Source organism: Aureispira sp. CCB-QB1 (assembly GCF_000724545.1).
Lineage (GTDB): Bacteria > Bacteroidota > Bacteroidia > Chitinophagales > Saprospiraceae > Aureispira.
Genome location: NZ_JHBV01000019.1, coordinates 57,672 through 109,156 on the forward strand (window position 1 = coordinate 57,672; position 51,485 = coordinate 109,156).

Sequence of the window (51,485 nt, forward strand, 5' to 3'; positions counted from 1 at the left end):
ATCTCAAGGGATCAATGGGTTGAACAAGCCCAAAAATTGATGGTCTAATTTGAACCTATTGAATAATGTTAGGTTCTTTTTAGAATATAAAACAAACCCGTTAGTTGCCTGTAACAATCACTAGGGGAGCTTTGTTAAACGATTGTAACATACTCTGTGCAAATAAGAAAACTTTTAATGGGCAGTGTACTAAAAATCTCTTCTATTGGAAGGGGATACTTGGAAAAAAATTAAAAACAATAACACTATATGATTGAACGTCCTGTCATATTATTGACATTTGCGAATCAGCAGGATGCCTATCTAGATAATCTAAAAAAAGAGAGCAAAAAGCTCAACTATATCCTAAGTACACACCATGACAAAGGAACCATAGAAGTTTTTAGAGAAGAAAGCACCACTACTGATGATATCAAAAAAGCCATAGAACGTTTTGACGAAAGAATTGCCATCTTTCACTATGGAGGACATGCCGATGGAGGTAGTCTACGATTTGAAGGTGGTGATGGCAATGCTGCTGGTCTGGCAGAACTACTTGGCCAGTTGCCCAATTTAAAGTTGGTGTTTTTGAATGGTTGTTCTACTGAAGCACAAGTGCAGTTTTTGTTAACAAGTGGTGTGAAGGCTGTTATTGCTACGGCAGTGCCTATTAATGACGAAAAAGCAGTTGTTTTTGCAGAGGATTTTTATCGTTCCTTTTCCAATGGCCATACCATCGAATCTGCCTTTCGTCGCGCCGTAGCCAATATGAAGTTTGTCTACGGAGGAGACTTTGATGCAACAATTGTTCGCCGTGGCGATGCCGTTGTACATGGCGACAAAAACAAGATGCCTTGGGGACTGTATCTCAATGACAATAGTGAGGAGGCTCTCAACTGGGAAATGCCTAAGTATTATCCCAAAGACAACGTCCGAGCAGAAGCTATTGATAAGTCTAAGTTCAAGGTAAATATGCATATAGAGGAAGTCATTTTCCCTATGTTTGATGTCAAACCAGAACTAGAAGCTTTGTGTACGTATGAAGATGATGACGAATTGGATCCTAGAGCTGTATTGTTACAGATTATTCAAAATTTCCCTTGGCCTATTGGGGCGCAAGTGCGTTTGCTAGTGGCAAAAGATGGTGATATGGATACGCCTTCTATGGAACGCCTAAAGCAAATTGTAAGTGTCTATATCATGACGAGCCAATTCATTTTTTATGTTGTGATGTCTCAAATGTGGGATGAAAAGCGTGCAGCAACCTTTACTGCCAAGAGTTTTTTGGTAGATATGCTTTATATGAATCACAAACAATTTGGGCAATTCGACTATTTTAAAAACTTTGTAGAGGCAACTAAACTTCTCTTAGATGCTGATTGTGAACTTGCCATTCCTGAATTTGCAGATGTAGTAGCAGATTTTGATGCCCATACCGAATTGCATGAAGCGTATCTTTATTTAGAATCTCTTCGTGCTGCTATTCACACTGGAAATTTAGAGGCATTAGAAAATAAAACCTTTGAAAAATGTGTAGAAGGGGAGTATTATCTATCTACTATATTGTACCATTTAGCCTTTACCATAAAATACGATTTGGTGACCGTTCGGGATATTCATGTGGTTAACCATAGAAATATGGATACAGAATTTAACCATTTTATCAGTCGACTAAATGTTAAAGTTGGAGATATTGCAGTGAGTGAAGGAAGTAAAAAAATGAAAGCTAGAATCTATAAAACCTTTACCAATAACTCTTCTGTAATTTTGACTTCGGATTTGCAAGATCCGACCACCTTCTTGAACTTATCGCCTTTTATTATTGACAAAAATGCGTTTAGAGATGGTCTTACAGAAGATAGAGCAACAGAACAACAGTTGTTTATGTATGCACACCGAGTAGAAGGGGATGACCCTAAAAGAGATTATAAATACTATGCTACATTTCACAATATTTATGTAGCGCAAGAAAGAGCATCTGACCAGTTCTTAATAGATGGACCTGGTGGAGCAAGCAAGGACAGTGAACAGCCTACCAACACTAGAAGTCGAATGCGCTCTAGACGTAGGCGAAGAACCTCTACAACGACACAGGTTATTAATCCTTATGCTGTTCTCAAACGACAATTTGAGATTTTAGAAAAAGATTTAATCAGTTAGAGCTTATTGAAATAACAAAATGCTCACATCTAAAATTTTAAAGAATCTCTTATCAATTGTTAAAAATTAGCTCTTATGGCAACACAAGTAAAAAGTCCGTTCAAGTTTTTGGATTCTTACGACAAAAAAGATAAAGCGATCTTTTTTGGTAGAACTCAAGAAACATATGAATTATACGATAGAATATTTGAGACCAATTTGGTCTTGTTATATGGTGCCTCTGGTACTGGCAAAACTAGTTTGATTAATTGTGGATTGGGCAATCAGTTTGAATCAACCGATTGGCATCCTATTTTTATTCGCAGAAAAGATAATATCATGGAATCCATGAAAGAGGAGTTCCAAGAGCATGCGATAAAAAAGATCGACCCTTCTACTTCTATGATTGATCAAGTCCGTTCTTTGTATTTAGATTATTTCAAACCCATTTATTTAATTTTTGATCAGTTTGAAGAGATCTTTATCCTTGGTGACAAGGAGGAGCAAAGAATCTTTTTTGAGATGATTTATCAATTACTCGAAGAAGATTTGCAATGCAAGGTACTTATTTCGATGCGAGAAGAATACATTGCTTATCTGTCAGAATTTGAAGAAATTATTCCGTATCTGTTTGATAATCGCTTGCGGGTCGAAAAAATGAATAGTAAGAACTTGAAAGATGTTATTGAAGGAACAACGGCTAGCTTTAATATCGAGCTGAAAAAAACACCAGGAGGAAAAGAAATTTCTGAATTAATTATTGAAAAATTAAGGGATAAAAATCATGAAATTGATTTAGCAAATTTGCAGGTCTATTTAGATCGTCTATATCAAATGGCGGTAGAAAAAAATGGACCTAATGCCCCCATTGTGTTTGATGAAGCTTTGATTAAAGAGACGGGTAATTTGGAGGATGTTATGTCTACTTTCCTAGACCAACAATTAGATGTTTTGGAAAAGGAATTGGCTCAGAAGTATAAAAATGCCAAAAAAGGAGCACCGCTAGATATCTTGTTTGAATTGGTGACGGATAACGGCACAAAACACGCTATAGATTTGGAACAAATTAAAAAACGTCTAAAACGTTCTAAAAATATTGAACCTGCTATAATAGATTACTGCGTTGTTCGTTTTAAAGAAATGCGTATTTTGAGAGAACTTTCATAAAATGTTGTTCGATCTATGCAATTAATAGATAGTTGTTTCTTGTGATAATTGTTGTAAGAAAACTATTGTAATAGAAAATAGATTATGAAAATAGAATTAGCACACGACTTTATTGCCAAGAAAATATATGAAGAAGCTTCGATTGATGACAAAGCTAGGGCGCGTGCTACTAAAATGGTACACGAACGTTATCAACATTATCTATCGTCTAAAAATTTCTTGTTAACAGAACGAGAACTTGTTTATATCAACCCATTTATAGAACGAATGGATTTGATAGAGGAAGAACAATATTATATTAGAAAGAGTAAAAAAGCAATTAAGAAAGAAAAGCTAATGCGGCGGATCAAAGACATTGCATTGGTAGCATTGCTTAGTGGCATTGTTTTTAGTTCTTGGGGATATTGGGAGCGCCAACGATTTTTTCATGCTTCTAAACATTTAGCTTCGGCACAAGATTCTATCAATGTTCTTTTGAGAAATCAAAAAGGCGCCCGATCAGATATCCCAATTACTTCTTCTGATAAAAATAAAACCCATCAAGGAGGTGATCCACTTTCTCCTTTAGTGTTTTTTAGTACAATTAAGTTGGAAGGAAAAGTGACCAACGAACAAAATGAGCCAATTAACGAAGCACTGGTTCAAATAATGGGGGCGCAAGTGCTGACTAAAGAGGATGGAACTTATGAGTTCTACTTGGTCTTGCCGCCTCAAAATATGGGTAAAAATATAAGTTTACACATCAGTAAAACCAATTACCTACCAACCTCAACACCTATAGATACTGATAATCCTTCTGTACAATCTGCTTTTACCTTAGTTCGAGAGTAAGACCTAAATTCTTGAAATATTTATGGACAACTTAGAAAAGCAGAAAATAATTAATTTATTGTCTTCAGGAGATTTAAAAAATATGAGTCTTGCTTTTCAATTGATTGAATCCTTGGATATTTTGTTTGATTGGGAGCAATACGAAAAGATAGCTGCGTGGTTAAATAAAGGTAATGAAACTATTTTAACGGCGTGGGAAGAAGAGGATAGAGGCTTTTCGGATCGAGAAGAAGCCGTTATTACGGTTTATACCAGAACAGCCTACGGCGTACAGCAAATGAAATTAACCACATGGGATGAGCGAATTTGCTTATTGCCCAATTTAGAAGCCTTAAACTATAGATCCAATTGTTTCGAAACCATTCCTGAATCTATTCAACAGCTAAAAAAATTAAAACATTTGAATTTGAATAGAAATCGCTTAACGGTAATTGGAGCGGAGTTAGACAGGAGTTATCATTTGGAATATTTGGCTTTGGGACACAATCAAATATATGCCATTCATACTGACTTCAAGCGATTAAAAGGGTTGCGTTATCTAGATTTGTCGGGCAACAAATTAGCGGAGTTGCCTTCTAGCATCGGTTCGCTGCTTGCTCTCAAACAGCTTAATTTAAATCAAAACCCACTAACAATACTTCCCAATAGTATTTATAACCTTACTCAACTAGAGAAGTTATACTTGTTGAACACTCAAATTGATGAAGAAATCATTTCTGATTTAGCATCTCAACTGCCCAACTGTCAAATACTCTACTCCAAAAATTAAGTTAATCTATTACGACGATTATAAAAAAAACTCTAAGTTTGGAAAATAAGAGTTGTTTGTTCTGTACAAAATTTTGCATTGTATGCAAGGTATTTAGCTTGATATAGACAAAAATGAACTAAAACAAACACTTTTTTATTTATAGCATTACTCCGTTGGAAAATCGTATTAGTTAGCTTAGTTACTCCCTGCGGTCATGAGCCAGCAAGCTGGGTTCGCTGCTACTACGTGGTACTTGGTGAGCGCTACGCTTTTAGTTAACTATGCTGTTATTGCGTGGTACTTCGCAAGTGCTGAACAGTTGATTATTAGTAAGATGTATTTTTGCTGGTCTTTGTAGTAAAAGTATGATAATCAATGGAATATTATTATGGAATAACCTCTAAATTATAAACAATGACACTAAAAGAAGTTTTGACCGAGCTAGAAGCATTGGGAGACGAACGAACTAAAAACACACTCTTAAAACATGGTGCAAAAGAACCTTTCTTTGGAGTGAAAGTTGGTGATTTGAAAAAAATTTTAAAGAAAACAAAAAAAAATCACGAACTGTCTTTAGAATTATACGCTACAGGGAACTCAGATGCAATGTATTTGGCTGGTTTGATGGCGGATGAGAAACAAATTACAGTCGCTCATTTAGAAGATTGGGTAGAAAAAGCTTACTGGTACTACTTGAGTGAATATACCGTAGCTTGGGTAGCTGCTGAGACAGATTTTGGTTTTGAAATTGCTCAAAAATGGATAGCGTCAGAAAAAGAAACGGTCGCTTCTGCGGGATGGTCAACCTTATCTAATGTTGCTTCTATCAAAAAGGATGAAGAGTTGGATATCGAAGCATATAGTCAATTATTAGATCAAGTTGTCAATGAAATCAATACCGCGCCCAATAGAGTGCGTTACACAATGAATGGTTTTGTTATTGCTGTAGGGTCTTATATTGCTCCTTTGACGACAAAAGCTCAAGAAGTTGCCCAAAAGATTGGTAAAGTAAGCGTAGAAATGGGAGGAACGGCTTGCAAGGTGCCTTTGGCGAGTACGTATATTCAAAAGGTAATTGATAAAAATAGGCTGGGCAAAAAACGAAAACAAGCAAGGTGCTAATATTTAAGAATTGTATTTTATAGGTTTAGCTATACGCTGCTAGTGGTCACTACGTTTATTAATTAGAACTAAAAATAAGGTTATTTTTTAACCAGAATTTTTCTGACCACTTACTTATAAAAATTTAGATGCATTTTAAAGGAATTGTTTGGCAAGTTTTGACGTTGAACGTGAGATTAAGGTCTTTACCAAAAGCATGTTTACTACCTATTCACTATTAAAATATGAATTGGTATAAAAAAAGTTAAAACAGATCCCCAACACAAATAATTTCAAACACAATGATAAAATATAATATATTACTTAGCTGGTGTTGTTTGCTCATCCTAACTGGTTGCCAAACACATGAGCAGAAAGCCTACAAAGATTTGCTAAAAGCAGGCATCCCGTTGATAGAAAATGACACTGTAACGGTCAAAATAGGTGAGAAACTTTTTTATTTATATTCTTACAGTGCAGGAGTACAACCGATTTATTATACATTAAAACATCTTAATTCAGATAGTACTGTTGTGAACTATGTCGATGACCGTCGATTTTATGTCGGTAAGGAAGATATGGTTGGAGGACCATCAGAAGGCGTACTCGTATTTGAAGCTAAAGGCGATGGTGTGGCTAAACTGGAGTTTTATAACCCTTATTTTAATGAAATGGAGTACAATCGAGTATATCCAGACCATGAGCGTACAGATCGAGTGATGTTAGAATTTTATAAGGCTTTGACAGATTCTATTGCTTTGGGGACTTGGACGGATGCACAGTATGCTAATTATTATGATAATTGGGAAAAATTACCAGACGAAGCACAAACAATAGCAATGGATACTTTGCTAGAAAAGTATGTTGAGATGTCTAGTTCTATTTCTTTTAGCAGAAAGGATCAATTGATTGATAATTTTGTGAGACGTTATGTCTTGAGAGAATCTTCTATGGTAAGAAATATACTTGATACGCTTTTTAATTTGCCTAATGTAGATGCCCTAGAAAAGTGGCAAATGGAATTAAAAGCACACAGAGAAAATTTGCCTATTCATGAAAATTTAGAGACTAGAACTTGTTATGTTAAGGTGGAAGCATAGAATATACTTTTGGGGGCTGTTAATATGGGGGATTGCTTGTCATGACTGTACGGCACAGATTGTAATAAAAGAATTGACACCCAGTCAGCTGCAAGAGGATTTGGATTATTTGGTGACCGGTTTAGAAACTTATAATCCTACTATGTATGTGTATGGTTCAGAAAAAGTGTTCAAAAAAAAAATAGAGGTTATTAAAAAAGCTATTCAAACACCAATAGATGTGCTTGAATGGTTTAAATTACTTTGTTTGGCAGTAGAGGGAGTTGATGAAGGGCATCTTACAATAGGAACCGAAAAAGATAGTTTTTATCATGGCTTTTTAGAAGGGAACTTCAAAAGTTTGCCATTGAGTGTTCAATTTTTAGGAGAACGGGCTTATGTTTGGAATAATTTGAGTGAAGAGGATGTTTTAGAGCAAGGTGATGAAATTTTGTCTATTAATGGGCGTAGTATGGCGGCAATTAGACGCCTAATTTTTGAGTATACAAGTTCGGACGGACACATTGAGACGTTCAAACAACAGCGATTAAGTAAAGAACTTTCCGCCCGTTATTTTTGGTTCGTAGAGCGACCGCAACAATTTTTGATTGAGTATAAAAAACGAGGGACAATCCTCCTGCAAAAAGTTTCTTTAAAAGCATTAACACGAGCCGAAATGGCGGCATGGTCTAGGAAAAGGGCTTTAAAAAAAGAAGTGCCCAGAGGAATTAATGCCGTTTATAGCTTGGCAATCGAGAAAGATATAGGAACCTTAACGTTACGCAGCTTTGACGATGCCATTATTCAGCAAAATGATCTACAAGCGTTTTCATTTTATGAACGCATTTTCAAAAGGTTGCGACAAAATAAAGTCAAGCACTTGATTTTGGATGTAAGAGGAAATGTGGGAGGAATGAAAGACTTTGTAGATGCCTTATTGCCTTTTGCATTGCCTAAAAAAAGAAAAGGAGTGTTGAGAGAATTAATCGCTTGGGATGGTAGCAATGTTATCACATCTTTTCCTAAACGCAATCGATGGTTTTTTAAAGGTACAATTTATATTTTGACAGATGGAGGGACGTATTCTACGGCAGCTTTAATTGCACAATATTTACACGACTATGGAGAGGCTGTTGTTATTGGAGAAGAAACAGGAAGCCGTTATGAAGGGTTTGCAGCGGGAAATTTTCATTACTTGTTATTACCAAATTCTAAAATACAGATAAAAATTCCCAATAAATGGGTGAAAAACCAATTGCCCCAACAACCTAAAAATGCGAATAGAGGTCTAATGCCTGATTATCCTATCGTACTTTCGATAGATGATTTGTTACAAAAGAAAGATGTGGCGATGGCAAAAGCATTGGAGTTGATTAAAACAAAATCTTGATTGTTATGCAAATTACAAATACAGTTTTCCTAGTACGCCCTGCTTCTTTTTCTTACAATACACAGACGGCTGCATCCAATACATTTCAAACAAAATTAGAAGAGACGCCCGAAAAAATTCAAGCCAAGGTATTACAAGAGTTTGATGCCTTTGTTGCCAAATTGAGGAGTGTAGGAATTGCTGTACAAGTCTTTGAGGATAGTACGGAGCCCCGTAAACCAGATGCTGTGTTTCCCAATAATTGGATTTCCGTTCACCGAGATGGGACAATTGTACTGTATCCTATGTGCACGCCGAATCGACGTTTGGAACGCAACCCAGTTGTCTTGGAGTGGTTGGAAAAACAAAAAGACTTCGTGACTCAGATAGACTATACATCGTACGAAACACAAGACCGATTTTTGGAAGGAACAGGGAGCATTATTTTTGATCATAACCATCGCAAAGCGTATGCTTGCCTTTCTCCAAGAACCGATGCCATGCTATTTGAAAACTTAATGGTACATTTAGGGTATCAAGCAATTGCTTTTAATGCTTGTGATGTTAATGGTGTTGCTATCTATCATACCAACGTTATGATGAGCATTGGAGAGGGGTTTGTTGTAATTTGCTTAGAAAGTATTAGAGACGAGAAGGAACGTCAAAAAGTAATGGAAGAATTTCACTCTAGTAATTTAGATGTTATTGCAATAAGTTTGGAACAAGTGAGTCATTTTGCAGGTAATATGTTGGCCTTGGAAGGAACGAAAGGACAAATAGTGGTGCTTTCGCAACGTGCTTTTGATTGTTTGACCAGCACCCAAAAACAAGCTCTAGAACAATATGCAATCTTGTTGCCCATGCCAATCCCAACAATAGAAGCTATTGGAGGGGGAAGTGCTCGTTGTATGATTGCAGAGGTGTTTTTGTAAGTGTAATTATGATGGAATAAGGTTAACGGATTGACAAAGAACGTATCAATAGTTGTAAAATATGGAATTAAAGAAACAGTTAGGAAATATAGATATTTATTTGTTGGATCAAATACTCAAAGGACGTTATGAAGATGGGCAACGAGTCTTGGATGCGGGATGTGGAGGTGGTCGCAATCTAGTTTACTTTCTACAGGAGCAATGGGATGTTTATGGAACCGATCAAAATATAGAGGCTGTAGAGCAGGTACAAAACTTATCCAAAAAATGGCATCCAAACAACCCCATAGAAAATTTTAGGGTAGAAAGTATCGAACAGTTGAGTTTTGAATCGAATTTTTTTGACGTGGTCATTTGTAATGCGGTTTTGCATTTTGCAAAGGACAGGGCACATTTTGAAGCAATGCTGTTTTCTATTTGGAGGGTTCTCCAACCTGGAGGTCATTTGTTTGTTCGTTTGGCATCTAATATTGGTATTGAGAATCGAGTGGTAGCCTTAGGGCAGGGGCAGTTTTTGCTGCCCGATGAATCGGTTCGTTTTTTGGTAGATGAGGATTTTTTACTTGCATGCACCCAGAAATTGGAAGGGATACTAACGGAATACATTAAAACAACTAATGTGCAAGGCTTGCGTTGTATGACAACTTGGTGCTTGCAAAAAAGGGAGTGAGTTATGGAAATTATTACGGGAAAAGTAACCGCAGTGCCTTTCGTAGCCAAGGGCGGACGAAAAATTAAAGGAGCTGAAAGTTTGTTCTTAGAAATCAACAACCAACGTTATTTTATCAAGATACAAGCAGGGGAGGTATCTCGCATGGAATTAGAAAAATGGCTTGATCAGTCGATAACGGTAAAGGTTTTAAGGGCAACTGGAGCATGGGACAGCGACGATCCTAATGTTCAGAGTCGGATAGGAGATTATGTTGCGATATTGGAAGTGTTGACTTAAAAGGCATTACTTGTTTTGCCAATTGTTTCGAGCATGGATATAAGCACTGGGCTCGGAGTAGCCTAGAACATAGGCGATGTCTTGTATTTTCATTTGTTTGCCAGCCTCTAGAAACTCGGCAAGTTCTCGTTTTACTGCTGTACTAATTGCTCGAAAAGAACTACCTTCTTGATGCAGTTTGCGCTGTAACGAACGACTGCTCAATGCTAGTTGTTCGCAAACCATTTGCATAGAAGGAAGAGCAGGGGAGCATAAGTGCAACATCATGCTTTTAGTCTTGTTTGTAAAACTTTCTTTAGATGTGTTTTGATGCAGCATTTTTAAGTACTGGGGGAGCAAAATTTCAATTTGTTGCAGGTTTTTAGAGTTGATTCCTTGTTGTAATGCTTTTAAATCTATTTCAAAAGCATAATTAGAGCTTGTTTTTAGGGCATATTCGGATAAGATATTATAATGAAAATCTTCTAATGGAGGAACAAGAAGGGCTAAACTATTGGGGGGCAGCATTAGAGTTAATTCTCTAGCTATTAGCATAAAACTGCTTTCTAAAATCGTATTCTCTAAAGACAAGGCTTGAGGATGAACGTTTAATTCTATCGATTGATAGGTCTGCTGTTGTTGGGTATGAATTGCCAAGAGTGGAAATTGTTGTTCTAGATAGGTTTGTAGTATTAATAATGCTTGTTCCATACTTTTGGCTTGCAAAGAAATTTGATGAACGATTCCTAAAGCACTTAAATTTAAGTATTGACCAAAATAAAACCCTAAGTTGGCGGAATCACTTTGCTTTAAAATGGATTTTAACACACGCAAATAGTCAGAAGCTGTAACGTGGCTATCAGGAGCACACCAATCTATATTGGCATCATGCACAAGAGCATACAATGGTTTTGAAGGAATACCTCGGTAACTGGCAAAATCAATTAGGGCAGCTAATAAAGTCGCACTTATTTTCATCTGGTATTTTTTGGCGTAAAGTATCAATTTTAGTTCTTAAAAATAAATGATTTTTGTGGTGAATAAAATCAATTTCAACATAAAAATTATCAATATGAACACTTTACAAAAAGCATTGATTGGGAATGCGATCTTTTCAACCACATCGGCTTTTATCTTATTACTTTTTTCGACGCAGGTACAGCATTGGTTTGGCGTACAACTGCAATGGCCTTTTGGGATAATAGGTCTAGGACTTATATTCTTTGCAGGGACTATTTTTATGGAGATAAAAAGGCAACGAAAGGCAGCTGTATATGCTATCATTATACAAGATATATTGTGGGTGTTAGGGTCTATGGCTTTATTGTTATTACAACCATTTGGGATTTCTAACCTAGGTAATGGTTTAATTGCTATTGTAGCTTTGATTGTTCTACTTTTTGCAATTTTTCAGTATTGTGGACTTCGAAAAACGGAAACAGAAGTTTAAGGTTTTTGTCTTCTGCGGACACTAAATTTGCTTAAGTGCTCAGATAAATCAGAAATTTTGCGTCTTTTTTGAAATCTTGCGTCTTTTAATACAGTACTTAGCTAGCAGCGCAGTTAGCTATTGATAAAAAGGAATGTATTCAAGATTTGAAGATTCCTTTTTAGATAAAAAAAGATAAAATGGATGATTTTTTGCAGCTACTTTATTTAAGTATAAGAACAGCAGTAACATATTCCATATCATAAGGTAAAAAAAAATGAGTTATTTATGGCAACAGAAGTAATTTGGGATGACTTTCAAGCACAGTTGTTGGGGTTCATCAAAAAGAGAGTTCAAAGCTCTTTTGATGCGGAAGATATTCTGCAAGATATTTTTTTGAAGATACATCTCAATATAGAAACATTGAGGGAGCAAAACCGCTTAACAACTTGGGTGTATAGAATTACTCGTCATGCAATTATTGATTATTATAGAAAAAAGAAACAATTGCAATCTTTGGAGGGAATCGAACCCAAAGGAGGAGCAATCAATTGGTTGGAGCAACAGCAACCCGATTTTTATTTTACAAAATGTTTGATGCCTTTAATCGAAGAGTTGCCTCCCAAGTACCGAGAAGCGTTTATTAAAACAGAGCTAGAAGGAATTTCTCAAAAGGAATATGCAGAGCAAGCAGGACTCTCTTACTCTGGGGCAAAGTCAAGAGTACAACGAGCTAAAAACCAGTTAAAAATGCTGTTTATCCGTTGTTGTAATATCTCCACAGATGTTTATGGTAATGTCATTGATATGGAATGTTCTTGTTCTTGTGGTGATGAATAATATTGAGTAAAAACAGAGAGAAAAGATAACACGCTGTAAAAGAGGTGGCTGAAAGAAGCTTTGGAAATTGTTAAAATAACTCAAAAGTACGTATTTTAATGTTCGAACTTTCTTAATAATCATAACGAACCTATGAAGTACTTTTTCTTTTTTTTGTGTGTTTTATACTTCTTCAATCTTGTTGCGCAGACATCTAATGATTTATCTCAATTGTCTTATAATGAGTTGGATAGTTTGATGTTGTTAAATTATTATCAAGGCAATTACCAAGGGACTATTCCTTATTTATTGCAAGGAAAAAACAAAGCATTAAGAGAGAGAGCGATAACAAAAAGCCCTATAGAACGAGCGAACATAGATTCTATTTATGCTGGTTATATTGGAAATCTAGGAACTTTTTATTTTTTGTTAGGAGAGCAGGATAAAGCTGCTACTTATTTTGCAGAGCATATTAGTTTGGTTAAAAAGCTATTTGGAGAAAATCATGATGCTTATGCCAATGCTACGCATAATTTAGCAGACTTTCATCGTTCTCTGGGGAACTATAAGGAAGCAGAAGTGCTTTACTTACAGGCTATTGATGTTAAGAGAAATACGAAAGGGAAACAAGACTCTGAGTATGCTATTTTTTTGAATAACTTGGGACTCTTGTACTGGAAAATGAGTCAGTATAGCAAAGCAGAAGGGTTGTACTTGGAAGCAGAAGCAATTAATTTGAAAAATTTGGGAGAGCAGCACCCTCAATCCGCTTCTGTCATCAACAACCTAGCGCTATTGTATAATTCGATGAAGGCATACCACAAAGCGGAAATCTGTTATTTAAAGTCTAAAAAAATTAAAGCAGCAACGATAGGAACGCAACACCCTGATTATGCCGTTACCTTGAAAAATTTAGCCAACCTTTATAATGAAACCAAGCGGTATAATAAAGCAGCAAAATTTTACGAAGAAGCATTGCAAATTATTCAGGAAATTTATGGAGACAAGCATCCTAGATATGCAAGTGCTTTAAATGATCTGGCTTTTTTATACAGTCAAACGCAACGTTATCAACAAGCAGAGGCACTTTATACTCAATCTTTAGAAATTATTGAAATAAGCTTAAAGAAACAACATCCATTTTATGCGTTAACTTTGAATAATATAGCGTTGTTGCATTATAATAAGAGCGAAAATAATAGGGCGTTGACTTATAATTTAGCAAGCATTGCAGCCATAGCCGATTCATTTGAAGTTTACTTCCCTAATGTATTCAACGACCCTTCTAATTTAAATTTAGGTTGTCAACCAATAGATCAAATTGATTTTAGTGCTTTGTCTAAACTGACATATCGAAATCTATCTAAAATAGAAGAGAGTTTACAAACGCTTTTGAGAATTGCTGAACAAGCATCTTCTGCTACAAAACAGTACCAAATTAGCAAAGCGGCTATTGATATACACACTAAGGTTAAGAACGATTTTACAAGTGAGGAAAATAAACTCTATATACTATCTGGCAACACAGAGTTTGCACGATATGGAATAGATGCTGCGTATGTATTAGGTACAAACTATTGGGGACGAGCATTTGAATTTGCAGAGCAAAATAAATCGGTGTTGTTAAGAGAAGCAATACAAGGGCATCGTGCCAAAGTATTAGGGGATATTCCTGATTCTTTGGCACAAAGAGAGGTGCAGCTCTCCAAAAGAAAAGATGCGTTAAAGAAACAAAAATACCAAACTTTGGACGCTGAAAAGAAAGCAGCAGTTATTAGCGAAGAGAACGACCTAAATCAAGAAATTAGCTTCTTTTTGCGAGCATTAAAAAAACGTTATCCTCGTTATTATCAACTTAAGTATGAAGATGTTACTGCTCAAGTAGATGAAATACAAAGATTGTTGGTCCCTGAAACGATGCTGTTGGAGTATTTTGTGTCAGATACCTCGATCTATTTATTTGCTATAACGGCTACTTCTGCTAAATTGTTAAAATTAGAAGTTACTAAAATGCGTTTGTATAACGAAGTAAAACGATTGCGTTTGGCCTTGAGTAATTATGCGATGCTTGCAAATAAAAGTCAAAAGGCATATCAATTGTATACTCAGAAAGGGTATTGGTGTTATGCAAATCTATTAGAACCAGCTTTAAAAGGTACAAATGTGAAGCAGTTGATTGTTGTCGCAGATGCAGTTTTAGGGCACATTCCATTTGAAACCTTTTTGACAGAGGATATCAACCAAAAGAAAATGTCTTATGAAAAAATGCCGTATTTATTAAAAATGTATACCATAAGTTATCATTATTCGGCAACCTTGTGGAAAGAGAACCTAAAAGTCAAAAAACAAAATAACAACCATCAATTACTAGCTTGTGCGGCATCTTACAGTCCCTTAGAAACAACAAAAATAGATTCTAATTTATCAAAATGGCGAACAGCAAGTACTTTGGCACTACGAGAAGATTTGAGTCCATTGCCCAAAGCAAAAGATGAGGTAGAAGTTTTGGCTAAAAAGTTTGCTGGAGACTTTAAATTTGGAGCCGCTTGTAACGAAGCTTTTTTTAAAGCCAATGCCAATCAATATGGTATCATTCATTTGGCAATGCACGGGGTTGTGCACCCTCAAATTCCAATTTTATCTTCTTTAGTATTTACCGAAAATGGCGATAGTTTGGAGGATAATTTGTTGCAAGCGCACGAAATTGCACATCTTCAATTACAGACTGATTTGGTTGTGCTTTCAGCTTGTGAAACAGGGTATGGAAAGTACGAACGAGGAGATGGTATCCGTTCCTTAGCGCGTTCATTTATGTATGCAGGCGTGCCTTCTATGGTTGTCTCCTTGTGGCAAGTGAACGATTATTCAACAGCTCAAGTAATGACCTCTTTTTACGATTATTTAGCGAAAGGATTGCCAAAAGATAAAGCCCTTCAACGAGCCAAGCTAGATTACTTAAAAAATAATCCTGGTATAACTGCTCATCCTGCTTTTTGGTCTCCTTTTATTCAATTAGGCAACAATAGCCCTATTCAATTGGCACGTTCTACCAATTGGTATAGGTGGGGAGGAGGAGCATTGATATTTTTACTTCTAAGCAGTGTTTGGATATATAGAAGGCGAAAAAGAGATTAGAGAATATGTATATAACGGAATTATTGCGAAGAACCTTTTTTTATCTGATAAGGATTTTTGGCTTTTCGTAGTTTAAGCAACAGAATGTTTTTTATCAAATTTATACAGCTATTCTCTCCTAAAAACAACATTAAGTTTCCAGTCAAAAAAGCCTTGGTATCTTCTGAGTTAATAATTTGTTCTTGCAAGAAAAATTCATTCTGCTTGGTATCATGTGATTTGTAAAGTGTTTCCCATTTAGAACTAATGTCCATTTTGTAAGGATGCGCTTTTTTGAGGACTAAATTATGATTGATACTAGTATCGTTTAGTTTTAGGTTTTTAGTAACAAATGTAGAACAAAAATGCAAGATTTCATTTGGTGTTTCTTGGTGATAAGATGGGTAGGACTGGTAAAACACTTCTGATGATCTTTCTGCCAATTTAGGATTGTTGGTTAAGAATATTAGAATGAATTTTCGCAAAAACCAAAAGCGCCCTATCTGCTGTTTTAAAAAATGCGCATTGCTCCATTTTGCGTAATTTTTAATGTAAGCATCAAAGCCTTGTCTTTTAAAAGACAAATTAATATAAATAATAGGAATTTTTTTCTTTGAAAAAGGGGTTCTTTCTAGGAATACAGAAAAAGCATGGAAGGCAACAATTTTCTCATTTACTTTGAAAAGATAAAAGATAGGATTTGTTTTTTTGATGTGGTTTTCTTCTACATGATTTTCTGCAAAGCAACTGTTGATTGCACGACAAATAGCATTAAGCTCTTTTAGCTCATCAAGAGTTAAATCTTTGCTCTGCTTTATAATAGGATAGATCATTAATTATCTGTAAAAATAGTTTACTCCGTTAATAAAAATACCTCTTTGGTTGGGTGGTATAAAAATTGATATTCTACTCGTTCAGCTTTAAATGGTCGACTAACAGGGTATTGACGTCCTTTACCATTATCAAGAACGAGCCACTTACCTCGAAGAACAATATCATTAAATCCATCTTGATTGACATCTTCTACAAACGTTTCCAAGTGATTTTTTCTAAAAACCCCTCCACCTTCTGGATTGGTATCATATGATTTGGGGGTATTCTCCATTAATACGTTAAAAATATCAATTAATTTTCCTTGTTGATAAATATAAAAGTGATGTTGCCCATTTCCTTCACAATCGTGCGTAATAGTCATGAAAATCGGCATAGAATCTAAAACAGCAGGAATGAATGAAGCTACAGCTGCTTGACTTTGATGTAACAAATGCCCTTTAAGGTCAAACAAATACTGGGTTTGTTGCATTGGATAGGCACAATCATTTGTCGTAGGGCTTAAACAATTAATAAACCAAATAGAGTCTTTTAAACCTAAAATTTGTTGTCTTTCAAATGTAAGAACGCTCGTTTCTTTGCTATATGCTTGTCCATAAGTCGTACTCAATTGTTGAAGAAACAATTGAGGCGTTTTATAAAACGTAGAGTCCAAAATAGGAGCAAAAACTTCTTGATATAGCTTTTTTTTACTACCAAAATCATCCTTAAAGATATTTTGATTTACAACAGTATTGGTCGTATCTGTAGATGTTATTGCCATTTTTTGTTCTACAGAAGGTGTAGGAGAGCAAGCAGAAAGAGTAATTAGAAAAGCAACTAAAGATAATAAGCGAGCGAGCATGGTTAGAAGTGTTTTTTATATTCAATAGGTTGAAACCACGAAGTAGCAGCACGGTTAGCTAAAACCAAAGCACTTAAAAGATAAACGAATATGAATGTGCTTTTTTAGTGAAACATCAAGGGACTACAATACAAGAATATTTTTAGCATGAGGTCGCAATTTTAATTTGAGCAAACTAAACATGTGACCTCATGAAATACGATCATTAGTATCAAAACTATTCGATGACTTGATTGAGTTGATAATTCTTAAATTTTAAGAAATTTAAATATTGATTTTCATAACTTCTAATAATAGGAACCCGTGTTTCTTCAGGGCTGCCATCTAAAGGAACTAAAAACTCATAAGTAGGTTCAATTTGGAATTTAGTGTGATTGTAGATGTTATTCTCTTTCCACAAATGTGCTTGGAAATTAACCCCATATTTATGCATCATACGACCAAAGTAAAGCATAATATCAAACCCTTTAAATCCAAACTCTCTAGAACCAATGCCATAGACAGACTTGTAATTGGTTTTAAAATTGCGAACAGTTTCCTTGTTGGGAGGAGTGAAATATTCACTAGTAAAATGTAAATTTAGCGATTCGTAATACTCAAAATTAATACGATTAAAATAGCGCCATCTATCCATTCCAATGATAACAATTTGATAGCCTCGTCTTGGTTCTACTTTGTCAACTAGTTTTTGGATTTCACGCAACGAGTTATAAATGAACCCTTCATCTATCGTAGGCATGACAATGATATTTAGTTGATCTTTTTTTAGAAAAGGTTTAATTTGATCGACATCCATTGTTGTACTTTCAGGTATCAAGGTACTGATATGAGCACTAGTATCATTTTTAAAGTTAATATAACTTTGCTGAAGATTTGCAACTCTAGCGGAATCCTTGCCTAGCGCCAAAATCATCAAGTTTTTTTGCATAGGATCTCTGATAATACGCTTGTTGCGTTCTATTTTGTGCAATTGTTCAATGATGAGACGGCTGTGTACTTCAAAAGAGGGGTTTACTTGAATATAATAAGGGTTGTTAAGCGTCAGGTCACTACGAGGATTGAGCGGAGAGATTAATGGCTTTTTATTCGTTTTTGCAAATTCTGCAACAATCTTTAAATTGTTCGATAAGATAGGACCAATAATTAAATCCGCTTCCTGCAATTCTCTTTTTTTTAGAAGATTTTGAATGACAGTAGTATCTCTTTGGGTATCATATACGTTGACAAACAAGTTGACGCCTTCTGCTTTTAAGCTATCGAGTGCAATCAGCACTCCTTCATAAAATTCAATGGCTTTAATGGAGCGAATTGGAATTTCTTTTCGATTGGCAGGAACAAAATTCTTACTCATGAAAGGCATCATAATAGCCACTTGATACGCTAATTTTTGTTGAATGGTCGTATCAACCGTATATTCAGGGAAAAGTGCATCGTTGTTGATATTGATAACGGCAACGGTGTCCGACTGAATAGCTTGATTGCCTACTTTTTTGAAACAAATAACCATACGTTGTACAGGGCTTTTTTGAATGGTATCACACCAAGTGATGGTATCTACTGTAGCCGTATTGTTATCTTGATCAACATGAGTAACAGCATTGTAACTACCTGTTTTGCTCGTATCTTTAGGATTGGTATTTTTGCCAATGACAGGATCCAAACGCCCAGGGTTGGTCTTAGTTCGAGCCGTATTTCTGGTCGTATCGCAGGAGGAGAAAGCTATCATTAAAATAAATAGAAAAGAACTTAATGTTAGGACAGATTTTAAGGAAAGAAAACGTGAATTTTTCATGCTTGTACAGTGCTGTGAGTTTATTCTTGATTTGTAAATCAATCGCTTATGTTGTGTTTGGGTGTTAGGTCGTATTTAACAAATCAAAGGTAGCGAATTTTGTACGAGAGGAGTAATAACACCTTAGAAAAAAGAAAAGAAATGAGTAATCGGTCTTTGATGATGAGAATTAGGTGGTTGCCTTAAAATGGTAGATTTAAAATTAAAATCTTATGACAATACAAGAACACAAAAAGCTTGGCTGGGATTTATGGCTGGCATATATATTTTTTTAATTGAAGGAAACTCTATTCTTTATCATCACAAACAGTATTTAGGTACTATTAAAACTCTAGGTAATGAAGTTGCAGGACAAGCAACTTTTAGCCACCAAGGAGATAATTTCATCAGGAGTAGCTGTATCTCCAAATGACCGATATTTATATGTATCTTCGTGGATTTACATGTATCAATTTGATTTATGGGCATCCAACATAGCAGCCTCAAAAGATACAGTAGCAGTTTATGGTAATGTTTTGTCTGGAACGAAACCTCCCTTTTGGGGTTACATACAATCTGCACTAGATGGAAAAATATATAGTCATAGCAACAATGTATCTTATATGGATGTCATCAATAATCCCAATATAGGAGGTGTCGGTTGTAATGTAGTACAACGAGGCTTAGATGTATTCTTTGTGGAAGGGCACTTCTTACCCAATATGCCTCACTACAGAACGCCCAAATTATCAGGCTCCGCCTGCGATACCTTGACGAGTATAGCAAGGATAGAAAGCAAAGAAGACGTTTTAATCTACCCGAACCCAGCTAGTACGAGTATTAGCATAGCGGCAAGCTCGACTATAGAGCAAGTAGTGGTTTTACGACCGTAAAAGTAGATAGAGTTGCTAAAGAAGAACTAGTTAACTGTGAATAATCTAACTCAAAATAAACACTTTGTGAATTCTGAAGTTAAAATTACAAAATCCACAAAGTAATATGAAATGCTTTGGCTAACAGGTAGTATACCTAGGAGTGCGTTAATAAACAATAGTCGCATAGCCTTTGATCTCTTGAGGTTGTCCTCTGGGACCAACGATTCGAACAATAACAACATACACACCAGCTTGGCATTTTGAACCAATATTATTCTTTCTACCATTCCACGCTTCCGTGGGGTCTTGTGTAGCAAAGATGCGTTCTCCCCAACGATTGTAGATGCCCATCTCAAAGTTTTTTATGTATTGAGTATAGCCTTTACCTTTATAAACATCGTTTTTACCATCATCGTTAGGGGTTAAAGCGTTGGGCAGGAAATAAGTAATTTCAGGAATAATATCGATCTCCTTTTTAGCGGTATCTGTACAGCCATTGACATGAGTTACAATTAAAGAAACAAGATGTTTTCCTGTGTCAGGATAATGATAGGTTATATCACTTTCAAAAGAACTGACTTTGGAAACGCCATTTCCAAAATGCCATTCCCATAGATTGGCTAGTTCTGATTCGTCTTTAAATTCGACAATGGGATGAAGAGAAGTAGGTTGTGTTGGAAGATAGGAAAAATTGGCTCGTGGAGTATCCAATGCTACCACTGTACTGTTAAATTGTTCTGTACATCCTTTGGGCGAGGTAATTACTAAGGATCTAGAATAAATACCTGATTGAATATAATTGTGTTGTGTGGTAAATTCGTCTGATGTTGTTCCATCTCCAAAGTTCCATCGGAATGTGTAATCGGAAATTGGATAATAGATAGAGGGAATATTACCTGCCAAAAAGTTAATGCAGGCAGTATCATTCGGCAATTCAAAAGGAAAAATTGGTTTAGGTGTCCAATCGAAGGGGCGTGTCTTTTTGGAAACACAGCCAGCAATGTCTGTTGCTGTTAGTGTAACATTATGGACGCCAGTATCTGGATAAACATATTGATGATTAGGGTCTTTGTTAAAAGAGGTGTTGCCGTCTCCAAAGTTCCAGACATAACTTTGGATAGGAGTATTGGGATTGAAAACCGTTTTATTCGTAAAATAGGACAGTCCAATTTCACAAGAATCATAGATGACCGAAAAATTGGCTAAAACATCTAAACTAATTGTAATCGTTAATAAAGCGGTATCGGTACATCCAACAGAGCCTGGATTAGCAATCAACCAACCTTGATAAGTACCATTGCCAGGAAAGGTCACAGTTGGTTCAAAAATACTATCTATAAAAAAAGTACCATTTCCTAGGTCGATGCGCCATTCATAACTGTTGATAAAAGATTGAATGGTACTCGTATTGTCAAAGGTAATAATACTATCCCCACAAAAGTTAACATAATACTGATCGGTAGCAAAGTTGACAGAATCCGCACGTACCTTTGCATCTACTTGATCATCACAAATGGTAACATTAAATTGAAAATCTCTTAAGGTTTGACTAAGCAAATTGCCTTGTGCATCGTATTCTTTTACGCAAACGCCAACTACATATTGCCCAATACTAGTTGGAAAGCCTGTTAACAAGCCTGTATTGGGATCAATTTGCAGGGTGGGATTCGCATTCATTGGGTTGGTTGCTGAATAGCCAGAATGAAAAACAACAGGATTATAAGGTGGTGGTGCAGGTGGATTGGGGGCGGCGGAGTTAAAACCATTTCCACCAGAACTAGAGCTTCCACCTCCACTATAGGGAGAGCATAGTTCATATACTAAGGTATTTCCATCCACATCTGTTGCTGAATGATCAAACTCTAAATCCCTATTGGCACAAATAACAATAGGAGGAAATTCATTGAAGGTTGGACTACTATTGCATTGTTGTTGAGCTTCGGCACTTAATGAAATAGTATAAGTTGCTCCAGTACTTCTTGGGGAAGCTAAATTACTAACTGTATAATTGCGGCAACAGCGTTGATAAGATATCGTATACCCGTCAGGATTAAAAGGTAGTTCTACAATGCCTTGATAAACGGCTTCTACTACTCCCACGTTGGGGGGAACTATCAAACAAGGATTGGAAAATACAATAGGAATATCCGTTGTATCAGGGTTTCCTAAGGCAAGAACCGTATCTACAGAACTAGTATTTAGTCCAGCATAGATGCCTACATAAGCGGGGTTATCAAAAGGAGCTCGACCATTGATACGATCTCTATACACGTGCATGGTAATGCGATACTGCATTATTCCTGTGGTGGGACTAGGTCCCAAACATTCGTAACTTATGTCTCCACCAACAATATGTGATGCACGAGAAGTTTGATTTAGGGTAAATAATAAAAATAAAATTAAGGAAAAAATAAAAGTCCTTTTCATGACGAAAATTTGGAAGGTTGGTTGGGGACATTACTTATAACGATAAAATTGTAAATTAGTTGCTTAATTCATGATGAAATTAAGGGAAAATTTTGCTTGGATTAAGAATATTTTTAGGATCAAAACTGCTTTTAATTGCTTGCATTAGTTGTATTTCAATAGGAGAGAAGACTAATTTTAAATATTCTTTTTGAATCCATCCGATGCCATGCTCTCCCGAAATAGTTCCTTTGAGGCTAGCCACCAATTGGAAAATAGCCAACATAGCTAAGGGCATTTCACGGTTCCAATATTCGTCTGTTAAGTGCTCTTTAAGCAAGGTAACATGTAGATTACCGTCTCCTGCATGACCGTAGTTGACAGCTTGAATACCATGTTTTTTGCTAATACTATGAATGCCTTTTAATAATTGCGGCAAGGAAGCACGAGGAACAACCGTATCTGCTTTTTTTACAGCAGAGTAGTTTTTGATGGCATAGTTTAGGTTTCGTCTTAATTTCCATAAACTATTTTTAGTATGCTCGTCGTCTGCAAACAGTACTTCATCGCAGTCAAAAGAGTCTAACACTGAGTTTATTTTTTCACAATCATTGTACAATGTATCTATGTGATTACCGTCTACTTCGATAATTAATTGTGCTTCTGTTGTTGCTCTGATTGGTAAGGTAGTATCTTGCAAATAATTTTGAGCAACGTCAATAGCTTGCCGCTCCATGAATTCCATGCAAGAAGGAATAATACCTGCCTTAAAAATAGCTGCCACAGCGGCACAGGCTTTAACTGCCGACTTGAAAGAAACCAACAAAAGTAAACTATGCTGAGGGGCAGGAATAAGTTTTAAGACAATCTTGGTGATGATACCTAATGTTCCTTCACTTCCAACCATTAATTGAGTTAAGTTGTAGCCTGTCGAATTTTTAAGCGTATTAGCTCCCGTCCAGATTATAGAGCCATCTGCTAGGACGACTTCTAAATTTAAGACATAATCTTTGACAACGCCATATTTGACAGCTCTTGGTCCTCCTGCATTCGTGGCGACATTACCGCCAATAAACGAACTTCCTCTACTGGCAGGATCAGGCGGATAATAAAGTCCTTTGGACTGTACTTCATTTTGTAATACTTCTGTAATGACTGCTGGCTCTGTTGTAATTTGCAAATTTTCTTCGTCCAATTCTATAATTTGATTTAGTCGTTCAACAGAGAGGACAATACCACCACAAACAGGCAGAGCGCCCCCTGCTAAACCAGTGCCTGCACCTCTAGGAGTAACAGGGATGTTTTCTCGATGGCAAAGCTGCATGATTTGACTAATTTCAGCGGTATTTTTAGGCAATACAATTACTTCTGGTAAGAAGAGTAAATCTTCTGTTTTATCTTTTCCGTAGGCGATTCTTTGGTCGTGGCTGGTGTATAGGTGGGATGCTCCTACGATGTTTTTTAGTTGTTGTAGGGTTTTGGGAGTGATTTTATGGTAAGGCATATCAAAGAATTTTGTCTAGAATGAAGAACTCAAAAATACAGAATCCTGATTGATTTTATTGCTTAAGCCCTTCATAGAAATATCTGATCAAGTAATGGATTCAAAACTAAATCATTCTTTAATACGAAGTAGGCTTGTGGGAATTATTTGAGTATTAAATTTTTAGAGTTAAGATAAATGAGAGGGATTGGGCAGATAATTAAACTGGAATAATGTTATGACTCTATTCAGTTAATTTGCTTCTTTGACGCAACGGCAGGAGTAGAACTTTCCTTGGGCTAAAGTTTTTCTTGTAGATGCCCCCTGATATAAACTTCGTTTTGCTTCACATCTTTGCATATTAATAGAAAAGAAATAAGGCTTACTTCGTTCTGTTTGAGCCCAATAATAGGCAAATTTATTCTGTCCAGAATATGTCAAATGATCTTCTGCTTTATTTTTTTCTTGAGGGAGAAAACCTCTATATAGGTACCCTTTTCCCCCTCCCACAGGTTCAAAAAGAGGCAACCTTTCTCTATAATTTCCAGTAGAAGAATTATTATCCCAAGCACAATTAGCGTATTTATCATTCAAAACTTCCCATTCTTTAATAGTTGGCAGTCTCCACCCTGTAGGACAAACTTCTACAGCAGAAGACAAGTCATATAATTGACCATATTTCTTAGCATTTTTTATATTGTTATTATAACAATAGCTTCCTTTTCCAATATAAATTTCCTTGTAATATAAACTATCTTCTAAATCTAGATTAATATTATCAATCATCCACCATAACTTGTCAAAACGGCGAGTTCGATAAGTGTGACCATTTCTACTATCTGTAATGAGAGAGTCCTTTACTGCAATTGGGGTATTATCGGTAACAGAATTTTTGTCTTTGTCTATATTGATAAAGCGAATTAAAAACAGCAATGCTAATAGCAAAAAGCTGTATAAATAATATTTAATTATGAATTTAAGAAATTTACTTAACATCACTCTTATTTGTTAAATGCTTTAAAAACTAGAGATGTAATACCTTCTGTATACTCAGGTATCTCAAGTAATTCGCCCTCATTATTTATTAACTCTTCTCTAATAGAGTTAAAAAGCTGCATGATTTGACTAATTTCAGCGGTATTTTTAGGCAACACAATTACTTCTGGTAAGAAGAGTAAATCTTCTGTTTTATCTTTTTCGTAGGCGATTCTTTGGTCGTGGCTGGTGTATAGATGGGATGCTCCTACGATGTTTTTTAGTTGTTATAGGGTTTTGGGAGTGATTTTATTGTAAGGCATATCAAAGAATTTTGTCTAGAATGAAGAACTCAAAAATACAGAATCCTAATTGATTTTATTGCTTAAGCCCTTCATAGAAATATCTGATCAAGTAATGGACTCAAAACTCAATCATTCCTTAATACGAAGTAGGCTTGCAAGAATTATTAATTTACTTCTTGTACACAACGGCAGGAGTAGAACTTTTTTTGTGCTAAAAGCTTTCTTGTAGAACCGCCCGTACCAATTAAGGTAGCATAACATTTTTCCATCTCAATTTGAAAAATTAGAACACTTGAACTTTTGTTGTTTATAGTCCAATAACGCGCTGTATTTGACCTAGGATAAAAATATAACTCTTCAGTATATTGATACTGGGCATCGCCACCAGGAATAGGATTATATTCAGGTAAAGAATCCCTATAATTTCCAGTCATAGATGCCTTATCCCATACACAGTTCGCATGTTTTTTATTTAAAAAACGCCATTCTTCAGAAGTGGGAATTCGCCAGCCTTTTGGACAAGCTTTTATGGCAGCAGGAAGATCATACAAACGACCATATTTTTTACAGTTTTCAGGATTATTATCCAAACAATAGCCTGCCATGCCTATATAGGTATCTCTATAGAGGAGACTATCTCCAATGTCATAATTTAGGTTTTCAACCATCCACCATAGATTTTCAAAACGCTTGATTTTGTATTGTTGTTGGTCTCGTTCGTCTATTAGGACAGAATCTATGATGCCTACATTTCCTTTTACATTGTTAATACGAGCAGGTAGGCTATCTTTTGTCATAGATATACTATCTTTTGTAACAATGTTTGTCTCCTGTTCTTTGGTTGATGTTGTGCAAGAGATTGTAGTTAGTATTATAAAAGATATAATAAGCTTGTTCATTAGATAAATGCTTTTATTTTTATATTATTTCCTTTCTCCAAAGAAGAACTACTACGACCAGTATTTAACAAGTTATTATTGATAACACCATCTTTTCTTAAGTTAATATTTTCTATATCAGTAAACGTAATGTTACTTATTTTTACTTGATTAGTTCCTTTATTATAAATAGAGTCAAAACTAAACATAAGTTCTAAATCCATGTCATATTCACCTTTGGATACAGAAACACCTGTGCTAATGAAAATGGCAGCAATGTCTGATGAAATGGAATATCCAGGATCAGTAAATCTAATTTTTACTTTTAATTTACTAGGAACAATATTATTATTTACATTCCCTATTTCGGACCTTAGACTAGTCGCTTCTAGTTTATAATAATTTTCATCAACGGATATGAACCAAACATCTGTATGAGTAGTACCATTTTTCAGTGTAAGATAAGGTAAAAAATCCCCATTTTTATCTTCATCTAGACATAGACTTAAAGGGAAATAAATTTTAGAAGTAGTATTTGATATAGAATCCGGAAGATTCAAGGCTCCATCATCATCTAATTGCCTTTCTAGAAAGTTTCGAACCTGAGTAATAATAGCTGCAATACTAGATAATACACCAGTGTAGTAATCACGAATAGACTGTATAAGTACATCTGCAAGTTTTTGAGGCAATTCTCTAATAGACCGTAGGATGCCTTTGGCCCATTCTAACCATGAATCACTAGTAATAGGAGGAGGAGTATCGTCACTATCTTCACCTTCGTTATTATTAGCGTTTTCGATAATAGCAATAAACCGTTCACATAATGCTGCAATATCTGCTTCGTATATAATAGTGTCAATAAGTTTTGTAATTATTTTGGTTTTATCAGCCCACGCAAAGTTGTAATTAAAAGTAAGATCTTGAATCTCTCGATTCAAGATCAAATTGATTTTGGCACTCAAAATAGCATGACCAATTTGACTCATGGTAGGCAAAGTCGTCTCTAGTGTATCTAAACTGGTATTAAAAGTACCATTCTCAATAGCTGCATGGTATAAACCTATTAATTTCGTATAAATACTACCATCCGCAATTGCATCGGAGAATAAAGAGTCAATTTCAGAGAGTTCTAAAGAAAAACCACTGGCTTTGATTCCTGTTATAACTTCCTTTGTGAAATCAGAAAAGTCAATTAGTTCATGTTCGATTTTAAATAATTTGGATAGATTAAGAGCAATAAGTTTAGATTTATAATTGTATTTGCCTCTTTCTTGATCAATGCCTAGTTTATTCATCAATTTATCTAAAGAGATCACCCATTTCTTGATGATGGTTTTATATTCATCAAAGCGATTTTTTTTCAATGCAGTTTTGATGCAATCAAAATATTCATCTGCTTTAATACCCAAAAAATAATTTACTTCATCGTTTCCTTCGAAACTCCCGTCTTCAATACTTGCCCTGATTTTTAGACGTAAAGCGTTTAATTCATTTTTTATAATAGAGATTAAATCTACAGCCTTTACCATAGATTTTGCACCTAGTTTGCTACAAACATTATCAACTAAATGGAGTTTGCAAGAAGGTGGAGTAACCTCGTCTGTCAAGACACTTCCAAATTCCTTGAGCTTTCCTTGAAGTAAGGCATCATTTAGAAAGTCTGTATTATGGTTTTGTTCAAAGATATCTAACTGTTGTCGAAAATGACCATACCAAGTCGCTAGATTATTGATACGTCTTTCTTTATCCAAATCTCCTTGAACATCATGAGGAATATCATATAAATCTATAGCAGTAAGAATTTTGCTAATAGAAGGGTAAGGACTCTTCTTATGTTTCCTGAACTTTTTACCAAAATCTTTTTTAATTGTTTTTTAGTAGTAGTCTGAAATATTTTAATGAGTTTATCTTTTATTTCAAATGCCAATTTATCACAAAAGCTAGTTAAAGAAACAGAACCTTCGTCTCTAAATATGTCACCAATAACTTTACCGAGGACTGTTCGTATGTGTTCGTTTAATTCATAAGAGTTGGCGTCATTACCAGTAAATAAGTCAAGAATAGCTTGCTTTATATTATCACTAATTCGATCAACGTCATGAGAATTTGTAGAAATTACTTTTAACATACCTTCTAAGTTTTGTAAGTAATCAATGGTTAAACCAATCAACTTATTAAAACTTAAAATTAGAATTGGGTTGGTATCTCGAATGTTGTCTTCATACAAGAATTGTTGTATTTCCTTTATATCTTTATACTTGGGACCAATAACTGCTTCTGTTGTTAATGGAGTCTGATAACCACTATTGATTTGTGCATTAGTTTCTATTTCTAAAGCTTTATCTTCTGTTTCAATGGCTTTTTTTAATAAAGGTAATAATTCTTGTAAATCTGCTAACTCTTTAGTTTTTGTTCCTGTTTTGATTAAGGTATGGATGGAGGATTGTAACTCTACAAGTTCTCTTTTGTAAGTCATTGTATCAAAGGTTTATTGAATTGAATGTACCAATATATATATATAATAGTTGACCAATCAAAGTCATTTTTAGAAAACAGTATTACAATAACTAAACAAAAAGAGCCACACAACAACAGTTGTACGGCTCCAATTTCTTATAAACAAGTTGCAAAACGCAGCAAAACTACATACGTTTTAGCAATAATTTTCCAATTTCAGGATCAGCCATAATTGGTTTTAAGTGTTGCGCACTCACCAAATCTTGCGCCATCGAGAGGCGGATATCGTTAGGAATGAAGTCGATTTTGATGAATTCTTTTATATTTACCAATTGTTCTTTATTGGGTTTGATGTTATTAATAACCAAGTAATTGACCAAACGAGTACACAATGTGGCTAAAATATCTACTCTTAAAGTACCTTTCATAACAATTCCCTTTAGATGTTCTAAGACATCTTTTTTGAAATTGCTGCTATTGACAATTTGCTCAGGAGTCACCAATTTGCTCAAATTATTATTAACAAAAGCCATAAAAGAAGCAACCGTATTAGAATCTAGACAGGAATCGGCGAGCATTTGCAACAGACCTAGCTCTTTGGTTAAGTCCTCAATGCTGGCAATAGATTGAAAAAATTGCACCAATGTACGAGGGGTTGTCCGTTCTCCTGTAACCATTTCAGGGTAGGTCAAAACAAAGTTGATTCCACGTTGATCAACATCATTTTCTTCCGCCCATTTTGCCCATTCTTTGACATCAAAATCCATGGTTACATGCATCATACGAGTCAACATAGCGTCATCCATTGGCGTAACGGAGTAGTCCCCACCGTCTGGATTGGCTGTTAAGATAATTTGCCAGTTTTTAGGTAGTTTCCAACTAATTAATTCATAGTTTTGAAGCAATTGCATGATTCCACGTAAAATACGATCATCGGCACGGTTGGCATCATCAATCAATAAAATTCCTGGACCTTCTTCTGTTGGAACCCAGTCAGGAGCAACAAAAGAGGTGACACCCTCCGCAATTCGAGGCATACCAACCAAGTCTCCCATCTCCTCAAATTGAGCAGGAGCAATATAAGCAAATTTGTAGCCTTTTTCTTGGGCAATAGTCTCTACCAATTGCGTTTTTCCAATACCGTGTTTCCCCCAAATACAAATTGGAGATTTTTTCTTTCCCTTCTCCTCTGCAATTTCATTCATTTTAATAGAGTGCTCTAGCAAACGTCGAACTTCACTTGCAGAAGTTTTAGTACCATAATATAAGTAATTGTGTTTAGGTTTATTGTTTTGATTCGCCATTGTGTTGCGTTGCGTATTTGTTCGTTTAATTATAGTGTTTATTGGAATTCCTTTTTGTTAACTGCAAAAGTAAGAATAATGTTCCTTTCGTCTTATTTTATGACCACAAATAAAAAGGACTGCTAAAATAAATAAATATTCCTTATTCTCAAATGCTATGTTGTTATAGGGAAGTTATATTCACTTAAAAAGATAAGGTGTTTGAAATTTATAGAAAAAACTTACAAGGAAGTAAACATATCTAAAAACAGTTAAGCATTTGCCTCATTTTGATTTGGATGAAAGTGATCATATGAAGGCAAATGCTTAACTGTAAGTAGGCAAGAACTAATAAAACTGATGAGTAGAACGGTGGCTTATTTGAGTTTCATAATTCGCTTGGTGACAATCCCCTTTGATGTATGAATTTCTAAAAAGTAAATTCCTTGAGGGAAAGTAGAGAGGTTCAAACTGGTTTGCATTTGCTTAGGTTGCGTTTGCTGAATTAGACGCCCTTCTAAGCTCATTAAGTTAATCCTTTCGATGCGTAACTCTGATTTCAAATAAACTATCTGTTGTACTGGATTCGGAAATACATCCACTTTCCAATTAGCAACGGTTTCTTCCTCAATAGGGTCAGTAGAGGTAATTACCCACATAATTGAATTGTCAATTAAATGCTCACTTAAATTCGTTATAATAGGAGGATTAAAATCAAAGTAAATAGATGCTTTGTTGTGAATAAAGGTGCCATCTGGTAAATTAGGTTGTTGTTTGACTTTGAAAGACACAAAGCCTTTTGATCCCTCTAGATTGGTAGTGCTATCGGGGAGCAAAATATTGTGAAAATGCCACTCTAAAGTATTACTTTGATTAATCTGGAAGGTGTAAGCGTGACTAGACGCTCCGTGCTCAATGGATAGAATATCAAGCTCAGGAGGTAAAATATCTTGAATGATTACTGTAAATGCGGTGTCGTTTCCTGTATTTTGGAAGCGAATAATGTATTCTAAATCTGTATTGGAACCGATTAAATGAGCTTCTGTACGTCCAAGCGGGAAGCCACGCTTATCATTGGGATCAAAACTAGCGGAAGTTTGGATACAATCAATATCAATATTAGAGTTGGCGTCATCATGTGGAAATTGATTGACAAGTCCAGGTGTCCAATTGGCGGCAATTGCTGCTGAGTCCCCACAAAGCTCAACTACTGCATTGGGATGACTATTGCCAGGATGTATAGGATGTTGATCAACCTCCAAGCGTAACGTATGTCCATTGGCAGGAAAGCAATATTCCAAACTGTCGCCTCCTGTTAGCATTACGCTATCCAATAAATAAATCGCTGAATCAATATACACTCGAACTGGACGATAGCAAAGCATATCTCCTGTACCATATTGTCCTGTATTATAAATTGTAAAACAAGCTAAGCTATCGTTGATACAGTTTCCTGTAACCATCAAACTTGAGCGGTCCCAAACATTTGCACATGGAGGAGTAACAACAATAGAATCTTGGTTGCGGAAAATAGAACAAGAATCGATGGGCGAAATTTCGGATTGGATACAAAGGGTTGCTCCTACGGGCGTTGCACAGCTCAGACTACAAGTCATATTGATCGTACCGTACTGTCCAGGAGATAGGTTTCCTACATAAAAGGTGTATTGATTTCCAACAGCACTCGTCCAAGGAATATTGGATGTAATGGGAAATAAAGCGGTATCAAGCGTGATGGTAACCTCTACACTATCGGCAGTCATATTGGACTCATGGTTGTTCCTATAATAAGCCGAGATCACATTGGTCGAAAAACATGGTCGCAGATTGGTACTTACAACATCTGTATATAAGTCATAACAGGCATTGTTGATGGACATTCCAAAATCTTGCTGAGTTATGGTATCATTGGTGGCAATGATTTGAGCTGTTCGGAGCCCTGTATTAGGGCAACTGTTCCAGTAAAATGTATCCATTAAAATTTCTACGGTATAGCTGTCTACAGGAAGACCACAAAAGGCATATTCTCCCAAGGCGTTGGTGGTGGTAATTAAATTACTTGGATGCAAACGAACCAATCGACCTGCTAATCCATTTTCGAGGCTGTCTTGCACACAGTTGTTGTCTAAATCATCGTAAACTGTACCAGAAATAAAACCATCACCAGCTGTGAGACTACAAACCAAAGAACCAGTACCTGACAACTGTGTTAAGGAGCCATTGGTAGGTTGATTGGAGAAGTTCGTTATCATCAGAACATAAATAGAGCCTGCGGTAGCATTAGAAATAGAGATGAATTCTAAGCCTACAGCGCTATAAGAGCAAGTGTCTACTACATTTCCTAGAATATTGCTATTGTTACCCAAATTGCCACAAGCATTGGTGGCATCACTTATGTTATTAAAAGGACCCCATAGAATAAAATCTATGTCAACATTAGCAGAGTTGGAAAGTTCTAATAAAATAGAACCACTGTTTTGTACTTGCATAAAAAACCAAGTTGGGTTGGGTTGAGTCGCTAAACAGTTGTAGTTGTTTCCTTGAGGCGCCAATGCACCATTAGTAGATAAAGGAAAGGTAGCATTGCCACAAATTTGGAGCATGTTGACACATACAGAACTTGTATCAATATCGGCAGGAGCACAAGTAATTCCGTTCCCAACCATTTGTTGTGCTTGGATTTGTATCCCCAAGCAAAGTAAAACTAAAAAAGATAGATACCTCATAATTTATTGGTTTTGTAGATGAATAAATATAATATTGGAGGGTATTTATTCATCAAATAGTTAGCTGCACTGCTACTTCTTAACTGTAAGTGCTGTGCAGTCGATAATTAAAAAGTTGTGATTTTATTATTTGTCATAGTGAGTGATTGTTATGCTTTTTATAGGTGTTATTTACATTTTTTTGTTAATAGATGCAAAAAACTGTAAATCACTAATTAATATAAATATAATATTTCTGTGTATAATGATATAGTAAGTTTTTTTTATAAGGTTCTTGCAAAAATTGTTCTTTTGCGTACCTTCGCAGCATTGTTATCGATAAGAGATACTAGTGCTACTAAGAAACCATAAAAGACTCTTGTTAAGATAATAATCTTGATTGTATGGATGTAAGAAAATGAAACTCTCCACATATTGTATTTAGTAGTCTGTTGGCTAATCGTTCTAATTTGTAACTGGTATGAGTGCCAGTTTGATAGATCCGAATTTAGTGCGAGGGCTAGGGGGCTGCTGTTGTATTAACTCACTACTCAAAACTACTAAAAATGCATCAAATATCAAAAAAATGGTTGAGCATTGAAGACTTAGGAAAATTACTTGCGAATAAGGAAAAACTAAGTTTGTCGGAAGAAAGCCAAACGGCCATTCAAACTTGTTATGATTTCTTGCATCAAAAGATAAACGCTACAGAACAATCCTATTATGGTATTAATACAGGATTTGGTTCTCTTTGTAATATAAAAATCGAAGAGAAAGAACTAGAAACACTACAATCGAATTTAGTGCGATCTCATGCTTGTGGTATTGGCGACTTGGTGCCAGAAGAAGTTATTCAAATTATCTTATTATTAAAAATTAAAAGCTTATCACTTGGACACTCGGCAGTTAGTTTGCCATTGGTAGAGCGTTTAGTCGAGATGTATAATGAAACTATGTGGCCCGTATTGTATCAATTAGGTTCCTTAGGAGCATCTGGTGATTTAGCACCATTAGCGCATTTGAGTTTGCCCTTGATAGGAGAAGGAGAGGTTTTTCATAATGGTGTTCGAAAATCAAGCGAGAGTGTTTTAAAAGAACAGTCTTGGCAACCGATTCAGCTACAAGCAAAAGAGGGATTAGCATTATTAAATGGAACGCAATTTTCAACAGGCTATGGAGTTTGGGCACTTTTAAAAGCACAGCGTTTATCGAAACTAGCCGATTTGATTGCAGCAATCTCAATGGATGCTTTTGCTTGCGTAACTTCTCCATTTGATGAACGTTTACATCAAGTTAGAGCTCATGAAGGGCAGTTGCAAACCGCAGCAAATATTCGAAAATTGTTAGAAGGTTCTGTTCTAGCGGCAAGTCCTAAAGAAACGGTACAAGACCCTTATGCTTTTAGATGTGTTCCGCAAGTTCATGGAGCAAGTAAAGATACGATAGCTCATGCCCAAAAAGTAATTGAACGAGAAATAAATAGTGTTACAGACAATCCTAATATTTTTCCTGATAGCGATGCTATTTTATCTGGAGGTAATTTCCATGCCCAACCTATTGCTCTAGTCTTAGACTTTCTGGCAATTGCTCTATCCGAATTGGGAAGCATTTCAGAGCGTCGTTTGTATCAATTGATTGGTGGACAACGAGGATTACCTGCTTTTTTAACCCCCAAATCAGGTTTGCATTCTGGTTTAATGATCACGCAATATACGGCTGCAAGCATAGCTAGCCAAAACAAACAGTTGTGTATGCCTGCTAGTGTCGATTCTATTGTTTCTTGCAATGGTCAAGAAGACCATGTGAGTATGGCGGCCAATGCAGGAACAAAGCTGTACAAAGTGGTGCAAAATGTAGAACGTTTGCTAGCCATCGAGCTATTGTCAGGAATACAAGCCTTGTCTTTTAGAACAGAAAAATCTTCTCCAATTATAGAAGAGATTGTAGAGCAGTTTAGAGCGATTGTACCTGTAATGGAAAGCGATCATGTGTTTAGCGAGGATATGGCAAAAGCATTGAGTTTTGTTCAAAAAATAGATGCGAATAAATATTTATAATTTTTATTTCTAAGTATAAAACTTTGATATACGTGTATAATCAATTTTGTAAGTGTTAAATATAGAAGTAGTTTATAAATTAGGTGGCAATTTATGGTTTTATTTCTTATATTTACTAGGTTATTAATCTATAAATGAACTTAAGTAGTTCACTAATCTTAATACACTATCCGTTAAATAAGTGTTGTTTTTAAGCAAATCTTTAGTGAAGATCAAGCTTTTTCTTGCCTTTGTTTTATTGCTACGCATTATTGTTTGGAGTATACTTGTAGGGCAATACAAAGAGAAGGGGGCTTTGATGTTCACTAAAAATTTTTTGCAAAAAATAAGATAATTAACGGATCGTGTCATTCGTTTTTTCCTCAAAAAGAAAGCACATCTTAATCAAACTATGGTTGTTGATGTTAATTCTTTATGGGATATAGTGAGCTATCACTTACAATTAAATTATCAAATGGATAAAATTAAAAATGAAATTCCGAAGGTTGGTTTGACCAAAATGCTTTTAAATTATTCTCATATTAATGAGAACTTGGTTTCTTTTTTTAAAGAAACGTTGGACAAAAATGATGGTCTTGTGCAGGTGCGAATACCTTACAAGTTAGTTCTAACAGACCGTCCAGAACTAATTAGGCATTTTTTACAAAAGAATAACAAAAACTATATCAAGACTTCTGTTATTCGAAAAACAGTAAAAAAAGAGATTGGAGAGGGATTGTTTACCTCAGATGGGCAGTATTGGTTAAAGCAGCGTAGGAGTATTCAACCAGGATTCCATAGAGAACGTTTAGAACGCATCTCTAAGATTATGGTAGAACAGATTAACGATTATATGGATACCGTTTTGGATAAGTATGCAGAGACAGATCAAGAAATTGATTTGGCAGACGAAATGACAAAACTAGCCTTTAGAGTAATTACCAAAAGCTTGTTTGGAAAAGCATTTGAGGACGATAAATTAGAGATTATTGGAGAAATGATTTCTAGTAGTCAACAATACGTGATGAACCAAACACGAAAACCTTACCTAAAACCTTGGTATCACATCAATGGCGATCATGCAGAAAATGAACGTTTGAAGAAGATTCGAGATAAAATTATTATTTCTTTTATCGAAGAAAGAAAACGTTCTGGAGAAAAGGTAGACGACTTGTTGGACATGTTATTAGAAACAGAGTATGAGGATGGTTCTAAAATGACCAATAAGCAACTGTTGGATGAGTCGATTGTCCTATTGGTAGCAGGTCATGAAACATCTGCTGTAACAATGACTTGGGCTTGGTATCTTTTGGGAAATCATCCAGAAATCGAACAAAAAGTATTGGATTCTGTTAACGAGGCTTTGGGAGACAAAGATCCTTCTTTTGAGCAATTGAGAAATTTGGGTTACCCATTGCAAGTATTAGAGGAAACCATGCGTTTGTATCCTGTTGTTTGGATTATTGACAGAGAACCTCTAGAAGATGATGAGTGCGATGGAATTCCAATCAAAAAAGGAGAGGATATTGCAGGTTTTATTTTTGGGTTGCATAGAAATGAAAAATACTGGGAAAATCCGAATCAGTTTGATCCCAATCGTTTTTCTCCTGAAAATAAGAAAAATCATGTTCCTTTTTCTTATTTACCTTTTGGTGGAGGACCAAGACTTTGTATCGGGAAAAACTTTGCACAAATGGAAATGCAATTTATTTTAGCTATGTTAATTAGACGCTATAAGTTCGTTTTGTCGCCTGATCAGAAAGTAGACTTTAAGCCTTTATTGACATTGTGCCCAAGTAATGGTATCAAGGTGCGCATCCAAAAAAGAACACTAAGTACAGCACCTAAGAAGAATGTTGAATACAGTATGTAATTGAGTGATTGTCCGATAGCCTAATGGCAATGGTCAAACGTACTTGATTATAAGTAATCGTTCAGAAAGAATAATATGAAAGTAACTTTTTTGCGTTACTCTTCATCAAAAAATTTTGCTTTCGTTTGCTATCACACAGTAGCAGTGGAGGTGAAACCGCACTTTTTTGCTGTGTCTTTGGTACGTTGTACCAAGCACCCGCAGTTAACTAGGCTGCTACTACGTGGCCACTGCGTTCATTGATTAGTACTAAAAATAAGCTTATTTTTTAGCTATACTTTTCTGTACGCTACTTAATGTTTTTGAAAACAGACAAAATACTTGCTACAAGATTTAAAAAAGTCATTTCCAACAAATCAATCGTTGGAAATGACTTTTTATTTAGTGGAGCATAATTCCTTGTTTTGATCTAAAGAGAGTCTAGGAACCAATATGAAGAAAAGTAATGATTAATCCCCATCATCTACATTATCAATATAAGTAATGCTAATGCAAAGGGCTGACGGCATATCTGTTTTTAGATTAACCACTTGGTTTTGAGCAGCGGCATAAGCTGCCTTTACATCATTCAGGTTATTGTTGATGGCATCGTGCAGTGTATTAGGCTGCAAATTTTCTAAAGCATTAATAGTAGCATTGTATTGGTTTTCGATAACTGTATGCAACGGTTCGCTGCCTTTGCTAGCGTTGGTCGCCGTTAAATAGTCATCTAATCCTACGCCGTTGGTGCCATTCGAAAATCCTTGAAAAACTGCTTTGTTGGCTTTGATGGCTGCCAATGCTAAAGCAATAGACTGGCGGCTGTAATAGGCTTCTACATTTTCAGGTAGGAGTGGCACATAGCCTGTTTTAGCACTAATAGGAGTCCCCAATTTATTATTTTTGAATAATTCATAAGCTTGATTCAATTGGTTGACAAGGTTACTAATCGGCTTGCCATTAGCGACACCTTCTGTTGAAGTAAAAGTGTTTAGGTAGTTTGCCCCATCTGTTTTCCAAGCATCATAAACAGCAGTAGCTTTTTGTTTGATTAAGGCAGTAACATCTTTTAAATATTGTTTTCTATTCGTTGCATCGGGAGCCGTACTATATAAATTGATCAAATCATTATCAGAACTAGCAGCTCCATACAACAAGTAATCTAAGGCAGGAAAGCCTCTAGTGTAAGAGTATGTTTCTGTTGTTAAGTCATAACTTCCAGAGCTAATTGCGTCATTTAGTCGAGTAACAAAGACAGGAAAATTATTCATATAGAGACGCAATTCTTCTGTTTCTGCTGGACCAAATTCAAAGATAGAAGCAGTTTGCCAAGTTGTCCAAGTTGCTTGAAGTATGTTTCTTAGTGTTGTTAAATTGGTCACTGTTGGAGTTGTTGCAAAATTACTAGCTGCGGCATCCAAATCATCGGCTTCTTTGGCTAGTTTTTGATAATTGGGCAGAATAATATTGTTGCCAATATTGGATAACAAACTCAATTGATCAAATTCTGTTGCACAAGCATTGTTAGAATCTGTTTTACAAGCGGAAAAGGTACATAAAAAAACAAAGACAGTAATTGCCCCAAGAATGGTCTTTTTCATAACAAATAGAATGAATATAAACAAATAATTGAGGATTGAAGCTATTCGAGCTTCAATCCTCAATTTTTATAAATTAAGAAAAAAATCTTACAAAGAATCTTTTACAGCAGATAAATCGGTAAAAATACCAACTAATGCAGTTTTAGCTGCTTCTATTTTAGCTGAAGTTACATTGTAGTTATTAGCTTGAAGAGCATCTGCACTACCAAATAAATCTGTTAAAATCGTATTTACTTGAGCTTCTGTAATGCCACTAGCACCTGTACCATATTTTAAAGAACTAATAAAGCCAAATACTTCTGATAGACCGTGATAAGCTGCCGCAGCATCTGTTGATAAATCATCTTTTACACTGTTTAAGTAGTAGATAGCAGTAGCAGCAACAACCAATTCCCAGTTTTTACGCAAAACAGCAATCTGCTCGTCGCGGGTATCCATGTCTTTAGCAGAAATAGCTGCACGACCTTTCAAGAAAGCATTCATCATTTTTTCATTTAAAGGATAAACAGCTTCGTGTTTGTTGCAGTATTTTCCCCAAAAAACAGCATCAGAAGTAGTTGTAGGGAAGTTTTTGTTGACCCCAAAGTAGCCAAAAGCTTCATCCCAGTGATGTTCCATAGCAGTTCCTTTACCATCCGTTACAGTGTTATTATCTACTTCCATTTTGCCTGCTCCTAAGTACACAGATGTTGCTTGATAATAAAAGCAAGCTCCCATCAAGCCTTTCTCAATTACTTGTGCTAACTCAATACCGTTTTCATTTAACAAATAGAACTTAGAACCAGCATTATTAGCAGCGATACCCGCTTGACCAGATGCTGCAGTTGCACCTGTAGATTGGCTGGCAACAGCAACAGCATCCATATATGCTTCAAAATTGGCTTGTTCTGTAGCAATTGTTTTGCTTTTTAATTGTTTGGTAGAACTGTTCAAGTCTGTTGTTGAGAAGTGATTACCAGTATTATCACCATACATATCTTTTAGCTTGGCAGCATCTAGTGCTGGAGCATTAGCAACGTGTGCTGTTTTGATGTAGGTAGTAATTTCAGCCATCATGTCCAGACGATTGGTTTGACCACTATAACTTACATTATCAAAATTGTAAGTTTCAGGAACAGTATAAGAAATATTCTCGTCGGTTTTACAAGAAGAAAAGCTTATTGCTAGGGCAGCACCAGCTGCAAAAAGAGTACTTGATGAAAATTTCATTGTATATTTTTTTGTTTTTAATTCTACACCTCTTTTTGAGCAGTTCTTGTTTTGAATGATTAAGTTGCTCAGAAAGTATAGAAATTTTAGCTTGATTTTTAATTGCGCCGCAAAATAAATCTTATTTAAACTAAATCCAAATAAAGATAGTTAAAAAATAATTTATTTCTTGCCTGATTTTTAGCTAGTAAAGAAGGTTTTAAGTGAGTAGATGGATTAACAGTGGCTTATAAATAAGAAAAAAGCTAAAAACAAATTTTTGTTTTTAGCTTTTTGAATTTTGATAGAGCTTTTACTTATAGATGCTTGGGGACAAGCCAACAATTTTATTCGATTTTCTGTTAGAAAATGTCGAGCTAATAGGATGACTATAAATTTATATTTTATAAGCAATGAACTTGGTGCTATAAAATAATTTATTACCAATTCATACGGAAGGCATCCAAAGAATCGTTATTACTAGCAACAGCTTCGAATTTATCAAAAAATGCTTGATTCTGCTGCAAAATTTTAAAACTGTTTCTATAATATGCAATAAACCAAAACGAGAAGATAACAGCAGCAATCCCCCAAATCATCCACAGAGCAACAAAGCTATTCATATGATCGGCAATCAATGAAAAAGCTGAACTAACAACAATGATGAATGTTAGCGCAATAAAAAAGAAGATGCTAGACTTTCGGTTGCGTTTGTAAATCAGCGCTGCATCTTTGCCAATAACTTTATCTTTTATTTTACTATAATTTTTAAAGTTACGTTTATAGGTTAGAAACAGGCGTTCCAAATCATTTTCTGAAAAAGAGACTAATGTTTGCATGATTGTTGTATCGTGATTGATTTTATTTTTAGAAAATAGTCGTCTAATTATTCAATACATATTTAATAGTAGATTGCTACACCTAGGAACAGCATCTTTGGACTATTGATCCCAGTCTAATTAGCTATCGATTAGCTGCTTGTCGTGTGCTACTTTGCAAATGTTGAGTAGCTGATTCTTTGATTAAAGCAAAAAATCGACCAAGTACCATAACTAAATATACCGCAAAGTTAATTATTTTTGCAAGGATTTTTTAATATATACTGAGCTTGCTTTTGTTAAAAAAGTACCTACTGTTTAGTTGCTTGTTGAAACCTTATGACATAGTACCTACTATCATCAATATTTAAAAACCAAAAATGTTTTGTTCAAAGCAAATTTTGACTCAAAAAAGATATTAATCAAAGTAATTATTATGTGCCAATTACTTTATGAATGACCATAGTCTACAACCTATTAAAACTAGTTGAAGAAACATTTAAATATAAGAAAACTAAGTACCAATAGCTATAACATCAATTAAGCCTTGTTTTGTCATCTGAAAAGGTTGCTATCAATTGGACGGAAAAGTTATTCTATTAAACGAACGAATGAAGAGATTATTATTATTAATATTATTAGGAATGAATTTTCAAGGTTCTGCTCAGAACTTTGATGTAGAGATAGGCCCAATTTATGGACATTATACGGATACAACACGCCATTTTTGGATGTTAGTTAAACCCAACACACAGGATGATCCTTTGGTGGATTGGGTCACTCAGTTTAATGTCGATTTGTATGAATATTTTGAACAATTTACAGAGGAACGGGTGCGAAAAATAGAGCGCAGTTCTATGATAAAAGATAGGTATATTTTGGTCAGTGGTATTTTGAATATCAAAAAACCTCAACCAGCCAAAGCAGATATTAGCTTTTTAATTGGTTCCTGTGCGTTTCCTTATCCTTTTGCATTCTGGGGAGGCAAAGACAAAGAGGTGATCTTTGATGCTATGTTTAAGCATGATAAAGATTTTATGCTGTGGATGGGAGACAATGTTTATTATCTGCTAGGGGAGTGGAAGCAAAAGAAACGAATGCACAAGAAAAACTTGAAGATGCGTTTTAAGCCTAAGTTGAGAAAATTTTTAGAAAGCTGTCCACAATATGCTACATGGGATGATCATGATTTTGCGGGGAATAATGAGCATGGTGATTACTCTGGGAAATACCAATCGTTAGAAATATTTAAAGACTATTGGGCAAATCCTTATTATGGGACAGATAGTACTTTGGGAGTATTTTGTCATTTTAGTCATGCTGATGCCGACTTTTTTATGCTAGATGCTCGGTTTTATGCTAGTGACAGCAGTATGTTAGGAGAGGGGCAGACCAAATGGTTAAAAGAAAAACTTGAAGCTTCTACAGCTAATTTCAAATTTATTGTATCAGGAACACAGATTTTGTCTGACAATCCATTAGGAGAAGATTTGGGAGATTTTGCTAATTCTAAAGCCGATTTGATGAATTTTTTAAAGGAAAAAGATATCAAAGGGGTTATTTTTTTGAGTGGTGATCGGCATTATGGGGAATTGGTAAAGTTGGAACGAGAAGGAACATATCCTTTGTATGAAATGACGAGTTCTCCTTTGACGTCGTTGGTTAATCCTGCCTACACTAAAAATAATCCTTTGAGATTGCCTGAAACATTGGTCTTGGATCTAAACTTTGGAAAGGTGCATTTGTTCGGTCAAGGAGAGAATCGTCGATGCCGATTGGAGTTACTTGGTCGTACGGGGGAGCTATTTTGGCAGCAAGACATATTTTTATCTGAAATACAATAAAAATCAGCCATCTAAATTAGACACAAAAAGCTGCAAAAAAAAAAGAGAAAAAGAATTATTTTATCCTAAAAAAGACTAAATTACGCTACCTAAATATTGGTTTGAATGTTCTAGAACATTGGATAGGATACTTTTGTTGTATTACTTGATAACGTTTTGCGGCAATTCTATACAGGAGTATTATCGATGCTGTTTTGATACCATATTAATGTCCTAATTCCATCCTGAATATAATTACAACTGCTAGGATCGTGGCTTGTAACACCTTAATTATATTACTATTTATTTGTTTGGCGGCACTATCATAATATAGTGTCTATGTAGAGAAGTGTAGTGAGGCAAGTACTAAACAAAACGATGGAATATATTAGGTTTGCAAAAAACGAAACAAATTCAATACATAAACACAGATTACATCGCATCAATTATTACCAATAAGTAAATTATGAAAGATGACCAAAATGCCATTGGAGGCAACTATAAATTTAATCACTTAAAGGTTTTTGGCTCTGTAGAGAATTTTTATAAGAATTTAAAGACCTATCGACGTGTTTTTGATGCGTCTGAGTGTCGTTATATTTATGGAGAGCTTTCTTTTTATAACAAATTATTTGATGAGCGAGATTGGAAATGCAAATCTAGATTGGTTTGTACCGATGTAAATACCGGTACACAGATTTGTGATATGAAAAAAGATCTTGAAGTAAAAAAAGATCAAAACATTGTAAAAATTCAAGAGGGCTGGGGAACAGCGAATCCAGGATGGTGGAAGAAAGGAAAGTACAAGTGGGATGCTTATTTGGATGATCAGTACTTGGGAACAGCGTATTTTTATATTAATGATGAGGGACCTGTTACAGCAGATGCTAACCCTTATATTGCCATTAAAAATATTCGCCTTTTTGAAAGTGCGTTAGAGGGAACACCGATTAAGGATAGAAAATACTTGAAGAGCTTTAATAAGTCAACTACTCGTTATGTCAACGCTGAAGTTACGATTGATATTTTGAGCAAAACAAGACCTTTGCCTCTAAACTTTAAATTTAATTTCTACAATGATATTGGGCAACACAAAGCCTACATGGAATATTTTAAAGAAGTTGGAGACAATCGCACAACAGTTACTTTTGATACAGGGTATGGATCTAACAAAGGCAATTACTGGTTTGAAGATGACTACACCTTGGAAGTGCAGTTTATGAATGAACTAATTGCTGTTGTTCCTTTTACAGTAGCTCAAGAAGAGGAAGAAATGAAAGGTGAAATGCCTTTTAATATAGGAAATAAGGTAGAACGAACCGCAACAAGTAATAATGGGGGATCGGAAAAACCTACTTTTGAAGAAGCTACTGCCGAATTGAATGCTTTGATTGGACTAGAGGCGGTAAAAAAACAGATCGATGAGTTCTCAACGTATCTTAAGTTTTTGAAAATTAGAGAAGAAAAAGGTTTTAAAGAAGACAAAACATTTAATCTACACACGGCTTTTCTTGGGAATCCAGGTACGGGAAAGACAACGGTTGCCAAAATGCTGGGCAAGATTTACTACAGCTTAGATTTGTTGTCGAAAGGTCACGTACACGAGGTTGGACGAGTTGATCTGGTAGGAGAGTATATTGGTCAAACAGCACCTAAAGTGCAAAAAGCAATTGATAAAGCAAGGGGAGGTATTTTGTTTATTGATGAGGCTTATGCGCTTTCTGATAGAGGAGATGATGGCAAAGATTTTGGAAAAGAAGTCATAGAAGTATTGCTGAAAGAAATGTCAGATGGAAAAGGAGATATTGCGATTGTATTCGCAGGTTATCCTAAAGAGATGCAAGGATTTATTAGTTCCAATCCTGGTATGAGTTCTCGAATTTCTAGCCATATTCACTTCTCAGATTATGTACCAGATGAATTGATGGAAATTGCTGCCTATGCTGCTGAAAAACGTGATGTTACTATCAATGAAGAAGCAAAAGTACTACTCCACAAAAAAATAGTAGAGGCCTACCGTGGTAGGGATCAGCATTTTGGCAATGCTCGTTTTGTCAATGGAATTATCGAGGAGTGCAAGCAAAATATGGCCTTGCGCTTAATGAAAGTGGAAAATTTTGATTCATTGAAAAATGAAGATTTGTCAACGATCATTTTGGATGATATTGAAAAAGCATTTGGAATTACCAATAGCAAAGATGTACACATTCCAGTAGATGATGCTGCACTGAATGAGGCATTAAAAGAGCTACATGAAATGATTGGTTTGGAGGAGGTAAAACGAGATGTGGATGAAATGGCTAAATTGGTTCGCTATTATACGGAAATTGGTCGTGATGTGAAAAAGGCTTTTTCTATGCATACCGTTTTTACAGGAAATCCAGGAACAGGAAAAACAACGGTTGCTCGAATCTTAGTGAAGATTTACAAAGCATTGGGGATTTTAGAAAGAGGTCACTTGGTAGAATGTGACCGAAAGGAATTGGTGGCAGGTTATACTGGACAAACAGCCATCAAAACTTCTTTAATGATTGACCAAGCGATAGGGGGTGGACTTTTTATTGATGAAGCTTATTCTTTGACACAAGGTGGACAGGGCGATTTTGGAAAGGAAGCTGTAGAAACTTTGTTGAAGAGAATGGAAGACCAACGTGGGGATTTTATTGTTATTGCTGCGGGATATCCTGAAGAAATGCGTCAGTTTTTGGAAATTAATCCTGGATTGATGTCTCGTTTTGACCGTACTTTAAATTTTCCAGATTATACAACAGAAGAGTTGATGGAAATTGCTCATGTGATGTTTGATAAGGAAAACTTGTATCTAGATGTAGAGGCCAAGGAACATTTGAAGAAGTATATTGCAGGGATGTTGGAACACAAACATAAGTATTTTGGTAATGCTCGATCTATTCGAAAAGTAGTCAAAGAGATTGTCCGTCGCCAGAATTTGCGGTTGGCAAGTTTGTCTGCCGAAGAAAGAACGTCAACTATGATGCGTACGGTAACAATAGAGGACTTTAAAGACTTTAAATTGTTGGATCAGACCGATGATAAGCCGAAAAAAGGAATTGGATTTAGATAGCTCTATTCAGTAATAGAAAGACATTTTTTGTAAAGCTTCTAACAATTGTTAGAGGCTTTTTTTATAAGGAATTATAGTATTGCTAGGAATTTTTTGCTTCAAAAATGTATTTATATAAACATTGATAGTTAACGGTGCAGTTCTACAATATAGAAGTTGTTTGAAATTGCGTTTTTTTTGAACAAATTCATAGCTAGGAATTGAATTGATATAAGAAAGAATAAGCCAATGTTAAATTTTTTGGATGAATTAGCACTAGAACACCAAGGTCGTATAAAGACAACGGAATCTAAGTGGAATAGCTATGGTACTTATTTTCCTGTCTTGGTTAAAGATATAGATGTTAAGTTAGGAGATTGGAATCTGAATTTAAATTATGAGTATCGTCAAAATTATATGACAAAGGCTAGTGCAAAACAAATTTTACTGTTTGGAGATGAGGGATTTGATCGGTGTGATAAACATAATATTCTTTTAAGGTGCAAGATAGATGCTTCAAAATTCAACACCATATTTACCATTCAACGCAAGCATCTTTTCTATCGACTTTTTTATAAAAAAAGTAATGAGAAATATATTGTACAATGCAAGGAAAAACGGTTTAAAGATTATTTGACATCATGCAAAATGATTGATGTTGCTTATTCTGAAAAAGGGTTTAACCCCTTGGTGCAAACTTGGGTAGAACAAGGCTATTATTACATTAGTATGGGGTATGAAGGTAAGTTTGGCATTGCAAAAAAAGAAGCTTTATTTACCTTTGAGTTAGGAAAAGAAATAATAAAGCACATAGAGAATTTTCGCTAATTTTTACAAAAATACAATTTCAAAGTCCCCTTTCGGAACAATAGGGGCTAAGTCGTGAGAAATACGCAATGATTTAAAGTTTGGTAACTCATCCAAAAAATTGGGCAAATTTTGGAGTTTTGGATTGGCATCAAGGGTTAGTGTTTGGAGATTTTTTAACGCTAACACACTCACTGAAATTTCTGTAATAGCAGTATCCCGAATACTCAAGCTCTTCAACTGTTGCAACTCTTTTAAGCTATCAGGAAGTTGTTGGATGGGAGCTTGATAGATTTCTAAGATACGTAGGTTGGGCATAAAAGCGAGCTGCTCAGGTATTTGTTGCAGCTGCGGGTTTCGGATAGACAAAGCGACTACTTCGTGCAAAAGGTGGCACAACTGTCCCAAGTATAAATCATCACAAGCAATAGCAGGTTGGGTGTGGGCTAAGTACAACAAATCCTTAATCCCTCGTTCCAAAGGCCAAAGGCTAATTTGAGCACTTGAACGTAACTCATAGGCCAATTCTATATTATTTGGTTGACCTGTTTTTAATAATTTGCTGATTTTTTCGAGCATCATTGGAACTTTTAGTATACTTGTGGAATTAAACTAAAATATAAAGTTGGGTGTGTTTTGCAGCCACAAATTAAACTTACAAAAAATTAAAAACAATGAGTACCAGGAAACGAATTTTATCAGCTATCCAGCCTACGGGCAATATGCATTTTGGCAATTACTTTGGAGCTGTACAAAATTGGGTGCGTTTGCAGGAAGAATACGATTGTGTGTATGGTGTTGTTGATTACCACGCGATGACCATGCCATATAACCCAAAAAAATTGCGCGAAAATACTTGGGAACTTTTGTTTAATTTGATCGCCGTAGGAGTAGAACCTAATAATTTATTTATTCAGTCTTTGGTGCCTGAACATACCGAATTGGGATGGATTTTTAATTGCTTTTGTTCGTATGGTCGATTGGGACGTATGACGCAATTTAAAGATAAAAGTGTGCAGTCTAAAGAAAAAGCAGGAGATGATTTTATTTCTGCAGGTTTGTTTGGCTATCCTGTTTTACAAGCAGCAGATATCCTAATTTACAAAGCCGATTATGTACCTGTCGGAAAGGATCAAGATCAACACTTGGAGCTAACTAGAGAAATTGCAGATCGTTTTAATAGATTGGTGGGCAAAGAATATTTTGTTTTGCCTCAAACAAAGTATACTGAAATACCTAAGGTGATGTCTACGCATGATCCTAAACGTAAAATGAGTAAAAGCGCAGGTGAAAAACACTATATCTCGGTTTTTGCAGAGGAAGCTAAGATTCGTAAGCAAATCAAGTCGGCTGTGACGGATACTGGAGATACACCAGAAGGAGAAATGAGTGCTGGGGTTGAAAACTTATTTAGCTTATTAAAAGCAGCAGGTAAAATAGAGGCGCATACTAGTTTGATGGAGGATTACCACAATGGTAATTTGAAATATTCCGACCTAAAAGGGGAGGTAGCCGATGGATTGGTAGAATTGAGTACAACGTTTAAAGCTCGCAAAGCTGACCTTTTGACTAGAAAAAAAGAGATCAAAGGTCAAATAAAAGCTTCTTCTGCCGAAATTCGTAAGCGTGCGCAAGAAACAATACGAGAGGTAAAAGAATTGGCAGGGTTGAGCAACGTAAAATTCTAAACTACTTTTTAGAAAAATTTTATTATTTGAAATCTGTGAGGTCTCCAATGAAACTTCACAGATTTTTTTGTTTAGAACAAAGCCTATTTTGTTGGTATTATTGTAATAATTTGTTTTGTTCCACAACTTTTAATTTCATAAACTTCTTTAGGGAGTTGACTGGATTCAAATTTTGCATATAATGAATCAGCAATTGAATATGTAACAGCTAATTCAGACTTTGTAGATTCTTTTAGTGGAGGTGTTTTTTTACTAGGGTTTCGCATTCTTCTTCTAAAAGATAGTAACTCCTCTCTAAACCCACCTATTTTTAGTTCGCTTAGTTTTTCTAATAAAAAAAGCTGAGAGATGACCGCTATATTATCTTTAGGGAGTTCAATACTGTAGTAAGTTATCTTTTTCTATGTGATAAGATTCTGCTTGATAATCTTTTTAAAAAAGAAAGAATCCTTTTATTGCTAAGATGATGATGTAAAACATCATTCCTAGAATAAGAGTTATAAAAATTGGTTTTCCAATTTCGATATAAAATGGTTTTTCTTTCAAAAAGATACAACTAATAATTGTTGCGATAACATAGCTAATTAGATTAATCACTAGTAATATGATTTTCTTTATAGTCTCTCTTTTGTGTTCTTTTAGGGGAAGAGTATAGATATCCGACTCCAAGATAGTTTTTATATAATCATCATCTATTAAACACATATTTTATTAAAAATAGTAATTGTTGTAATGAGGCTAAATCAATGAGTTTATAAATACTGGAATTTTAGTCATATACTATTGTCTTTTATTTTTGCGCCTTTTCCATAAGAACATTTGAATTTTGTACTCAAGGCTTCCAAATTCCCAGTTAATGTCAAATTTTTGGCTTTTATTTTTAATATAAGGAGGAATAGCAATTTTACAATGTTTTAAAGGCAATTCTGTAGAGATGTTGTTAATATATGTTTTGTCAAGCTGATTTTTATACCTTATTCTTATTTCAATAATCGTTTTGTTTTTGAGGGCTTTTAAAATATATAATTCAATAAGATAAATATCTAATTTCTTTTTTTTGAGAAAGGCTACTGCATTGTTGAAAGGGATTTCCGTTATCTCCTTTAAGAGTTTTCTTTTTGCTTTGATTTTTTCTTTCCAAGGTTTCCATTCTTTTTCATTGTCTAAAGTAATAGCGAAGGTTGTATTTTTTGAAATTTTATTCCAACACATTTCTTCTGCTATGTTTAGTAAATCTTCAACCATTTGTTTTAATGTAACCTTTTCCTTCATTGTGAAATTGTAGTTTTTATTATTGCTGAGGGCTTTGATTTTTCGGTTTATAAATGCTTGAGAAATATTTTCTATAGGATTAATGCTAAATAATTTTTCTTGAGAGATTAATTACTTTGAATAAAAAATCCTCACTTTGATTATAGCGAGGATTTTTAAATACTGTATATATAATACTTCTTACAAACGAATTTTAGAGCTCTATAAAACGAATTTCAATTCGCTCATTTTTTTGACGTTCATTTTTGGAGTTATTTAAGGCAATCGCATTGGCACTTCCACGTCCAATTGGTTTTAGTTGGCTCCCCAAAACTTCTTGATTCTCCAACCATTTGGCAATTGCTTTGGCTCTGGCTTTTGTAAAAGTGAGACTCTCGGTAGGGTCTAAACTATTGTGTGTATAACTAATAATCTCTATTTTTATATTAGGGTTCTCTTTAAGTGTTTTGGCTAATGTTTTTAGGATTGTAAAAGATGATTTTTTGAGCACATCAGACCCAGTTTCAAATTCTATTTCCTTTAACAACAAGCGTTGATCTTTTTTCAATACCATATTAGGAGTATAGGGAACCAAGGTTTGTTCTTTAAATTCAGAGACAGATACGACATCAATAAATAAATAAGTACACTCTTTTTTGGTTCGATTTTCAAACACGCCCTTATTATTGGAGCTAAAATTGCCAATAGCGATAAACTGTTCGCCACCTTCAGCAGTATATATAGTTGAAATTTCTTCCCACTCATACTGTTTAGTAATAGGAGTTTGAGTGTTATTTTGTAAGCTTAGAGCAGGTAAATCAAGAACACCTCTTTCTGTCTGTTTATCTAATGGCGTTTTGCTCAAAACAACTCCCACCTCATTAATAGGTTGCTGGCAAAACTGTATAGGCAAACGAACTCGCATTTGAACAACATACTGTTTTCCTGCTTCTAAAGGTTGAGACAACGAGCTTTGTTGACATTCTGTTTTTATATCAAACTTTTGAATGGATAAAACTTGTCCCTCACTAGCAGGGGGCAGGCGCATTCCCTGAACAAAAGCCTTGGATTCTTTTGATAAAAAACAGTTAGTATTAATATAACCAGGATTTCCTGCAACAGTAGACCATCCATTAACCGTATCAATACGTTCTGTACTACCATCACAAACAGCTCCTTCTTCAAAAGATGGGTTAACAACGAGATTTTGAGCAATTAAAGCGCTATGAATAAAAACTAGAATAAAGAAATGGATAATTTTCATACTATATATACTATATGGTGATTGATATTGGTACTAAGATTTAAGTTTTATTTTTGGCGTGGCAAAGATAAATTGTTCTGATACTTTATATATCTTTTGTTCGGTATAAAAAAAGTTCGTGTCTATCTTTTCTCTTATGGCATTATTAATTCCATAAGGAACGACGAGTTTATATAAATTATTTTTGTCAAAATCCTCATTTGTACAAATAGAGTAACGACTTGTTCGCATTTTACCTTTTTCACCTTTTTTTAAATTCATTAAAAAATCTGGTGGAGTACAATCCAACACATCCCAATTGGTCTTGTTTTTTACCATAATAAAAGGATACGTTATTGTATCTAATTTAGGTATTGCTAGAAGGGTAGAGGAATTAGAAAGAGAAAAGTGATACCGTATACCATATACAACAGAATCGTGAGTATTGGTCAATACAAAATCAGGGATAATAGATGATTGAAAAGTAGATTTCTTCTTTTTAGAACTCCAATGTGGGCTTAATACTAAATTCAAATCATTTTCATAATGCTTGTAGACATAAATACTGCTAGAACTATCCGATGCTGACTGAATACATGAAATATTAATTTCTATTGCAACCATGGAACTATCTAATTCTACTGCTTTATCTATTATAAGGTTTTTTGTAGGATGTTCAATTTGTAATATGTAGTTTCCTTTTTCTATAAAATAATGTTGAATTGAAGGTTTAAAAGGAAGATTTAAAATAATCTGCTTTTCTTCATTTAAAATTTTTGCATTAAATGGTTTTGGATAATCACTATAGAATTGAATGGACAACTCAATACTGTCTGCATGATTTGTATTATGCGTGGCATAAATATGATAAGAGTAGGATAAAATGATTGTGAGTATGTACAGAATGTTCTTTTTCATCTTTTCTACTTTTATACAATTATTCGTTTAGGGTAATCAGCTTGCTTTATAATTTTAATTTTCTAAGCAATTTTTGCTTTTAAGGAAGTGGACAGAAAAAATATGGCTAAAAAAAGAAGGTTGTTTAGAGCTCTGCTGCTACTTCGTGGTTTATATAATTTTTTCTGAACGATTCCTTAATAATGCTTATCATAAATAAAATTACATAGGGATGAAATAATACTTTTCGTGAAAAAATGCTCATTGTAATGCTTTCATCAATTCTAATTAAAATTTTATGCCAAATCCGAAAAATAGACTTTGCTGTAAATGAATGGATTGTGTTTTTGAGCAAGAAAAAGAATGAAAAAAGGTTGTAGAAAAAAGGTAAAAATTTTGGAGAAAGGGAAAAACGTCGTACCTTTGCAACCGCTTCGAAAGAGAGGTGTTTAAAAGTAAATAAAGGGTCAGACAAAGAACAACAAATATTTTTAGAAAAAGTTCCAAAAATATTTGCAGATTCAAAAATAAAGTCAGACATTTGCAACCGCTTCAAAAGAGAAGTATAGCAAAAACGAAACGACAAAAAATAGCTACTAAAAAATATTTTTTAAAAAAGTTTAAGAAAAATTTGGTGGTTTAAAAATAAAGTCGGACATTTGCAACCGCTTAACGAAAGAGCGGATAAAAAAGTTTCGAAAGAAACAGAAAAAGATATTTGAAACGACAGGATAATTAGGTAAGAAACTAGAGAAATCTAGAAGAA

Annotated in this window: 41 protein-coding genes (1 of these 41 only partly in view); 21 read left to right on the top strand and 20 right to left on the bottom strand. The window is 35.0% G+C overall.

Annotation, left to right across the window (positions count from 1 at the left end):
* The 11 genes from CG11_RS08635 to CG11_RS08685 all read left to right on the top strand — a co-directional run.
* On the top strand, window positions 1–48 hold the 3' end of the coding sequence (locus CG11_RS08635) for a hypothetical protein (protein ID WP_052595152.1). It extends 1,680 nt beyond the left edge of the window; the window shows 48 of its 1,728 coding nt (coding positions 1,681–1,728); the start codon falls outside the window, past its left edge; its stop codon occupies window positions 46–48.
* A gap of 201 nt (window positions 49–249) precedes the next feature.
* Window positions 250–2,139 carry a CHAT domain-containing protein gene (locus tag CG11_RS08640; protein ID WP_052595153.1) on the top strand — a complete coding sequence of 630 codons (1,890 nt, stop codon included), beginning with the start codon at window positions 250–252 and terminating at the stop codon, window positions 2,137–2,139.
* A 75-nt stretch (window positions 2,140–2,214) separates the two neighbouring features.
* Window positions 2,215–3,285, top strand: coding sequence for an ATP-binding protein (locus tag CG11_RS08645; protein WP_052595156.1), 1,071 nt, complete (start codon window positions 2,215–2,217; stop codon window positions 3,283–3,285).
* A gap of 84 nt (window positions 3,286–3,369) precedes the next feature.
* Entirely contained in the window at window positions 3,370–4,116 is a 747-nt protein-coding gene (locus CG11_RS08650; RefSeq protein ID WP_052595158.1) for a carboxypeptidase regulatory-like domain-containing protein, read from the top strand.
* Window positions 4,117–4,138: 22 nt separating this feature from the next.
* Window positions 4,139–4,885 carry a leucine-rich repeat domain-containing protein gene (locus CG11_RS08655; protein WP_052595160.1) on the top strand — a complete coding sequence of 249 codons (747 nt, stop codon included), beginning with the start codon at window positions 4,139–4,141 and terminating at the stop codon, window positions 4,883–4,885.
* A 396-nt stretch (window positions 4,886–5,281) separates the two neighbouring features.
* Window positions 5,282–5,989, top strand: coding sequence for a DNA alkylation repair protein (locus CG11_RS08660; protein WP_052595162.1), 708 nt, complete (start codon window positions 5,282–5,284; stop codon window positions 5,987–5,989).
* A gap of 281 nt (window positions 5,990–6,270) precedes the next feature.
* A complete protein-coding gene (locus CG11_RS08665) occupies window positions 6,271–7,068 on the top strand; it encodes a hypothetical protein (protein ID WP_052595164.1) in 798 nt (265 codons plus the stop codon).
* Window positions 7,049–8,437 (top strand): S41 family peptidase, encoded by a 1,389-nt coding sequence (locus CG11_RS08670; RefSeq protein WP_052595167.1) that lies wholly within the window; start codon window positions 7,049–7,051, stop codon window positions 8,435–8,437. Before CG11_RS08665 ends, CG11_RS08670 begins: the two co-directional genes overlap by 20 nt.
* Window positions 8,438–8,442: 5 nt before the next feature.
* On the top strand, window positions 8,443–9,348 hold the full coding sequence (ctlX, locus tag CG11_RS08675) for a citrulline utilization hydrolase CtlX (protein WP_052595171.1): 906 nt from the start codon (window positions 8,443–8,445) through the stop codon (window positions 9,346–9,348).
* Between the two features lie 61 nt (window positions 9,349–9,409).
* On the top strand, window positions 9,410–10,018 hold the full coding sequence (locus CG11_RS08680) for a bifunctional 2-polyprenyl-6-hydroxyphenol methylase/3-demethylubiquinol 3-O-methyltransferase UbiG (RefSeq protein ID WP_052595174.1): 609 nt from the start codon (window positions 9,410–9,412) through the stop codon (window positions 10,016–10,018).
* Window positions 10,019–10,021: 3 nt separating this feature from the next.
* A complete protein-coding gene (locus CG11_RS08685; protein ID WP_052595177.1) occupies window positions 10,022–10,297 on the top strand; it encodes a hypothetical protein in 276 nt (91 codons plus the stop codon).
* A gap of 6 nt (window positions 10,298–10,303) precedes the next feature.
* Here CG11_RS08685 and CG11_RS08690 read toward each other — a convergent pair whose 3' ends face one another.
* On the bottom strand, window positions 10,304–11,254 hold the full coding sequence (locus tag CG11_RS08690; protein WP_052595180.1) for an AraC family transcriptional regulator: 951 nt from the start codon (window positions 11,252–11,254) through the stop codon (window positions 10,304–10,306).
* A gap of 94 nt (window positions 11,255–11,348) precedes the next feature.
* Between CG11_RS08690 and CG11_RS08695 the strand changes: the two genes are divergently transcribed.
* From CG11_RS08695 to CG11_RS08705, 3 genes are all read left to right on the top strand, one after another.
* The gene (locus tag CG11_RS08695; RefSeq protein ID WP_156039706.1) at window positions 11,349–11,726 is read left to right on the top strand and encodes a hypothetical protein; all 378 of its coding nucleotides are present in this window, start codon (window positions 11,349–11,351) and stop codon (window positions 11,724–11,726) included.
* A 267-nt stretch (window positions 11,727–11,993) separates the two neighbouring features.
* On the top strand, window positions 11,994–12,545 hold the full coding sequence (sigZ, locus tag CG11_RS08700) for an RNA polymerase sigma factor SigZ (protein ID WP_052595185.1): 552 nt from the start codon (window positions 11,994–11,996) through the stop codon (window positions 12,543–12,545).
* 132 nt (window positions 12,546–12,677) lie between these two features.
* On the top strand, window positions 12,678–15,659 hold the full coding sequence (locus CG11_RS08705; protein ID WP_052595188.1) for a CHAT domain-containing protein: 2,982 nt from the start codon (window positions 12,678–12,680) through the stop codon (window positions 15,657–15,659).
* Between the two features lie 20 nt (window positions 15,660–15,679).
* Here CG11_RS08705 and CG11_RS08710 read toward each other — a convergent pair whose 3' ends face one another.
* The 3 genes from CG11_RS08710 to CG11_RS08720 all read right to left on the bottom strand — a co-directional run bounded on the left by CG11_RS08710 (window position 15,680) and on the right by CG11_RS08720 (window position 19,105).
* Window positions 15,680–16,471, bottom strand: a complete 792-nt coding sequence (locus CG11_RS08710) for a hypothetical protein (protein ID WP_052595190.1) — start codon at window positions 16,469–16,471, stop codon at window positions 15,680–15,682.
* A 20-nt stretch (window positions 16,472–16,491) separates the two neighbouring features.
* Window positions 16,492–17,313 (bottom strand): hypothetical protein, encoded by an 822-nt coding sequence (locus CG11_RS08715; RefSeq protein WP_052595192.1) that lies wholly within the window; start codon window positions 17,311–17,313, stop codon window positions 16,492–16,494.
* A gap of 217 nt (window positions 17,314–17,530) precedes the next feature.
* Window positions 17,531–19,105, bottom strand: a complete 1,575-nt coding sequence (locus CG11_RS08720; protein WP_052595194.1) for an amino acid ABC transporter substrate-binding protein — start codon at window positions 19,103–19,105, stop codon at window positions 17,531–17,533.
* 338 nt (window positions 19,106–19,443) lie between these two features.
* Here CG11_RS08720 and CG11_RS08730 point away from each other — a divergent pair, with 338 nt between their 5' ends.
* Complete coding sequence (locus CG11_RS08730; RefSeq protein WP_156039707.1) at window positions 19,444–19,977, top strand: hypothetical protein; 534 nt, start codon at window positions 19,444–19,446, stop codon at window positions 19,975–19,977.
* Between the two features lie 147 nt (window positions 19,978–20,124).
* On the opposite strand, the gene CG11_RS08735 is transcribed toward CG11_RS08730, so the two are convergent.
* From CG11_RS08735 to CG11_RS08770, 8 genes are all read right to left on the bottom strand, one after another.
* Entirely contained in the window at window positions 20,125–22,386 is a 2,262-nt protein-coding gene (locus tag CG11_RS08735) for a PKD domain-containing protein (protein ID WP_052595200.1), read from the bottom strand.
* Window positions 22,387–22,465: 79 nt separating this feature from the next.
* On the bottom strand, window positions 22,466–23,869 hold the full coding sequence (locus CG11_RS08740) for an FAD-binding oxidoreductase (RefSeq protein ID WP_052595202.1): 1,404 nt from the start codon (window positions 23,867–23,869) through the stop codon (window positions 22,466–22,468).
* Window positions 23,870–24,100: 231 nt separating this feature from the next.
* A complete protein-coding gene (locus CG11_RS08745) occupies window positions 24,101–24,844 on the bottom strand; it encodes an FISUMP domain-containing protein (protein ID WP_052595204.1) in 744 nt (247 codons plus the stop codon).
* Window positions 24,845–25,292: 448 nt separating this feature from the next.
* A complete protein-coding gene (locus tag CG11_RS08750; RefSeq protein WP_197043808.1) occupies window positions 25,293–25,925 on the bottom strand; it encodes an FISUMP domain-containing protein in 633 nt (210 codons plus the stop codon).
* A 101-nt stretch (window positions 25,926–26,026) separates the two neighbouring features.
* A complete protein-coding gene (locus tag CG11_RS08755) occupies window positions 26,027–27,760 on the bottom strand; it encodes a hypothetical protein (RefSeq protein WP_052595208.1) in 1,734 nt (577 codons plus the stop codon).
* A gap of 35 nt (window positions 27,761–27,795) precedes the next feature.
* Complete coding sequence (locus CG11_RS08760; protein ID WP_052595210.1) at window positions 27,796–28,485, bottom strand: hypothetical protein; 690 nt, start codon at window positions 28,483–28,485, stop codon at window positions 27,796–27,798.
* A gap of 166 nt (window positions 28,486–28,651) precedes the next feature.
* Window positions 28,652–29,770, bottom strand: coding sequence for an AAA family ATPase (locus CG11_RS08765; protein ID WP_052595212.1), 1,119 nt, complete (start codon window positions 29,768–29,770; stop codon window positions 28,652–28,654).
* 356 nt (window positions 29,771–30,126) lie between these two features.
* The gene (locus CG11_RS08770) at window positions 30,127–32,475 is read right to left on the bottom strand and encodes a T9SS type A sorting domain-containing protein (RefSeq protein ID WP_052595214.1); all 2,349 of its coding nucleotides are present in this window, start codon (window positions 32,473–32,475) and stop codon (window positions 30,127–30,129) included.
* 545 nt (window positions 32,476–33,020) lie between these two features.
* On the opposite strand from CG11_RS08770, the gene hutH reads away from it, so the two are divergent.
* Both hutH and CG11_RS08780 read left to right on the top strand, forming a co-directional pair.
* A complete protein-coding gene (hutH, locus tag CG11_RS08775) occupies window positions 33,021–34,511 on the top strand; it encodes a histidine ammonia-lyase (protein ID WP_052595215.1) in 1,491 nt (496 codons plus the stop codon).
* Between the two features lie 454 nt (window positions 34,512–34,965).
* Window positions 34,966–36,363, top strand: a complete 1,398-nt coding sequence (locus tag CG11_RS08780; RefSeq protein WP_063833063.1) for a cytochrome P450 — start codon at window positions 34,966–34,968, stop codon at window positions 36,361–36,363.
* 449 nt (window positions 36,364–36,812) lie between these two features.
* Here CG11_RS08780 and CG11_RS08785 read toward each other — a convergent pair whose 3' ends face one another.
* The 3 genes from CG11_RS08785 to CG11_RS08795 all read right to left on the bottom strand — a co-directional run bounded on the left by CG11_RS08785 (window position 36,813) and on the right by CG11_RS08795 (window position 39,970).
* Entirely contained in the window at window positions 36,813–37,943 is a 1,131-nt protein-coding gene (locus CG11_RS08785; RefSeq protein ID WP_052595218.1) for an imelysin family protein, read from the bottom strand.
* Between the two features lie 87 nt (window positions 37,944–38,030).
* Window positions 38,031–39,152: a DUF4856 domain-containing protein gene (locus CG11_RS08790; protein ID WP_052595220.1), complete on the bottom strand. Its 1,122-nt coding sequence runs from the start codon at window positions 39,150–39,152 to the stop codon at window positions 38,031–38,033.
* A 419-nt stretch (window positions 39,153–39,571) separates the two neighbouring features.
* Window positions 39,572–39,970: a hypothetical protein gene (locus tag CG11_RS08795; protein WP_052595222.1), complete on the bottom strand. Its 399-nt coding sequence runs from the start codon at window positions 39,968–39,970 to the stop codon at window positions 39,572–39,574.
* A 590-nt stretch (window positions 39,971–40,560) separates the two neighbouring features.
* Here CG11_RS08795 and CG11_RS08800 point away from each other — a divergent pair.
* From CG11_RS08800 to CG11_RS08810, 3 genes are all read left to right on the top strand, one after another.
* Window positions 40,561–41,793 carry an alkaline phosphatase gene (locus CG11_RS08800; RefSeq protein WP_052595225.1) on the top strand — a complete coding sequence of 411 codons (1,233 nt, stop codon included), beginning with the start codon at window positions 40,561–40,563 and terminating at the stop codon, window positions 41,791–41,793.
* A gap of 445 nt (window positions 41,794–42,238) precedes the next feature.
* Window positions 42,239–44,854 (top strand): AAA family ATPase, encoded by a 2,616-nt coding sequence (locus CG11_RS08805; RefSeq protein WP_052595227.1) that lies wholly within the window; start codon window positions 42,239–42,241, stop codon window positions 44,852–44,854.
* A gap of 228 nt (window positions 44,855–45,082) precedes the next feature.
* Window positions 45,083–45,661, top strand: a complete 579-nt coding sequence (locus CG11_RS08810) for a hypothetical protein (protein WP_052595229.1) — start codon at window positions 45,083–45,085, stop codon at window positions 45,659–45,661.
* Window positions 45,662–45,664: 3 nt separating this feature from the next.
* On the opposite strand, the gene CG11_RS08815 is transcribed toward CG11_RS08810, so the two are convergent.
* Window positions 45,665–46,222 carry a leucine-rich repeat domain-containing protein gene (locus tag CG11_RS08815; RefSeq protein ID WP_156039708.1) on the bottom strand — a complete coding sequence of 186 codons (558 nt, stop codon included), beginning with the start codon at window positions 46,220–46,222 and terminating at the stop codon, window positions 45,665–45,667.
* A 92-nt stretch (window positions 46,223–46,314) separates the two neighbouring features.
* On the opposite strand from CG11_RS08815, the gene trpS reads away from it, so the two are divergent.
* Window positions 46,315–47,328: a tryptophan--tRNA ligase gene (gene trpS / locus CG11_RS08820; RefSeq protein ID WP_052595234.1), complete on the top strand. Its 1,014-nt coding sequence runs from the start codon at window positions 46,315–46,317 to the stop codon at window positions 47,326–47,328.
* Window positions 47,329–48,108: 780 nt separating this feature from the next.
* Here the strand turns inward: trpS and CG11_RS08835 are convergent.
* The 4 genes from CG11_RS08835 to CG11_RS08850 all read right to left on the bottom strand — a co-directional run bounded on the left by CG11_RS08835 (window position 48,109) and on the right by CG11_RS08850 (window position 51,260).
* Window positions 48,109–48,600, bottom strand: coding sequence for a hypothetical protein (locus CG11_RS08835; RefSeq protein WP_052595239.1), 492 nt, complete (start codon window positions 48,598–48,600; stop codon window positions 48,109–48,111).
* A 193-nt stretch (window positions 48,601–48,793) separates the two neighbouring features.
* Window positions 48,794–49,843, bottom strand: coding sequence for an OmpA family protein (locus tag CG11_RS08840; RefSeq protein ID WP_052595241.1), 1,050 nt, complete (start codon window positions 49,841–49,843; stop codon window positions 48,794–48,796).
* A 33-nt stretch (window positions 49,844–49,876) separates the two neighbouring features.
* On the bottom strand, window positions 49,877–50,740 hold the full coding sequence (locus CG11_RS08845) for a hypothetical protein (protein ID WP_052595243.1): 864 nt from the start codon (window positions 50,738–50,740) through the stop codon (window positions 49,877–49,879).
* Window positions 50,741–50,864: 124 nt separating this feature from the next.
* Window positions 50,865–51,260, bottom strand: a complete 396-nt coding sequence (locus CG11_RS08850; RefSeq protein WP_052595245.1) for a hypothetical protein — start codon at window positions 51,258–51,260, stop codon at window positions 50,865–50,867.
* Between the last annotated feature and the right edge of the window lie 225 nt (window positions 51,261–51,485).

What these genes read in the sequence shown, in the direction of transcription:
- CG11_RS08735 (WP_052595200.1), bottom strand. Translation starts at nt 22,386, where the DNA reads ATGAAAAGGACTTTTATTTTTTCCTTAATTTTATTTTTATTATTTACC.
- CG11_RS08690 (WP_052595180.1), bottom strand. Translation starts at nt 11,254, where the DNA reads ATGAAAATAAGTGCGACTTTATTAGCTGCCCTAATTGATTTTGCCAGT.
- CG11_RS08770 (WP_052595214.1), bottom strand. Translation starts at nt 32,475, where the DNA reads ATGAGGTATCTATCTTTTTTAGTTTTACTTTGCTTGGGGATACAAATC.
- trpS (WP_052595234.1), top strand. Translation starts at nt 46,315, where the DNA reads ATGAGTACCAGGAAACGAATTTTATCAGCTATCCAGCCTACGGGCAAT.
- CG11_RS08705 (WP_052595188.1), top strand. Translation starts at nt 12,678, where the DNA reads ATGAAGTACTTTTTCTTTTTTTTGTGTGTTTTATACTTCTTCAATCTT.
- CG11_RS08850 (WP_052595245.1), bottom strand. Translation starts at nt 51,260, where the DNA reads ATGTCTGACTTTATTTTTGAATCTGCAAATATTTTTGGAACTTTTTCT.
- CG11_RS08665 (WP_052595164.1), top strand. Translation starts at nt 6,271, where the DNA reads ATGATAAAATATAATATATTACTTAGCTGGTGTTGTTTGCTCATCCTA.
- CG11_RS08750 (WP_197043808.1), bottom strand. Translation starts at nt 25,925, where the DNA reads ATGACAAAAGATAGCCTACCTGCTCGTATTAACAATGTAAAAGGAAAT.
- CG11_RS08805 (WP_052595227.1), top strand. Translation starts at nt 42,239, where the DNA reads ATGAAAGATGACCAAAATGCCATTGGAGGCAACTATAAATTTAATCAC.
- CG11_RS08845 (WP_052595243.1), bottom strand. Translation starts at nt 50,740, where the DNA reads ATGAAAAAGAACATTCTGTACATACTCACAATCATTTTATCCTACTCT.
- CG11_RS08685 (WP_052595177.1), top strand. Translation starts at nt 10,022, where the DNA reads ATGGAAATTATTACGGGAAAAGTAACCGCAGTGCCTTTCGTAGCCAAG.
- CG11_RS08660 (WP_052595162.1), top strand. Translation starts at nt 5,282, where the DNA reads ATGACACTAAAAGAAGTTTTGACCGAGCTAGAAGCATTGGGAGACGAA.
- CG11_RS08800 (WP_052595225.1), top strand. Translation starts at nt 40,561, where the DNA reads ATGAAGAGATTATTATTATTAATATTATTAGGAATGAATTTTCAAGGT.
- CG11_RS08650 (WP_052595158.1), top strand. Translation starts at nt 3,370, where the DNA reads ATGAAAATAGAATTAGCACACGACTTTATTGCCAAGAAAATATATGAA.
- CG11_RS08680 (WP_052595174.1), top strand. Translation starts at nt 9,410, where the DNA reads ATGGAATTAAAGAAACAGTTAGGAAATATAGATATTTATTTGTTGGAT.
- CG11_RS08710 (WP_052595190.1), bottom strand. Translation starts at nt 16,471, where the DNA reads ATGATCTATCCTATTATAAAGCAGAGCAAAGATTTAACTCTTGATGAG.
- CG11_RS08765 (WP_052595212.1), bottom strand. Translation starts at nt 29,770, where the DNA reads ATGGCGAATCAAAACAATAAACCTAAACACAATTACTTATATTATGGT.
- CG11_RS08760 (WP_052595210.1), bottom strand. Translation starts at nt 28,485, where the DNA reads ATGACTTACAAAAGAGAACTTGTAGAGTTACAATCCTCCATCCATACC.
- CG11_RS08695 (WP_156039706.1), top strand. Translation starts at nt 11,349, where the DNA reads ATGAACACTTTACAAAAAGCATTGATTGGGAATGCGATCTTTTCAACC.
- CG11_RS08815 (WP_156039708.1), bottom strand. Translation starts at nt 46,222, where the DNA reads ATGATGCTCGAAAAAATCAGCAAATTATTAAAAACAGGTCAACCAAAT.
- CG11_RS08640 (WP_052595153.1), top strand. Translation starts at nt 250, where the DNA reads ATGATTGAACGTCCTGTCATATTATTGACATTTGCGAATCAGCAGGAT.
- CG11_RS08840 (WP_052595241.1), bottom strand. Translation starts at nt 49,843, where the DNA reads ATGAAAATTATCCATTTCTTTATTCTAGTTTTTATTCATAGCGCTTTA.
- CG11_RS08670 (WP_052595167.1), top strand. Translation starts at nt 7,049, where the DNA reads ATGTTAAGGTGGAAGCATAGAATATACTTTTGGGGGCTGTTAATATGG.
- CG11_RS08655 (WP_052595160.1), top strand. Translation starts at nt 4,139, where the DNA reads ATGGACAACTTAGAAAAGCAGAAAATAATTAATTTATTGTCTTCAGGA.
- CG11_RS08810 (WP_052595229.1), top strand. Translation starts at nt 45,083, where the DNA reads ATGTTAAATTTTTTGGATGAATTAGCACTAGAACACCAAGGTCGTATA.
- CG11_RS08740 (WP_052595202.1), bottom strand. Translation starts at nt 23,869, where the DNA reads ATGCCTTACCATAAAATCACTCCCAAAACCCTACAACAACTAAAAAAC.
- CG11_RS08780 (WP_063833063.1), top strand. Translation starts at nt 34,966, where the DNA reads ATGGATAAAATTAAAAATGAAATTCCGAAGGTTGGTTTGACCAAAATG.
- CG11_RS08790 (WP_052595220.1), bottom strand. Translation starts at nt 39,152, where the DNA reads ATGAAATTTTCATCAAGTACTCTTTTTGCAGCTGGTGCTGCCCTAGCA.
- hutH (WP_052595215.1), top strand. Translation starts at nt 33,021, where the DNA reads ATGCATCAAATATCAAAAAAATGGTTGAGCATTGAAGACTTAGGAAAA.
- CG11_RS08715 (WP_052595192.1), bottom strand. Translation starts at nt 17,313, where the DNA reads ATGCTCGCTCGCTTATTATCTTTAGTTGCTTTTCTAATTACTCTTTCT.
- CG11_RS08835 (WP_052595239.1), bottom strand. Translation starts at nt 48,600, where the DNA reads ATGAAGGAAAAGGTTACATTAAAACAAATGGTTGAAGATTTACTAAAC.
- CG11_RS08730 (WP_156039707.1), top strand. Translation starts at nt 19,444, where the DNA reads ATGAAGTTGCAGGACAAGCAACTTTTAGCCACCAAGGAGATAATTTCA.
- CG11_RS08745 (WP_052595204.1), bottom strand. Translation starts at nt 24,844, where the DNA reads ATGTTAAGTAAATTTCTTAAATTCATAATTAAATATTATTTATACAGC.
- CG11_RS08785 (WP_052595218.1), bottom strand. Translation starts at nt 37,943, where the DNA reads ATGAAAAAGACCATTCTTGGGGCAATTACTGTCTTTGTTTTTTTATGT.
- sigZ (WP_052595185.1), top strand. Translation starts at nt 11,994, where the DNA reads ATGGCAACAGAAGTAATTTGGGATGACTTTCAAGCACAGTTGTTGGGG.
- CG11_RS08720 (WP_052595194.1), bottom strand. Translation starts at nt 19,105, where the DNA reads ATGAAAAATTCACGTTTTCTTTCCTTAAAATCTGTCCTAACATTAAGT.
- CG11_RS08795 (WP_052595222.1), bottom strand. Translation starts at nt 39,970, where the DNA reads ATGCAAACATTAGTCTCTTTTTCAGAAAATGATTTGGAACGCCTGTTT.
- ctlX (WP_052595171.1), top strand. Translation starts at nt 8,443, where the DNA reads ATGCAAATTACAAATACAGTTTTCCTAGTACGCCCTGCTTCTTTTTCT.
- CG11_RS08645 (WP_052595156.1), top strand. Translation starts at nt 2,215, where the DNA reads ATGGCAACACAAGTAAAAAGTCCGTTCAAGTTTTTGGATTCTTACGAC.